Origin of the sequence: Gordonia paraffinivorans, from assembly GCF_900683595.1 — a bacterium.
Classification (GTDB): domain Bacteria; phylum Actinomycetota; class Actinomycetes; order Mycobacteriales; family Mycobacteriaceae; genus Gordonia; species Gordonia paraffinivorans.
In genome coordinates this window covers 230,222-287,892 of record NZ_CAACYD010000007.1, presented here as the reverse complement: position 1 = coordinate 287,892, position 57,671 = coordinate 230,222, and the positions used below count along the sequence as shown (strand labels likewise).

45 protein-coding genes and 2 pseudogenes (2 of these 47 running past the window's edge) are annotated in these 57,671 nt (G+C 69.6%); 19 read left to right on the top strand and 28 right to left on the bottom strand.

What is annotated here, in order from left to right; translation table 11 throughout:
• Window positions 1-315: the beginning of an aspartate aminotransferase family protein gene (locus E1P53_RS14300; RefSeq protein ID WP_131734700.1), read on the bottom strand. The gene continues 1,071 nt to the left of window position 1, outside the view; 315 of the gene's 1,386 nt are visible here — the first part of the coding sequence; it begins with the start codon at window positions 313-315; the stop codon falls past the left edge of the window.
• A gap of 125 nt (window positions 316-440) precedes the next feature.
• On the opposite strand from E1P53_RS14300, the gene E1P53_RS14295 reads away from it, so the two are divergent.
• Window positions 441-2,057: a PucR family transcriptional regulator gene (locus E1P53_RS14295; RefSeq protein ID WP_165484438.1), complete on the top strand. Its 1,617-nt coding sequence runs from the start codon at window positions 441-443 to the stop codon at window positions 2,055-2,057.
• A 32-nt stretch (window positions 2,058-2,089) separates the two neighbouring features.
• On the opposite strand, the gene E1P53_RS14290 is transcribed toward E1P53_RS14295, so the two are convergent.
• Together E1P53_RS14290 and E1P53_RS14285 are read right to left on the bottom strand one after the other, a co-directional pair.
• Window positions 2,090-2,683, bottom strand: coding sequence for a TetR/AcrR family transcriptional regulator (locus tag E1P53_RS14290; protein ID WP_109239228.1), 594 nt, complete (start codon window positions 2,681-2,683; stop codon window positions 2,090-2,092).
• Window positions 2,684-2,753: 70 nt separating this feature from the next.
• Window positions 2,754-3,803 (bottom strand): DMT family transporter, encoded by a 1,050-nt coding sequence (locus E1P53_RS14285; RefSeq protein ID WP_131734699.1) that lies wholly within the window; start codon window positions 3,801-3,803, stop codon window positions 2,754-2,756.
• 82 nt (window positions 3,804-3,885) lie between these two features.
• Here E1P53_RS14285 and E1P53_RS14280 point away from each other — a divergent pair, with 82 nt between their 5' ends.
• Complete coding sequence (locus E1P53_RS14280; RefSeq protein ID WP_131734698.1) at window positions 3,886-4,821, top strand: LysR family transcriptional regulator; 936 nt, start codon at window positions 3,886-3,888, stop codon at window positions 4,819-4,821.
• 13 nt (window positions 4,822-4,834) lie between these two features.
• Here E1P53_RS14280 and fgd read toward each other — a convergent pair whose 3' ends face one another.
• The gene (gene fgd / locus E1P53_RS14275; RefSeq protein ID WP_006900162.1) at window positions 4,835-5,845 is read right to left on the bottom strand and encodes a glucose-6-phosphate dehydrogenase (coenzyme-F420); all 1,011 of its coding nucleotides are present in this window, start codon (window positions 5,843-5,845) and stop codon (window positions 4,835-4,837) included.
• 192 nt (window positions 5,846-6,037) lie between these two features.
• Between fgd and E1P53_RS14270 the strand changes: the two genes are divergently transcribed.
• Entirely contained in the window at window positions 6,038-8,026 is a 1,989-nt protein-coding gene (locus E1P53_RS14270) for an ABC transporter ATP-binding protein (RefSeq protein ID WP_131734697.1), read from the top strand.
• Between the two features lie 4 nt (window positions 8,027-8,030).
• Here E1P53_RS14270 and E1P53_RS14265 read toward each other — a convergent pair whose 3' ends face one another.
• The 3 genes from E1P53_RS14265 to E1P53_RS14255 are packed head-to-tail and all read right to left on the bottom strand — an operon-like array spanning window position 8,031 to window position 9,698.
• Window positions 8,031-8,312 carry a hypothetical protein gene (locus E1P53_RS14265; protein ID WP_006900164.1) on the bottom strand — a complete coding sequence of 94 codons (282 nt, stop codon included), beginning with the start codon at window positions 8,310-8,312 and terminating at the stop codon, window positions 8,031-8,033.
• A 50-nt stretch (window positions 8,313-8,362) separates the two neighbouring features.
• Complete coding sequence (locus tag E1P53_RS14260; protein WP_269076071.1) at window positions 8,363-8,665, bottom strand: YidH family protein; 303 nt, start codon at window positions 8,663-8,665, stop codon at window positions 8,363-8,365.
• Window positions 8,666-8,723: 58 nt separating this feature from the next.
• Window positions 8,724-9,698: an alpha/beta hydrolase gene (locus tag E1P53_RS14255; protein WP_006900166.1), complete on the bottom strand. Its 975-nt coding sequence runs from the start codon at window positions 9,696-9,698 to the stop codon at window positions 8,724-8,726.
• Window positions 9,699-9,855: 157 nt separating this feature from the next.
• Between E1P53_RS14255 and E1P53_RS14250 the strand changes: the two genes are divergently transcribed.
• Complete coding sequence (locus tag E1P53_RS14250; protein WP_131734696.1) at window positions 9,856-13,719, top strand: Pls/PosA family non-ribosomal peptide synthetase; 3,864 nt, start codon at window positions 9,856-9,858, stop codon at window positions 13,717-13,719.
• A 151-nt stretch (window positions 13,720-13,870) separates the two neighbouring features.
• On the opposite strand, the pseudogene E1P53_RS14245 reads toward E1P53_RS14250, so the two are convergent.
• A pseudogene (locus E1P53_RS14245) lies at window positions 13,871-14,450 on the bottom strand (HdeD family acid-resistance protein).
• A gap of 88 nt (window positions 14,451-14,538) precedes the next feature.
• Between E1P53_RS14245 and E1P53_RS14240 the strand changes: the two are divergent.
• Window positions 14,539-15,405, top strand: coding sequence for a thioesterase family protein (locus tag E1P53_RS14240; RefSeq protein WP_006900169.1), 867 nt, complete (start codon window positions 14,539-14,541; stop codon window positions 15,403-15,405).
• A 70-nt stretch (window positions 15,406-15,475) separates the two neighbouring features.
• Entirely contained in the window at window positions 15,476-16,543 is a 1,068-nt protein-coding gene (locus tag E1P53_RS14235; protein ID WP_131734695.1) for a glycoside hydrolase family 183 protein, read from the top strand.
• A gap of 51 nt (window positions 16,544-16,594) precedes the next feature.
• Here the strand turns inward: E1P53_RS14235 and E1P53_RS14230 are convergent, their stop codons facing one another.
• Window positions 16,595-17,293, bottom strand: a complete 699-nt coding sequence (locus E1P53_RS14230; RefSeq protein WP_131734694.1) for a DUF305 domain-containing protein — start codon at window positions 17,291-17,293, stop codon at window positions 16,595-16,597.
• Window positions 17,290-18,714, bottom strand: a complete 1,425-nt coding sequence (locus E1P53_RS14225) for a phosphatase PAP2 family protein (RefSeq protein WP_244941233.1) — start codon at window positions 18,712-18,714, stop codon at window positions 17,290-17,292. The genes E1P53_RS14230 and E1P53_RS14225 overlap by 4 nt, the downstream gene beginning before the upstream one ends.
• Window positions 18,715-18,946: 232 nt before the next feature.
• Between E1P53_RS14225 and E1P53_RS14220 the strand changes: the two genes are divergently transcribed.
• The 4 genes from E1P53_RS14220 (at window position 18,947) to E1P53_RS14205 (ending at window position 23,340) form a co-directional block, all read left to right on the top strand.
• Window positions 18,947-19,162 carry a hypothetical protein gene (locus E1P53_RS14220; RefSeq protein WP_006900173.1) on the top strand — a complete coding sequence of 72 codons (216 nt, stop codon included), beginning with the start codon at window positions 18,947-18,949 and terminating at the stop codon, window positions 19,160-19,162.
• A gap of 56 nt (window positions 19,163-19,218) precedes the next feature.
• On the top strand, window positions 19,219-19,989 hold the full coding sequence (locus E1P53_RS14215; RefSeq protein ID WP_006900174.1) for a deoxyribonuclease IV: 771 nt from the start codon (window positions 19,219-19,221) through the stop codon (window positions 19,987-19,989).
• Between the two features lie 274 nt (window positions 19,990-20,263).
• The gene (locus E1P53_RS14210) at window positions 20,264-22,096 is read left to right on the top strand and encodes an acyl-CoA dehydrogenase (protein WP_131734693.1); all 1,833 of its coding nucleotides are present in this window, start codon (window positions 20,264-20,266) and stop codon (window positions 22,094-22,096) included.
• A gap of 188 nt (window positions 22,097-22,284) precedes the next feature.
• Window positions 22,285-23,340 (top strand): zinc-dependent alcohol dehydrogenase family protein, encoded by a 1,056-nt coding sequence (locus E1P53_RS14205; RefSeq protein ID WP_006900176.1) that lies wholly within the window; start codon window positions 22,285-22,287, stop codon window positions 23,338-23,340.
• Window positions 23,341-23,362: 22 nt separating this feature from the next.
• On the opposite strand, the gene E1P53_RS20555 is transcribed toward E1P53_RS14205, so the two are convergent.
• The 5 genes from E1P53_RS20555 to E1P53_RS14180 all read right to left on the bottom strand — a co-directional run bounded on the left by E1P53_RS20555 (window position 23,363) and on the right by E1P53_RS14180 (window position 30,880).
• On the bottom strand, window positions 23,363-24,136 hold the full coding sequence (locus E1P53_RS20555; RefSeq protein WP_131734692.1) for an LppU/SCO3897 family protein: 774 nt from the start codon (window positions 24,134-24,136) through the stop codon (window positions 23,363-23,365).
• A gap of 129 nt (window positions 24,137-24,265) precedes the next feature.
• Window positions 24,266-26,365 (bottom strand): TerD family protein, encoded by a 2,100-nt coding sequence (locus E1P53_RS14195; RefSeq protein WP_131734691.1) that lies wholly within the window; start codon window positions 26,363-26,365, stop codon window positions 24,266-24,268.
• Window positions 26,366-26,691: 326 nt separating this feature from the next.
• Window positions 26,692-27,471: an SDR family NAD(P)-dependent oxidoreductase gene (locus tag E1P53_RS14190; protein ID WP_040526671.1), complete on the bottom strand. Its 780-nt coding sequence runs from the start codon at window positions 27,469-27,471 to the stop codon at window positions 26,692-26,694.
• A gap of 82 nt (window positions 27,472-27,553) precedes the next feature.
• Window positions 27,554-29,251 carry a VanW family protein gene (locus E1P53_RS14185; RefSeq protein ID WP_244941192.1) on the bottom strand — a complete coding sequence of 566 codons (1,698 nt, stop codon included), beginning with the start codon at window positions 29,249-29,251 and terminating at the stop codon, window positions 27,554-27,556.
• 306 nt (window positions 29,252-29,557) lie between these two features.
• Window positions 29,558-30,880 carry an acetyl-CoA C-acetyltransferase gene (locus E1P53_RS14180; RefSeq protein ID WP_006900180.1) on the bottom strand — a complete coding sequence of 441 codons (1,323 nt, stop codon included), beginning with the start codon at window positions 30,878-30,880 and terminating at the stop codon, window positions 29,558-29,560.
• Window positions 30,881-30,964: 84 nt separating this feature from the next.
• On the opposite strand from E1P53_RS14180, the gene E1P53_RS14175 reads away from it, so the two are divergent.
• A complete protein-coding gene (locus E1P53_RS14175; protein ID WP_131734690.1) occupies window positions 30,965-32,329 on the top strand; it encodes a 3-oxoacyl-ACP reductase in 1,365 nt (454 codons plus the stop codon).
• Window positions 32,329-33,213, top strand: a complete 885-nt coding sequence (locus tag E1P53_RS14170) for a MaoC family dehydratase (protein ID WP_131734689.1) — start codon at window positions 32,329-32,331, stop codon at window positions 33,211-33,213. Before E1P53_RS14175 ends, E1P53_RS14170 begins: the two co-directional genes overlap by 1 nt.
• 88 nt (window positions 33,214-33,301) lie before the next feature.
• On the opposite strand, the gene E1P53_RS14165 is transcribed toward E1P53_RS14170, so the two are convergent.
• Both E1P53_RS14165 and E1P53_RS14160 read right to left on the bottom strand, forming a co-directional pair.
• Window positions 33,302-33,904: a TetR/AcrR family transcriptional regulator gene (locus tag E1P53_RS14165; RefSeq protein ID WP_131735331.1), complete on the bottom strand. Its 603-nt coding sequence runs from the start codon at window positions 33,902-33,904 to the stop codon at window positions 33,302-33,304.
• Window positions 33,905-34,004: 100 nt separating this feature from the next.
• On the bottom strand, window positions 34,005-35,204 hold the full coding sequence (locus tag E1P53_RS14160) for a glycoside hydrolase family 3 N-terminal domain-containing protein (protein WP_006900184.1): 1,200 nt from the start codon (window positions 35,202-35,204) through the stop codon (window positions 34,005-34,007).
• Window positions 35,205-35,233: 29 nt separating this feature from the next.
• Between E1P53_RS14160 and E1P53_RS14155 the strand changes: the two genes are divergently transcribed.
• The 3 genes from E1P53_RS14155 (at window position 35,234) to E1P53_RS14145 (ending at window position 40,532) form a co-directional block, all read left to right on the top strand.
• Window positions 35,234-35,791, top strand: a complete 558-nt coding sequence (locus E1P53_RS14155; protein ID WP_006900185.1) for a universal stress protein — start codon at window positions 35,234-35,236, stop codon at window positions 35,789-35,791.
• Window positions 35,792-35,882: 91 nt separating this feature from the next.
• Window positions 35,883-36,089 carry a DUF2613 domain-containing protein gene (locus E1P53_RS14150; RefSeq protein WP_006900186.1) on the top strand — a complete coding sequence of 69 codons (207 nt, stop codon included), beginning with the start codon at window positions 35,883-35,885 and terminating at the stop codon, window positions 36,087-36,089.
• 117 nt (window positions 36,090-36,206) lie between these two features.
• Complete coding sequence (locus tag E1P53_RS14145; protein WP_131734688.1) at window positions 36,207-40,532, top strand: DUF3367 domain-containing protein; 4,326 nt, start codon at window positions 36,207-36,209, stop codon at window positions 40,530-40,532.
• A 59-nt stretch (window positions 40,533-40,591) separates the two neighbouring features.
• Here E1P53_RS14145 and E1P53_RS14140 read toward each other — a convergent pair.
• Window positions 40,592-41,569, bottom strand: a pseudogene (locus tag E1P53_RS14140) (acyltransferase family protein); the annotation flags it as partial.
• A gap of 212 nt (window positions 41,570-41,781) precedes the next feature.
• Between E1P53_RS14140 and pgfA the strand changes: the two are divergent.
• Window positions 41,782-42,957: a cell envelope lipid trafficking protein PgfA gene (gene pgfA / locus E1P53_RS14135; RefSeq protein ID WP_131734687.1), complete on the top strand. Its 1,176-nt coding sequence runs from the start codon at window positions 41,782-41,784 to the stop codon at window positions 42,955-42,957.
• 15 nt (window positions 42,958-42,972) lie between these two features.
• Here the strand turns inward: pgfA and E1P53_RS14130 are convergent, their stop codons facing one another.
• Window positions 42,973-43,443, bottom strand: coding sequence for an SRPBCC family protein (locus E1P53_RS14130; protein ID WP_040526673.1), 471 nt, complete (start codon window positions 43,441-43,443; stop codon window positions 42,973-42,975).
• Window positions 43,444-43,510: 67 nt separating this feature from the next.
• On the bottom strand, window positions 43,511-44,704 hold the full coding sequence (locus tag E1P53_RS14125) for a lipopolysaccharide biosynthesis protein (protein WP_131734686.1): 1,194 nt from the start codon (window positions 44,702-44,704) through the stop codon (window positions 43,511-43,513).
• A 137-nt stretch (window positions 44,705-44,841) separates the two neighbouring features.
• Here E1P53_RS14125 and E1P53_RS14120 point away from each other — a divergent pair, with 137 nt between their 5' ends.
• Together E1P53_RS14120 and E1P53_RS14115 are read left to right on the top strand one after the other, a co-directional pair.
• Window positions 44,842-45,777 (top strand): HpcH/HpaI aldolase/citrate lyase family protein, encoded by a 936-nt coding sequence (locus E1P53_RS14120; protein ID WP_006900192.1) that lies wholly within the window; start codon window positions 44,842-44,844, stop codon window positions 45,775-45,777.
• A 2-nt stretch (window positions 45,778-45,779) separates the two neighbouring features.
• Complete coding sequence (locus E1P53_RS14115; protein ID WP_131734685.1) at window positions 45,780-47,495, top strand: MmpA family trehalose lipid delivery protein; 1,716 nt, start codon at window positions 45,780-45,782, stop codon at window positions 47,493-47,495.
• On the opposite strand, the gene E1P53_RS14110 is transcribed toward E1P53_RS14115, so the two are convergent.
• Complete coding sequence (locus tag E1P53_RS14110) at window positions 47,461-48,603, bottom strand: glycosyltransferase family 4 protein (RefSeq protein WP_006900194.1); 1,143 nt, start codon at window positions 48,601-48,603, stop codon at window positions 47,461-47,463. The genes E1P53_RS14115 and E1P53_RS14110 overlap by 35 nt on opposite strands.
• 216 nt (window positions 48,604-48,819) lie before the next feature.
• Here E1P53_RS14110 and E1P53_RS14105 point away from each other — a divergent pair, with 216 nt between their 5' ends.
• Complete coding sequence (locus E1P53_RS14105) at window positions 48,820-49,578, top strand: class I SAM-dependent methyltransferase (protein ID WP_006900195.1); 759 nt, start codon at window positions 48,820-48,822, stop codon at window positions 49,576-49,578.
• Window positions 49,579-49,581: 3 nt separating this feature from the next.
• Here E1P53_RS14105 and E1P53_RS14100 read toward each other — a convergent pair whose 3' ends face one another.
• The 7 genes from E1P53_RS14100 to E1P53_RS14070 all read right to left on the bottom strand — a co-directional run.
• Window positions 49,582-50,415, bottom strand: coding sequence for a hypothetical protein (locus E1P53_RS14100; protein WP_131734684.1), 834 nt, complete (start codon window positions 50,413-50,415; stop codon window positions 49,582-49,584).
• A gap of 149 nt (window positions 50,416-50,564) precedes the next feature.
• On the bottom strand, window positions 50,565-53,111 hold the full coding sequence (locus tag E1P53_RS14095; protein WP_131735330.1) for an ABC transporter permease: 2,547 nt from the start codon (window positions 53,109-53,111) through the stop codon (window positions 50,565-50,567).
• A gap of 21 nt (window positions 53,112-53,132) precedes the next feature.
• Window positions 53,133-53,957, bottom strand: coding sequence for an ABC transporter ATP-binding protein (locus tag E1P53_RS14090; protein WP_131734683.1), 825 nt, complete (start codon window positions 53,955-53,957; stop codon window positions 53,133-53,135).
• Window positions 53,958-54,083: 126 nt separating this feature from the next.
• Window positions 54,084-55,091 (bottom strand): esterase-like activity of phytase family protein, encoded by a 1,008-nt coding sequence (locus E1P53_RS14085; protein ID WP_040526691.1) that lies wholly within the window; start codon window positions 55,089-55,091, stop codon window positions 54,084-54,086.
• A 62-nt stretch (window positions 55,092-55,153) separates the two neighbouring features.
• On the bottom strand, window positions 55,154-56,980 hold the full coding sequence (locus E1P53_RS14080; protein ID WP_006900200.1) for a phosphoenolpyruvate carboxykinase (GTP): 1,827 nt from the start codon (window positions 56,978-56,980) through the stop codon (window positions 55,154-55,156).
• Between the two features lie 211 nt (window positions 56,981-57,191).
• Window positions 57,192-57,602, bottom strand: a complete 411-nt coding sequence (locus E1P53_RS14075; protein ID WP_109239704.1) for a DUF6802 family protein — start codon at window positions 57,600-57,602, stop codon at window positions 57,192-57,194.
• A gap of 5 nt (window positions 57,603-57,607) precedes the next feature.
• A protein-coding gene (locus tag E1P53_RS14070) for a hypothetical protein (protein ID WP_131734682.1) crosses the window boundary here: on the bottom strand, window positions 57,608-57,671 show its 3' portion. 1,394 nt of this gene lie beyond the right edge of the window; only the last 64 of its 1,458 coding nucleotides appear in the window; the start codon falls outside the window, past its right edge; its stop codon occupies window positions 57,608-57,610.

The following is a 57,671-nucleotide window of genomic DNA, read 5'->3' as shown; positions in this document are numbered from 1 at the left end:
GGCGTCGTTGACGTGCGCCGGCGCGATGGTGCACAGCTTCGCGGCCTGCTCCCGGATCGCCTCGACGACGCCGGGGTGCTGGTGTCCGATGTTGGTGTTGACCATCTGGGACGAGAAGTCCAGCAGGCGGTTTCCCTCGCCGTCCCAGACGTAGGAGCCCTCGGCGGCGAGGATCGTCATCGGCTTGACGTGCGCCTGCGCCGACCAGGAGTGGAAGACGTGCTCGCGGTCGAGCTCGTATGCGCGGCGGCCGCGGGCCTTGGCTGCCTCGAGGTCTTCGCCGGTCGGCAGGGCGACTCGCTCGGTCGTGGTTATGACGGACGTCCTCTTCGTGTGGCGGAGACGGATGGGCCGGGACGGTTCTCAGGATGCCGCCCGCGGGACCACAGGAACGCCGACACTTTGTATGTTCTGTCGTCTTGTCTCTTACACTGTGTAACGTGCGGCCGACCATCGCCCATGTTCTGACCTTGCCCGTGGTGCAGAACGGACAACCGAGGCTCGTCGGCGGCAGCCGTCTCGACCGCGAGGTGCGCTGGGTGCACGTCAGCGACCTTGCCGATCTCACGGATCTTCTCCAGGGGGGCGAACTGGTCCTCACCACCGGGTGCGCGATGCTCGCCGACCCGGTGGGATACCTCGAGGGACTCGCGGCCACCGGCGCGGTCGGCGTGATCGCCGAACTCCTCGACGCCGAGGTACCGCAAACCGTTGCCGCGACGGCCGATCGCCTGGGCCTGCCCGTCGTCGTCCTGCGTCGGGCGATCCGGTTCGTCGAGGTGACCGAGGAAGTCCACCGGTCGATCGTCGCCGACCAGTACGAAGAGGTCGTCTTCTCCCGACACGTCCACGAGGTCTTCACCGGGCTCGGCATGCGGCGTGCCGGCGTGTCCGAGATCGTCTCGGCGGCAGCGGAACTCATCGGCCGTCCGGTCGTGCTGGAGGACCTCACCCGTCAGGTCCTGGCCTTCGACGGACGGGGCGGGCCCCCGGCAGAACTCCTGCGCGACTGGGACCGGCGCTCGCGACTGACACCGTCGTCGCGGGAGACCGCCGTCACCGGCCCCGAGGGGTGGCTGGTGTCTCCGGTGGGGGCACCGCGTCAGGAATGGGGGCGGCTCATCGTGCCCGACCCCGCCGATCTCGGCGAACGCGCGCGGATGCCCCTCGAACGTGCTGCGCAGGCACTGGCGCTGCACCGGATGGCCGAACAGAACAGGACCGAACTGGAGATCCGGGCACAGAACGGGCTCGTCGACGACCTGCGCCTGGGACGCATCCCCGACGAGGCCGAGGCGGTCGCGCGCGCACGCGCCCTGGGCCTGGGGCCGGGGCTCAGCTATGCGCCGGTGACGGTTCGCATCGTCGAGTCGTCCGATCCGGACCAGGTGCTCGCGCAGGGAAGGCTGACACGCGCACTGGACGCGGTCCGCCACTCGGTGCGGGCCGCCCGCCGCACCGCACTCACCGCGCTGCGGCCTCACGGCCGCATCGACCTGATCCTCTCTTCACCGGCCTCGGGCGACACCGAACCCGAACTGACACAGGTCTGTTCGTCGATCCGCAGTTCGCTGTTGCGCGTGGACGGCGTGGCCCGCGTGGCCATCGGAGTCGCACCGGATTCCACACGACTCGTCGACGCCGCGCGAGGACTTGCCGAAGCCGCGCACGTGGCCGACGCCGCCCTGTCACTCCCCGACGGCGACCGGGCCTTCCACCGGACGACCGACGTCCGGTTGCGTGGACTCATCGCGGTCATCCGATCCGATCCACGAGTCCAGGCGTTCGCCGAGACCGAGCTGCGCCGCCTGCTCGAACACCACGCCCGGCACGGTGACGACCTGTTGGAGACGTTCCGGAGGTTCATCGAGTCGGGCGGCAACAAGGCCGAACTCGCCAAGGCCATGAACCTCGCGCGCCCGACGGTGTACTCCCGACTGGCCCGCATCGAACGCCTCCTCGGCGTCCCGCTCGATGACGCCGAGTCGCGGGCGTCGTTGCACGCCGCCCTGCTGGTCCTCGACAGCCGGACCGAACCGCTCGTCGAGAGCGCCTGACACACAATGAGATCGACAAAGTCTCGAGGGACTCAGGACGCGCCGGCGGCGCGATCCCCGGTACGCGGGTATGCCCGGGTCTCGTCGGAGCGGATGATCCTCAGCACGACATCGCGGAGTTCCTCCTCGGACAGCGAGCCGTCACCGACGTTCCGCTGGACGGCATGACCGTCCCAGATGGCCTCCAGGATCGTGGCGATCCGCGGGGAGCAATACATCTCGACGCCCGACTTGGCGCGCTTGGACCATGTGCGGATCAGCTGGCGGTAGGCGTTCTCCCGCGCGCCCTGCGCGTACATCTCCCACATGAGCACCACCGAGTTGGTGTCCTCTGCGAGCTTCCGGGTCATGGCGACGACGGCATCGGCGAGATCCTCGTCGCCGCGGACGAGGGAGAACGCGCTCTCGTATTGCTCCGAGATCCGGTCCACGTGGTAGGCGAACGCGTCCAGGAGCAACCCGTCGAGGTCGTCGTAGTGGTAGTTCACCGACCCCAACGCGAGATTCGCGGCGCTGCAGACCTTTCGATGGGTGACGCCCTTGACGCCACTGTCGATGATGACCTGCAGAGCCGCTTCCATCAGCGCCACGCGGGTCGCCCCCGACCGGGCGTTCTTCGCCTTCATGGACCCCCTTCCGACGCGTGCCCCGCAACACGACCGGGGTGTCACCCGGTGGTTCCGCCCACAAACTACGTCATCTCCGGCCGGTCGGCGATGCCGAACGGGACTCGTCGAGACCGTCGCCCGATGACCTCGCCTGCCTCTTCGCACCGCGCGATGCGCGTGCAGGGGCCTGGCGGACGAAGACCTGCCGTGCGATCGCGACCCCGCCGATGCACAGGACACCGCCGACGATGCCGACGCCGGTGGGCAGCTCGCCCAGGAGCACCCACGACAGCACGATCACGATCGCCGGGACGACCAGCGTCGTGGCGGCCATCGCGCTCGCATCGGTGCGCGCCAGTACATACGCCCATGTGGAGAACGCGATGGCCGTCGGTCCGACGCCGAGATAGACGACCGCGGCGATGGCGCCGGGGGTCGCGTCGGCCATCTCGGAGATCGCGACCGGGAGGAAGGGCAGGGTCGCGACGAGCCCGGCGACCGCGCCGAGCCAGGTCGCGGTGAGCGCGTCCACGGTGCGCAGCGCGGACTTCTGGATCAGCACCCCCGCGGCGTACAGGACTGCCGCGGCGATCCCGAGGACGACGCCGAGCCAGTCGGCGTGCGCGTCGGCGGTCGCCGATCCACCGGTGGCGATCAGCACGACGCCGGCGAAGGCGATCGTCATGCCGATCACGAGATGTCGCGGGAACTCCTCTCCCATGAAGAGCCCGGCGGCGACGGCGACCAGGATCGGCGCCAGGTTCACCAGCAGCGCCGCGGTCCCGGCGTCGAGGTGGCGTTCGGCCCAATTCAGCACGACGGTGTACCCGGCGAACCAGGCCACGCCATAGACCAGCACCGACACGAGCGCACGCCCTCGCGGTATCCAGGGCCGGGCCTGCGCGCCGGAGGCGCCGCCGCTCCCGCGACGCCTCATGATCAGCATGAGCACCGTCAGCGGCACGACAGCTGACAGCAGCCGCCAGAACGCCATGGATCCGGGCGAGAAGTGCTCGCCGAGCGCGCGGATGCCCACGAAGGCCGACGCCCACAGCACCACCGTGACCAGTGCGGCGAGGGCGGGCAACGAGACCGCGCGGGTGCCGGTCGGGCGAGCGGTCCGATGATCTGCTGGCATGCATTCAGCGTGGACGATCACTCACTTCAGAACAAGTGAAATCTTCTTCCGATAGATTCAGTACAACTGTAGAGTCGGGACCATGGTCGACGTGCATCGACTCCGGGTACTGCGTTCGGTGATCGGAGAACGCTCCATCGGCGGCGCCGCGGCCGCTCTCGGCTACACGCCGTCGGCGGTGAGCCAGCACATCGCCGCGCTCCAGCGCGAGACCGGCCTGACGCTCGTCGAACGCGACGGCCGCGGCATCGTGCCCACCGAGGCCGGCGTCATCCTCGCAACCGAGTCCGAGGCGGTCTTCGAACAGCTGGCCCGCGTCGATGGCCTCATCTCCGAGCTCCGCGACGGGCGTCTCGGACAGCTCCGCATCAATTACTTCGCCTCCGCCGGTGCGGTGTGGATACCGCCGATCGTGGCGACGATCTCGCGTGAATTCCCCGGTCTCCGAATGGATCTGCGGCTCATCGAACTGCTCGACCCGGCGGCACCGTCACCCGACGTCGAGATCTATGTGGAGGCCGACGAGCGACGGGCCACCGACGCCCCGGGCTTCGTCGGCAGGCCACTGACCGACGACCCGTATCTCGCCGTGGTGCCACAGGATTCGGAATGGGCGGACCGCGAGTCGGTCACCCTGCACGAGCTCTCCCGGGTGCCGTGGGTCGACAACGACGTCGCCCGTGGACCCTGCCGCAAGGCGCTCCTGAACGCCTGCACCGCAGTCGGTTTCAGCCCGGACTTCAGCGTCGAGACACAGGACTACCCCACCGCGATCCGGTTCGTCGCCGCGGGAATCGGACTCACCGTCGTACCCGAGCTCGCGCTCGCCGATCTACCCGACGGCGTTGTGGCCGTCCCCATCGTCGACCCGACCCCCTCGCGCGCCATCCGGGTTCGGGTGCGCCGGTCCGCAGCCGACCTGCCACCGGTGAGGCGAGTGCTCGAACTCCTCGACACGACTGTGGCACAACAGAAGTCATCGCCCGCCGGTCGCGGCAACGCGACCTGCGGGCGATGAACCCGGCCCGGGGTCAGGCCAGTCTGCGCAGGCGCGGCGCGAGGTCGCGCTCGAAGTTCTCCAGGAAGCGTCGCTGGTCGTGTCCGGGAGCGTGGAACACGAGGTGGTTGAGCCCCGCGTCGATGTAGAACTTGACCTTCTCGACGGCCTCGTCGGGATCGGAGGAGACGATCCACCGCTTGGCGACCTGCTCGATGGGCAGTTCGTCGGCGAGCCGTTCCATCTCCACCGAGCTGTTGACGCTGTGCTTCTGCTCCGGGGTGAGCGACAGCGGTGCCCAGAAGCGCGTGTTCTCCAGGGCCAGTTCGGGATCGGGATCGTAGGAGATCTTGATCTCGATCATCTTGTCGATCGCGTCGAAGTCGCGCTCGGCCTTCTCGGCGCCCTCCTTGACCGCGGGGATCAGCTTCTCGGTGTAGAGCTCGGCGCCCTTGCCCGAGGTGCAGATGAAGCCGTCACCGGCGCGGCCGGCATACCGGGCGACCACCGGACCGCCGGCGGCGACGTACACCGGGATCGGCTGTTCCGGAACGTCGTACATGTAGGCACCCTGCGTGTGGTAGTACTCGCCGTCGAAGTTGACCTCTTCGCCGGTCCACAGCTCGCGCATGAGCCTGATCGCCTCGCGCAGCCGGGCGAAGCGCTCCTTGAACTCCGGCCAGTCGCCCTGGAATCCGGTCGCGTACTCGTTGAGCGCCTCGCCGGTGCCGACCCCGAGCATGATGCGGCCCGGGTACATGCAGCCCATCGACGCGAAGGCCTGGGCGATGACCGCCGGGTTGTAGCGGAAGGTCGGGGTCATCACCGACGTGCCGATCTGCACGCGCTTGGTCCGCTCGCCGACGGCCGCCATCCAGGCGAGGGAAAAGGGAGCGTGGCCGCCGTTGTGCCGCCACGGCTGGAAGTGGTCGCTCACCGCGACCGAGTCCAGTCCGTGTTCCTCGGCCGCGACCGCGATCTCCACCAGTTCACGCGGATCGAACTGCTCCGCCGATGCCTTGAACCCGAGCTTCAGTTCTGCCATGAGCCTCGCCCCTAACCGTCGGCCCGTGCCGACCTCACGCCGTTGCCGATCATTCCGATCGGGGTCGCCGTCTGTGACCTCGGTTACCAACCTAGAGCATCGGCCGTGGTGGCCGTCTCGCCCTCCGGTCCCGGAACGCCCGCGAATCGCCGACTAGACCTCAAGTGAACTTCAAGTTCTACCCTGGCTGCCATGAGCATGGAATCGGTCGCCTGGGACCTGATGTACAAGTCCTCCACCTCGCCGGACGCCAAACGGCTGCGGGGTGATCGTCGCGCGACCCTGCGGCGGATCGCCGATTTCGCGCGCCCCCATCGCCGGCGCATCGCCTTCTTCCTCCTGCTCTCGGTGTTCACGGCGGTCCTGACCGTGGTGACGCCGCTGCTGGCCGGTCGCGTCGTCAACCTCATCACCGACGGCGGCTCGGGCGCCGCGATCGTGTGGATCGCGGTGGCGATCGCCCTCATCGCCGTCGCGGAGGCCGTCACCGGCATCGCGGTCCGATGGCTGTCGTCGAACATCGGCGAGGGCCTCATCTACGACCTGCGGCGCGCGGTCTTCGACCACGTGCAGCGGATGCCGGTCGCCTTCTTCGCCCGGACCCGGACCGGGGCGCTCGTGAGCCGGTTGAACAACGACGTCATCGGGGCGCAGCGCGCGTTCAGCGACACCTTGTCGGGAGTCGTGTCGAACCTGGTGACCCTCACCCTGACCCTCGGCGTGATGTTCGCGATCAGCTGGCAGATCACCCTGCTCGCACTGATCCTGCTGCCGGTCTTCGTGATCCCGGCCCGCCGGATGGGACTGCGGATGGCAGGCCTCTCCCGGGAGGCCGCCGAACACAACGCGCGCATGTCGACTCAGATGACCGAACGGTTCTCGGCGCCCGGCGCCACCCTGGTGAAACTGTTCGGCCGGCCCGACCGGGAATCGCGCGAGTTCTCCGAACGCGCGGATCGCGTGCGCGACATCGGTGTTCGCCGCGCGATGCTGGAGGCGTACTTCGTCACCGCGCTGACCCTGGTGTCGGCGCTCGCCCTGGCGCTGGTCTACGGCCTCGGCGGCTGGCTGGCGGTGAACCAGCACCTGTCGGCCGGTGCGGTCGTCTCGCTCGCCCTGCTGCTCACCCGCATGTACGCGCCGCTGACCGCCCTGGCGAACGCACGCGTCGAGATCATGAGCGCGCTGGTCAGTTTCGAGCGCGTCTTCGAGGTGCTCGACCTTCCGCCGCTGATCACCGACGCCCCGGCCGCCCGCCCGGTCCCGGGCACCGAGTCGGGGAAGCCGGTCCCGGTCTCGGTGCGCTTCGACGACGTATCCTTCGCCTACCCGTCGGCCGACAAGGTCTCGCTCGCCTCTCTGGAGGAGGTCGCACAGCTGGACAACCGCGCGGGAACCACGGTGCTGCACCACGTCGACATCGACGTCCCGGCGGGAAAGATGGTCGCTCTCGTGGGCAGTTCGGGCGCCGGCAAGTCGACCATCGCCAACCTCGCCACCCGCCTGTACGACGTCGACTCGGGGTCGGTGCAGCTCGCCGGCGTCGACATCCGCGAGCTGCAGATCGCCTCGGTGCACCGGACCGTCGGCCTCGTCACCCAGGACGGCCATCTCTTCCACGACTCGGTGCGCGCGAACCTCGCCCTGGCCCGCCCGGATGCCTCCGACGAGGAGATCTGGGACGCGTTGCGCCGAGCCCGGCTCGACGAACTCGTGGCTTCCCTGCCGGACGGTCTCGACACCATCGTCGGCGAACGCGGCTACCGCCTGTCCGGCGGCGAGCGCCAGCGCATGACCATCGCGCGGCTGCTGCTGGCCGAGCCGTCGGTGGTGATCCTCGACGAGGCGACCGCCCATCTCGACTCGACGTCGGAGGCCGCCGTCCAGGAGGCACTGGCCGAGGCGCTCGAGGGACGCACCTCGATCGTCATCGCGCACCGGCTCTCCACCATCCGCGCGGCCGACGAGATCGTCGTGCTGGAAGCCGGACGCGTCGTCGAACGCGGCGACCACCAGAGCCTGCTGGCACGCAACGGGCGTTACGCGGAGCTCTATCGCACGCAGTTCGCGGTCGAGGACGACAACGCCGATGACGACAACGCCGATGACGCCTTCTCGGCGAACGACCTCGCGGGGGACGACGACTCCGAGGACACGGACCGCGACGCGATCGGCGTGTGAGCCGCTACTGCTCGTCCTCGAGGTCGTCGAAGGTGTCGATCAGCCCGCGGCGGGGCCGCTCCGGCCGATCGGCGCGCTCCATGCGCCGGCGCCGGAACTGCATGACGATCAGCACGATGTTGACCACGATGATGGCGATGCCGACGGCCACCCAGAACCAGCGGCCGTCACGCCACCAGTCGACGGTCAGCCAACCGAGGCAGACGATGAGGATGGTCGCGCCGACCATGGTCATCGTCGTCGACACTGTCTGCGCGCCGCGGGCGAAGTCGGGGCCGGTACTCACGGGAACTCCTGGGGTGGACGGTGGTGGCGGACGATCACGTCTGGACTCGGTCAGGCCTGGATGACGACCACGACCGCGATCAGGACGGCCACCACCACTATCGCAGTCACGACGTACAGGATCAGGGCCGGGCCCGGCATCGGACCGCCGCGCTCGAGCGCGCGCATCGTGCGCCGCCAGCGCCAGGCCCCGATCAGCGCGAAGCTGCAGCCGAGTGCGATGAGCAGGAGGCCCAGCATCACGTCGAGGATCTGATGGTCGATCTCCGGGGCCAGGTAGACGATCGCCACCCCGGCGGCCATGAATCCCAGCGCGGTGCGGATCCAGGCGAGCATGGTGCGCTCGGCGGCCAGCGTGAACCGGGCGTCGACCGCCCCCGGAGGCGGCGCGGAGGGCGCCGGCCGTGCCGCGTCAGACCGCGCGCTGGTCCTCTCGCTCGTCAGCGTTCCTGCCCTCTCGTATCGCCCGCTTCGCGAAGTCGGCGGTCGCCTCGATCGCGTGGATGGTCTCCGGGTGACGCGTGTTCAGCACCGGAAACGCATGCACCTGCCAAGCGTAACTGTGGGCGACCGCCTCGACGCCGGCCTCGTCGAGCTGCTCGACGAACTCGAAGGCGTCGGGTTCGAGCATCTCGGACTCGGCGGTGACCACCGCGGTCGGCGGGAAGATGGTGGGGTCGAGATCGGCGATCCGGCGCGCGCCGGTGACCGGCATCGGACCCCTGTCGAACAGCGGCGTCAGCCGCGCGAGCTTGTCCTTGGGGATGTAGGCGTCGTGCTCGCTGGTCCGTTCCGGGTTGGTGCCCAGGTCGAGGTCGAGCAGCGGGGAGAAGCCCAGGTAGGCCACGGGCGCGGGAAGCCCTCGCTCGGCGGCCGCCTCGATGACCTTCGCGGCGAGGAACCCGCCCGCCGAATCCCCGGCGACGACCACACGTCGATAGCCGCGTTCGGTGACGAGTTCGACGTAGGCGTCGATGGTGTCCGACACCGAGGTCCCCACGCCCACGTCCGGGAGCTGGCGGTACTCGAACGCGAACACCGGGATCTCACAGGCCTTCGCCAGACGCGCGGCGATCGAACGGTGCGTGCCGAGTCCGCACATCACGAAGGCACCGCCGTGGAGGTAGAGCATCGCGGTGTCGCTGTCCCGGCGGGACGGACCGGCGGGCACGATCATCTCGGTCGGACGCCCCGCGAGGGTCAGCTGTTCGCGGACGACGCCGCGCGGCTTGGGGCCGATCGCGACGATCTGGTCGATGACGAACAGACTGCCGAGGCCGGCCTTGCTGATCGGCCACAGCGACATGGCGGGCTTGAGCAGCAACCGCGATCCGAGCCAGAGCGGGAACGACAGGAGACTCGGCCGCCGGTGATGGACGATGGGCATGGGATTCCTCCTGGTCTCCGCCGAAGCTACACCCCGGCACCCATGAATAACCGGTAAACGGATTGCAAAACCTGCAGCCGGTCGACGCCGAGTGTGTTCGGCCTGCTCCGGTGGCCGCTATATTCTCGAAGCCGTGACGAGACGGTGGGTGTGACGCGTGCGGATCCCCCCTCGATTCCTGCTGTCGGCTCAGGCCGACGAGCCGCGCACCCTGTGCGACATCCTCCTCGCGACCGCCGAGGCACACCCGGACGCCGCCGCCGTCGACGACGGCGAGGTGGTCCTCTCCTACAGCCAGCTGCTCGCGCTGATCCGACGGACGACAACCCGCCTGGCCGCCGTCGGCGTCGGTCACGGCAGCCGCGTCGGGATACGCATGCCGTCCGGCTCGCACGGCCTCTACGTCACCATCCTCGCGACGCTCTTCGCCGGGGCCGCCTACGTCCCCGTCGACGCCGACGACCCCGACGAGCGTGCCGAACTGGTCTTCGGCGAGGCGGGCGTCGACGCGATCGTCGATGCCGACGGCCCGCGCGCGGTGACGACCTCCGCGGTCCCGGGCACGCCGGCGCGCCCCGCCCCCGACGACGATGCGTGGATCATCTTCACCTCCGGCTCCACCGGCACCCCGAAGGGCGTCGCGGTCACGCACCGCAACGCGGCCGCCTTCGTCGACGCCGAGGCAGACCTGTTCCTGCGCGAACAGCCGATCGGCCCGGGCGACCGCGTCCTCGCGGGCCTCTCGGTCGCCTTCGACGCATCCTGCGAGGAGATGTGGCTGGCCTGGCGGAACGGGGCCTGCCTGGTCCCCGCGCCGCGGTCGCTGGTGCGCAGCGGAGTGGACCTCGGCCCGTGGCTCGTGGCCCGGGACATCACCGTCGTCTCGACCGTCCCGACCCTCGCCTCGCTGTGGCCGCCGGAGGCCCTGGAAGCGGTGCGCCTGCTGATCTTCGGCGGCGAGGCGTGCCCGCCCGAGCTCGCCGACCGGCTCGCGGTGCCCGGGCGCGAGGTGTGGAACACCTACGGCCCCACCGAGGCGACGGTCGTCGCCTGCGCTGCACCCCTGGGCGGGGACGGCCCGGTGCGTATCGGGTTGCCTCTGCGCGGTTGGGATCTCGCCGTCGTCGACGCCGACGGCAACCCGGTGGCCGAGGGCGAGGTCGGCGAACTGGTGATCGGCGGCGTCGGCCTGGCCCGGTACCTGGACCCGGCCAAGGACGCCGAGAAGTACGCCCCCATGCCGACGCTGGGATGGGAACGCGCTTATCGCAGCGGCGATCTCGTGAAGCTCGACCCGGACGGACTCGTCTTCGTGGGCCGGGCCGACGACCAGGTGAAGGTGGGCGGGCGGCGCATCGAGCTCGGCGAGATCGACAGCGCGCTCCAACACCTGCCCGGCGTCAGCGGCGCAGCGGCCGCGGTACGCAGATCCGCTGCCGGCAACAGCCTGCTCGTCGGCTATCTGGTCTCCGCGGATCCCGACTTCGACGTCTCGGCGGCCCACGCCGAGCTCACCCGGCACCTGCCCGCCGCGATGGTGCCGACCCTCGCGCTGGTCGACGAACTGCCCACGCGCACTTCGGGGAAGGTCGACCGCGATGCGTTGCCGTGGCCCCTGCCGGGCAGCAGCGGACCGGTCGACGACGATGTGGAACTCGGCGAGACCGAGCTGTGGCTGGCCGGACTGTGGACCGATGTCCTCGGCGTGCGCGTCGCGCATCCCGACGCCGACTTCTTCGCCGAGGGCGGGGGTTCGCTCGCCGCGGCCCAGCTGGTGACCGCGATCCGCGAGCGGCATCCCGACGTCTCCGTCGCCGACCTCTACGACCACCCGCGCCTGGGATCGATGGCCGAGATGCTCGACGCGCGCACGCCGACCACCAACGTCCGGGAGCGGCGGGTCTCGCCCACCCCGCGCGCCGCCGGCATCGCACAACTCGCGCTCTCCGTGCCGCTGACGACCCTGACAGGCCTGCAGTGGGCGACCTGGCTCGGCATCGTGAACAACGTCGCCGGCGCGGTCGCCGAGCGCCTCGACCGCCGGATTCCGTGGCTGGTCGAGGTGGACTGGTGGATTCTGTTGCTCGCGTTCCTGCTCTTCATCACCCCGCCGGGCCGGATGTGCGTCGCCGCCCTGGGCTCCCGCCTGCTCCTGCGGGGCCTGATGCCCGGGGAGTATCCGCGGGGCGGACGTGTGCATGTTCGGCTGTGGGTCGCCGAACGCCTCCTGGACGCCAGCGGTGCGGCCAACCTGTCCGGGGCGCCCTGGATGATCTACCTCGCCCGCGCGCTCGGGGCGCGGATCGGCCGGGGCGTCGACCTGCACTCGATCCCGCCCGTCACCGGGATGCTGACCGTCGGCGACGGCGCGTCCATCGAACCCGAGGTCGATCTCGCCGGATGGTGGATCGACGGCGACACCGTCCACATCGGCGAGATCGCGGTGAAACGCGGCGCCACGATCGGCGCGCGCTCGACGCTGATGCCGGGGGCGGTCGTCGGGCGGGATGCCGTGGTGGCGCCCGGTTCCGCGGTGTTCGGCCGGGTGAAGGCCCGGCAGCACTGGGCCGGTTCCCCGGCGGTGAAGGCCGGGAAGGCGCAACGGCCATGGCCGGCACACCGCCCGCCGCGGGCACTCCACTGGGTCCCGGTGTACGGGGCGTCGTCGCTGGCCCTGGCCGCGATCCCTCTGGTCTCCCTCGGAGCGGGCCTGGCGGTGATGGGTTCGTGGGCGATCTCCGCGGACACCCTGGGCGGCGCCGCAGTGCGCGCGCTCGCGCTGCTGCCCGCCGCGACGCTGACGAGTCTCGCGGTGTTCGCCGCGATCACCGTCGTGCTGGTGCGTCTCGCATCGCTCGGGCTGTCGACCGGGTACCACCCGGTCCGCTCGCGCGTCGGCTGGCAGGTCTGGCTGACCGAGCGTCTCCTCGACTCTGCCCGCACCTATCTGTTCCCGCTCTACGCGAGCCTGCTGACGCCGCTGTGGTTCCGCGTCCTGGGCGCGAGAGTCGGTGTCGGGACCGAGATCTCGACCGCACTGGTCCTGCCCCGTTTCACCACGATCGGCGACGGCGCGTTCCTCGCCGACGACACCATGGTCGCGTCGTACGAGCTCGGCGGCGGGTGGATGCATGTCGACGAGGCGAAGATCGGCAAGCGGTCGTTCCTGGGGAACTCGGGCATGACCGGGCCGGGCCGGAAGGTGCCCAAGAACGGTCTGGTCGCGGTGCTCTCGGCGACGCCGTCGAGGGCGAAGTCGGGCTCGAGCTGGCTGGGCAGCCCACCCGTCCGCCTGCGCCGCACCGCGGCCGAGGTCGACACCTCGCGCACATTCGACCCGCCCGCCCGGCTGAAGGTGGCGCGGGCGGTCATCGAGACCCTGCGGCTGATCCCGGTGATGGTGTCGTTCGGGATCGGCGTCGCGACCCTGTTCACGCTGCAACTGCTCGCACTCCACGTCCACGTCGCCGTCGCCGCGGTGCTGAGCGGGATCGTCCTGCTGGCGGCGGGCGCGGTGGCCTGTTGCGCCGCCGCGGCCGCGAAATGGCTTGTCGTCGGCCGCATCAGGGTCGGCGAGCATCCGCTGTGGTCGTCCTTCGTCTGGCGCAACGAGCTGTCGGACGCCTTCGTGGAGACGGTCGCCGCGCCGTGGTTCGCCAACGCCGCGACCGGCACCCCGATCCTCAACCTGTGGCTGCGGATGCTCGGCGCCCGGATCGGCCGCGGCGTCTGGTGCGAGACCTACTGGCTGCCCGAGGCCGACCTCGTCGAGCTCGGCGACGGCGCGACCGTGGCTCGCGGCTGCGTCGTGCAGACCCACCTGTTCCACGACCGGGTCATGGCGATCGACCGGGTGACCCTGGGCCCCGGGGCGACGCTCGGGCCCCACTGCGTGGCGCTCCCGGCCTCGGGACTGGGCGAATCCGCGACGGTCGGTCCGGCGTCGCTCGTCATGCGCGGCGACGTGGTGCCCGCGCACACACGCTGGCAGGGCAATCCGATCGCGCCCTGGGCGGAGTGAGACCCGGCACTGCACCCGACGCGACGCCGCCCGGGTGTCCGCCGCAGGCGGAACCCACCCGTGCGCGCGAAAAGGGCCTGGTGAGAATCATTCTCACCAGACCCTCTCGTGGCCGGCTACCCGGATTGCCGCGGCGACGCAGCGGCCGCGATCAGGCGGCCGGCGCCGCCGGGCCCTCGACCTTCTTGGGCAGCGTGAGCAGCGTCGCGATGGAGATCGCGACCAGCATGATGCCGCCGACCCAGGTGAGGACCTCGAGCGAGAACACCGGAAGGATGAGCATCACGATGCCGGCGATGACCGAGACGATGCCCGACACGATCAGGTACCAGGTGGGGCTGTGGCCGGACTTGGTGATCGCGGCGTAGAGGTCGGAGAAGCCCTGGAAGATCCAGCCGATGCCGATGAACACGGCGAGCAGCCAGAGGGCGTCGCCCGGGCTGAACAGCGCGATCACACCGGCGACCAGGATGATCAGGCCGATGATGCCCAGGAGCACGCGTGCCGGTCCCCAGGAACGACGCCGCGAACGCCTGGTAGACGCGGAAGACGCCGGTGATGATCAGCGAGATGGCGAACAGGATCGCCACGACGAGGATCGTCGGCCCCGGCCAGACGATCGCGACGATGCCCAGGACGATGCCCACGATCGAGGTGACGATCAGGGAAGTCCGTAGCGCGCCGATCATCTCGTCGGGGAAGAACTTGTTGTACGCCGTCGCGAAAGTCATGGTCGAAGCGTATCCCGCAGTCGGTCCGATGACGCCGATCAAGGGGGTGCATGGCACAAACTGGGCCCCGGCCCGGTAGTAAAGAACGGTGACCTCGATCGCCTTTTTCGACACCGTCGACGGCCCGTCCGGCGAGACCCGGTACGAACCCACCCCGTTCTCGCGCAGCGCCTGGTCTCCCGATGCGGTCACCGGGCCGGCGGTGTGCGGCCTCGTGGCCTGGGCGGTCGAGGAGGAGTACGGCTCGGCCGAGTTCCTGCCGGCCCGCTGCACCATCGACATGTTCAAATCGGCGCGGTACCTGCCCACCTCCACGCGCAACCGACTCATCCGGTCCGGCGGCCGGATCCGGGTCGTCGACACCGAGATCGTGCAGCATCCCGCCGACGGCGAGGAGTTCACCGTGGCGCGCGGGACGACGGTGTTCCTCAAGTCCTCCACCAACCCGCCCGGGCAACGGTGGCACCGGCCGGCCGAGTGGGTCACCTTCCGGCCGCCCGAATCCGACCCCGAGGGCCACTGGCCGCTGTTCTCCTCCGACTCCCCCGACGGCGCGCTCGGCGACTGGGACCCGACGATGGGCAATCACCAGAACGGCAACCGCAAGCGTCTCTGGACCCGGGCGGTCCCGGTGCTCCCGGGTGCCGAGCCCACCCCGTTCCAGCGGGCCGTCATCAGCGCAGAGTCGGCCAGCCTGATCAGCAACTGGGGCACCACCGGCATCGGCTTCATCAACTGCGACCTCACCGTGGCCATCAGCCGCCTCCCCCGCGGCGAGCGGGTCGGCGTCGAGGCCGATTTCCACGTCGAGGACGACGGGATCTCGGTGAGCAACACCGGCCTCTACGACCGGGACGGGATGTTCGGCACCGCCCTGGTGACCGCGGTGAACAACGCTGCGGCACAGATCGACTTCACGAAGGTGGACACCACGAAGCGCTATCGCGAAGGGTGAGCGCACCCGATTCGTTAGTCCTCATAAATACCCCTTCCGGTCTGCTCAGGTCTTGATAAGGTCACGTCCCATGACACGGAGCGCTCATCGACTGTTCCTGGGTCTGCTCGTCGCTGCACTCGCCACCGCCCTGACGGTCACGGTCGGGGCCTCGCCGGCGCACGCGCAACGTCACGCGGCCGGGCCGGCGTCGATGGTCGCGCGGTTGACGGGCCCGTTCGCGATGAACGACACCATCGGCCGGTTCAACATCGTCGGCACCGATCTCGGCATCATGTGGGACAACGGCCGTGGCGAGATCCTGACGGCGTTCGGCGACACCCAGTCCTTCAACGGCTGGTCGCTGCTGTATGGCGAGCTGTTCTACTGGCGATCCAACGTCCTGCTGCGCAGCACCGACCGGTACCTCGCCGACGGCATGACGTTCACCTCCCACGCCGGCCGCCCCGGGCACGCGAAGCGGCTGCTGAAGCCGAACGTCAAGCGCGAGGTCACCATCATCCCGACCGCGGGCGTGGCGGCCAACGGCAAGCAGTACATGACCGTGATGTCGGTCAAGCGGTGGGATCAGCCGGGCATCTGGACGACCAACTGGTCGGGCCTCGTCGTCTCCGACGACAACGGCGAGAACTGGCGCGCGGTGAACGCCTTCCGCCCGAACGGGGGCGGGAACACGAAGTTCCAGATGGGCGCCTTCCTCAAGGTCGGCAGCACCGTCTACTACTACGGCACCCCCGACGGGCGTTGGGGCGCGGTCTATCTCGCGCGCGTCGACGAGAAGGACATCGAGAACCTCGGGAAGTGGCAGTACTTCTCGTACGGGCGGTGGATTCCGAACAATCCCGGTGCCGCGACTCCGGTCATGAGCGCCCCGACCGGTGAGTTGTCGGTGGCCTGGAACGATTACCTCGGCAAGTACGTGTCCCTGGCGAGCAAGGACACCGGAGTCATCCTCCGGACCGCGCAGAACCCGTGGGGCCCCTGGTCTTCCGGTGAACTCGTGGTGCCCTCGACCAACCCGTACACGGGCTACGCGCCCTACATCCACCCGTGGTCGAAGGGCCGCGACCTGTACTTCACCTACTCGGTCTGGGTCGGCTACCAGGTCTACCTGATGCGCCTGCCGCTCAAGCGCTGACACGAGCCACGCGGAGACACCGGACCGAGGCCGCGACCACGCCGAGGCCCGTCACCGGCCGAGCATCTTCTCCATCTGGTCGATCTCGGCCTGCTGGGTCGTCTTGACCTGCTCCGCGAGACGCCTGGTCGCCGGGTTCTCGCCCTCGGCCAGCTCCTCGTCGGCCATCTCGATGGCGCCGCGGTGATGGCGGATCATGCCCTCGAGCCAGAGTCGGTCGAACTCGGCGCCGCGAGCGGCGCGCAGGGCCGCCATCTGCTCGGCGGTCATCATGCCGGCCATGGCACCGGCGTGCGGGCCGTGCTGCATGTGCCCGTCTTCTCCATGGTCGTCGTCATGGTCGGGCACGGCGACGCCCCATGACCGGAGACGATCGGTCATCTGGTCGATCTCGTTCTCCTGCGCGTCCTCGATCCGGTCCGCGAGGGCGATGAGTTCCGCGTTGTCGGTGCGTCCCTCGACCAGCTCCGCCATCTCGACCGCCTGCATGTGGTGGACGATCATCGTGCTGGTGAACTCGACGTCGGCCTGGTTGTGGGACGAGGCCCCCGGCGTCGAGGCCCCCGGCGCGGACGCGACCGCCGACGAGGGTCCGGCACCGGCCGTGACGGTCGGGGTCGTGACGGTGGACGTCGCCGTCCGGTCCGACGACTCCTGATCGGGGGAGCATCCGGCGACGACGAGCGCCGCTGCCGCGATCCCGATCAGCCCGGCGTGGCGGCGGCTTCGTGCGGTGTCGAGTGGGGTCATGGTTCTTCCTCGTTGCCTGTCCGACGGTGCGCGACGCGGCGTCGGAGCACACCGGCCTCGCCTCCAACGGGTAACCGCGAACCCCCGCCGGCAAACGCGGCCCGGACCCTCAAGGCGCTGTGGAACGGCCCTCGGGCGTGCGTCGTCACCTTCTCGGCGTCGGGGTCCTCGTCGTCGGAGGAATCGGCCGGCGGCGTCGCGGGACCGGCCGCAGCGCCGGCGGCGGCCGCCTCTTCGCGTCGTTTCTGCCGGGGTATCAGCCACTTCCAGTCGATGAACCGGTAGGCGGCGATGACCGCTGCGGCCAGCGCCCACCCGAGCACGATGTCGAAGATGTAGTGCTCGGCGCTGTAGACCAGGGCGAACGCCATGGCCAGTGCGTAGCCCATGTACAGCGTCTTCCCGAGGGCCTTCACCCGCGGCCACATGAACAGGGCCAACAGCATGGTCAGGCCGGCGTGCAGCGACGGGATCGCCGCGACCAGGTTCGACTTGCCCTGCCCCAGCGTGACGAGCTGCGACGCCATGTGGATGTTGAGGTAGTTCCAGCCGCGCGCGGAGATGCGCTCGACGTACGGCTCGGCGTCGGGATGCGCGGGTTCCAGCGGCCCGAGCAGACCGCCGGGCTCGGCAGCCTGCGGCGAGTACATGCAGATCGGGTCACGCGGATAGTCCTGCACCTCGACGGCGGTGCATCGCGCGGCCGCCCAGGGCGGGGCACCCGGAACGAGGGTGTAGCCGACCAGCGCGAGGAACGTCGTCGCCACGAAGCAGGCGGCGTACCGACGCCAGGCCGCACGGTCCTTCAGCCACAGCCAGGCGGCCACGGCGTACGGGACGATGAAATACGACATGTAGACGACGCTGACGATGACCTCCCACCAGGGCGGCGAGGCCTGCTTGAGCTGTTCCTGCAGCAGCGCGGTCGGGGTCCGGCCGCCGAACAGCCAGGCGTCGAAGTCGATCGCGAGATTCCAGTGCGTCGGCATGCCGACGATCCGGGCGATGTCGCGGGTCCAGTCGTAGAGGATGAGGACCAGGGCGAACGGCGCCCAGTCCTTGATGATGGTGATGAACTTGCGGCGCCCGATGCTCGCGGCCGCCAGGCCCAGGCACAGCAGGATGATGAGCCGGGTGCGATCCCACGCCACCCCGTAGAAGACGAAGTGCAGGGCGATCAGTACGACCCACGCGCCGATGGCGATCCGCCGGACCAGCGTCAGGTCGCGCCGACTCGCCGGATCGGACTCCATCTCCGAGGCCGCGGCGAGGTCGTCGAAGACCGATTCCATCTCCGGCGGATCGGATTCCGTCCGTTTCCCGTAGGAGGGGTTGGTCGACGGCAGCGTCGCCGAACTCGTGCCGTCTGGATTGCCTTCGCCACCGGATCCCGAGGACTCACCCGGTCGAGGGAAGCCCACCGACTCGTCAACACTCACCCGATACAGTCCGCCCGTCACACCCCGCAGGGCACCCGCTCGCTCACAACTTGCCGACAGTGTAGTGGGCGGCCCCGTCCCGGAGACGCCCGCTCACGACGCACACCCGCGCTGATCAGCGTTTCCGCGGAACGGACCCGTTTTCGAAGTGCGGTGGATCACACTGGGTGACAGAGTCTCGCGATCACATGACCGATCCACAGAGGAGGTCTCGGTGCCCAATCGCTACCTGCGCTACGGCGACCAGCGGTACATCATCACCAAGGAGGCGGAGGCGCGACTCGACCGCACCCTCGAGGCGGTGTACGCCGACGGACCGCGCGGTCACCAGTGGCTGAACCTCTACCACGACAGCGAGGCCCCGTGCCGGGTCCTGATCGCCCCCGGGGTCCCGATCACCATCGAGACCGAGCCCGGACCGGGGGACTGACGGCGGCCGGCTCCCGCGCGTGACGGTGCCCGTCGCGAGGGCACTATCGTTGACCCATGCGCATCGGAGCTCATCTTCGCGAGGACACCGACCCCCTGGCCACGGCCGCCGAACTGGGCATCGACGTGTTCCAGATGTTCGTCACCGATCCGCAGAGCTGGAAGAAGCCGCAGCCGAATCCGCATGCGCAGGCCATCCGCGAGTCCGACGTCGACGTCGTCGTGCATTCCAGCTATCAAATCAACGTCGCGAGCCTGAACAACCGTCTGCGCATGCCGTCGCGCAAGGCCGTCGAGCAGCAGGCGGCCGCGGCCGCCGAACTCGGCGCCTTCGGCCTCGTCGTCCACGGCGGGCACCTGCGCGACGGCGAGGACTCCGCCGAGGGGTTCGCCAACTGGCGCAAGCTGTTCGACCGTCAGGTCGACAAGGGCGGCTTCGGCGTGCCGATCCTGATCGAGAACACCGCGGGCGGCGACCACGCGATGGCCCGCACCCTGGAGTCCATCGACCGCCTGTGGGAGGCCGTCGGCGACTTCGAGCAGGCCGGCTTCTGCCTCGACACCTGCCACGCCTGGGCCGGCGGCGAGGATCTCGTCGGCCTCGTCGAGCGGGTCAAGGAGATCACCGGCCGCATCGACCTGGTCCATCTCAACAACTCACGCGACGAGTTCGACTCCGGCCGCGACCGCCACGCGAACCTGCAGTCGGGGCAGATCGATCCCGAGGTGCTCGCCGCCGTCGCCAAGGCCGCCGACGCCCCGGTGATCCTGGAGACCCCGGCCGAGGGCATCCCGGCCGACCTCGAATACCTGCGCTCGGCGCTGTAGCGGCCTCCTCTTTCCCGAATCCGATCGACCACCGCTCCGACCGACACGCCGGAGCGGTGACGTCGCGTGCAATCGGCCCGTTCGACGGGCACAGATCACAAAAATCCCTGATTGATCCGGTGCCGGATCGGCGCTATCCTGCCGTTACCGGCGAGTAACTTAGCTCGAACCGAGACAGCTCGACCGCCCCCGGCCGGTACCCGATCATCCGGATGGGATCGGACCGGGAAGCGGCCATCCATCGATACGGGCCACACCAGAGAAGGAATCCACCATGGGCCACTACAAGAGCAATCTGCGCGACCTGCAGTTCAACCTCTTCGAACTGCTCCAGCTCGACAAGGTTCTCGAGTCGGGTGAGTTCGGCGACCTCGACCACGAGACCGCCGTCGACATGCTGCGCGAGGTCAAGGCGCTCGCCGAGGGCCCGATCGCGGAATCCTTCGCCGAGGCCGACCGCAATCCGCCGGTCTTCGACCCGGAGAACCACAGCGTCACCATCCCCGAGAGCTTCAAGAAGTCCTACAACGCCTTCATCGAGGGCGGCTGGGACAAGATCGGCATCGCCGAGGAGCTCGGCGGCCTGCCCGCCCCCCGTTCGCTCTACTGGGCGATCGGCGAGATGATCCTCGGCGCCAACCCGCCGGTGTTCATGTACGCCGCGGGCGCCGGCTTCTCCAACATCTTCTTCAACAACGGCACCGACGAGCAGAAGAAGTGGGCCGCCATCTGCGCCGAGCGCGGCTGGGGCGCCACCATGGTGCTGACCGAGCCCGACGCCGGCTCGGACGTGGGCGCCGGCCGCACCAAGGCGGTCCAGCAGGAGGACGGCTCCTGGCACATCGACGGTGTGAAGCGCTTCATCACCTCGGCCGACCAGGACATGACCGAGAACATCTTCCACCTCGTGCTCGCCCGCCCCGAGGGCGCCGGCCCGGGCACCAAGGGTCTGTCGCTGTTCTTCGTGCCGAAGTACCACTTCGACTTCGAGACCGGTGAGCTCGGCGAGCGCAACGGCGTCTTCGTCACCAACGTCGAGCACAAGATGGGCATCAAGGCCTCGGCCACCTGTGAGGTCGCCTTCGGCCAGCACGGCATCCCGGCCAAGGGTTGGCTCGTCGGCGAGGTCCACAAGGGCATCGCACAGATGTTCGAGGTCATCGAGCACGCCCGCATGATGGTGGGCACCAAGGCCATCGCCACCCTGTCGACCGGCTACCTGAACGCTCTCGAGTTCGCCAAGGAGCGCGTCCAGGGTGCCGACATGACCCAGATGACCGACAAGACCGCCCCGCGCGTGACCATCACCCACCACCCGGACGTGCGTCGCTCACTCATGACCCAGAAGGCCTACGCCGAGGGTCTGCGTGCGGTCTACCTCTACACTGCGTCGCACCAGGATCCGGTTGCCGCGCAGATCGTCTCCGGCGCCGATGCCGAGATGGCGCACCGCGTCAATGACCTGCTGCTCCCGATCGTCAAGGGCGTCGGCTCCGAGCGCGCCTACGAGAAGCTCACCGAGTCGCTGCAGACCCTGGGTGGCTCCGGCTTCCTCCAGGACTACCCGATCGAGCAGTACATCCGTGACTCGAAGATCGACTCGCTGTACGAGGGCACCACTGCCATCCAGGCGCAGGACTTCTTCTTCCGCAAGATCATCCGCGACAAGGGCCAGGCCCTGGCGCACGTCGCCGGCGAGATCCAGAAGTTCATCGACTCCGAGGCCGGCAACGGCCGCCTGAAGACCGAGCGCGCTCTGCTGAAGACCGCCCTCGAGGACGTCCAGGCGATGGCCGCCTCCCTGACCAACCACCTGATGGCTGCTCAGGAGAACCCGTCCGAGCTGTACAAGATCGGCACCGGTTCGGTCCGCTTCCTGATGTCGGTCGGCGACCTGCTCATCGGCTGGCTGCTGCTGCGCCAGGCCGAGGTCGCCCTCGCCGCGCTCGACAACGGCGCGTCGGATGCCGACAAGGCCTTCTACGAGGGCAAGATCGCGGTGGCCACCTTCTTCGCGAAGAACATGCTGCCGCTGCTGACCTCGATCCGCACCGTCGTCGAGAACGTCGACAACGAAATCATGGAGCTCGACGAAGCCGCCTTCTGATCCGAGAAGTCGCTTCTGAGACATCCCAAGAGCGCCCCCGTCTGCGGACGGGGGCGCTCTTGCCATCCCGGGTTCCGGGCGTTGCGGTCTCGTTTCGATCCGGCCGACCGGCATCACCGTCGACGACGCACCGTCTAGCGTCGGACAGTGCAGGAACAGAAGGGGTCGGGGACGACACCAGGAGAGCTATGAAGGCACTCGTCTTCCACGGTCCGGGGAACAAGAGCTGGGACGACGTCCCGGAGCCGACGATCCTCGAACCCACCGACGTGATCGTCAAGATGGACGCCACCACGATCTGCGGGACCGATCTGCACATCCTCAAGGGCGATGTCCCCGCGGTCGAACCCGGACGCATCCTCGGACACGAGGGCGTCGGCACGATCACCGAGATCGGCCCGGCGGTGACGACGCTCGCCGTCGGCGACCAGGTCATCCTGTCGTGCATCTCGGCGTGCGGGAAGTGCGACTTCTGCAAACACGGCGTGCATTCCCACTGCCTCGGGAGCGAGGGAGCGTCGGGCATCGGCTGGATCTTCGGGCACCTAATCGACGGCACCCAGGCCGAGTACGTGCGCGTCCCCTACGCCGAGACCTCGGTCTACAAGCTGCCGCCCGGCGTCACCCCGGAACAGGGGGTCGTGCTCAGCGACATCCTGCCGACGGGACACGAGATCGGCATCCGCTACGGGCAGGTCGAGCCCGGCGACGTGGTGGCCGTGGTGGGTGCCGGTCCGGTGGGTCTGGCGACCATCGCGACCGCGGGCCTGTACGGGCCGAGCCGGGTGATCGCGATCGACATCGATCCGAATCGCGTCGAGCAGGCAAAGGCGTTCGGCGCCTCCGACGGCGTCGTATCGTCGGAGGCGGACTGGAAGGAGCAGGTCCTCGCGATGACCGACGGCCTCGGCGTCGACGTGGCCATCGAGGCGGTCGGGATTCCCCAGACCTTCCGGATGTGCCTCGACATCGTGCGCCCGGCCGGTCACGTCGCCAACGTCGGCGTCCACGGCGCTCCGGTGGAGTTCCCGATCCAGGACCTGTGGATCTCGAACATCACGGTGTCGACGGGTTTGGTCAACACCGACACCCTGGGGGTCCTGCTCAAGCTGGTGGCGCAGCGGCGCATCGATCCGGACCTGTTCGTCAGCCACCGCTTCGCGCTGGACGACATCCTCGAGGCCTACGACGTCTTCGGACGGGCCGCCGAGACCAAGGCGCTCAAGGTGGTGCTCCGGGCCTGAGCCCGCAGCGGCGGGCCGACGTTCATTCGAGGAGGCGGAGACAGTAGCCGGTCGGGGTCGGCTTCTCCGTGAAGTACTCGGCCTGCTCCTCGCTGCACTCGGGCATCCCAGAGACCTTGGACTCGACCTCGTAGTTCTCGCCCGCGCCGGTGGCGGGCGGCGACGAGCAGTCGATCTCGCGGACGTCGGCAAGGGCGTTGGTCTCCTTCGACGAGGGCAGGTGGTAGCAGCGTCCCTGCTGGTAGACATGCGCCAGGCAGAGCCCGTCCCTGGCCCACTTGCCGAAGCTGTCCGACGAGTCGCCCTCGCCGAACCAGAGTCGCGAGTAGTTCTTCGCGGCGCAGACGCCGGGATCGGCCTTGAGGGCCACCGCGAAGTGGAAGTCCGTGCTGTCGCAGGACACCTTCCGGACGACGGGTTCGTCCTCACCGGACACCGTGACGCATTCACCGACCGCGACGTCGTCGACACCCCAGACCCGGTCGCTCTTACCGGCCGCGACGACGAAGAGAACGACCCCGGTGACGACGACCGCGACGACGAGCAGCGCGGCCCCGCCGAGCACCCACCACAGCACGGTGTTCTTCTTCCTGGGCGGCGGCACCGGCGCGTGCGGTGGGTGACCCGGCCCCGGATATCCGGACGGGACCACGTACGGGCTTCCCGGCCCGGGTGCGCCCGCGTACCCGGGGTACGGACCCGGAGCGCCGGGCCGGCCCGGATACGGACCTCCCGGGTAGGGGTTGCCCGGATAGCCCTGGCCCGGCCGGCCGGGCCCCTGCGGTGGAGTCGTCATGGTCGGGAGACTAGCGCCACCTCGGCGTCCGGTGACCGCACTGTTCACAGGCGGGCGGGTCAGTCCTCGCCTCATGGCGGTGGCTTTCACCCACCCCGGCCTGCCGCGAGATCCGCGGGGACACCGGAGTCACGAGTCGCGGCCCGACCTCACTCGCTCGACGACATCCGAGTAGAACGAGGTGGCGAGACCCGTCATCGCGGCAACAAAACCGTTCTCGCTGCCCGAGCGCTTCGATCCCATCGACGCTTCCATCGTGACGGTGAACTCACGAATATCACGGCCGTCCGGAGGCATCACGACCCCGGCGTCCTCGCGAATATCCCGCAGAAGCGCCGACGTCGACTCGACTCGGCTCCCGGAATGGTGTGCAGTGATTCGCAATTCACCCGGTGCGGACGCAAGCTGGCGCGTCAACCAGTTCACCTTTGTCTGTGTACGCCCCGACCTTGGCGCCGTCGTCTTCAGCGAGCAACCGAGACGGCTGCGACTGAGGTCGGCGTTGATGGCAACCGGTCCGGCCGCACCCGGGACCCGAAGGAGTGCGAACAGCTCGCCCGAATCCGCCAACTGCTTGGCGCGACTCACCGTATCGACCCGACTGGCGGGAGGCTGCGAAGTGATCTTCTGACCCGTGAAAGCGCTGAGGTAGAGGGCGATATGTCGCGCCAAGCGGTCAAAACGATCACACACATCGGACGTGGCCGCATCCGACGCACTCACAGTCTTGTGCTTGACCGCTTCGCGTACCTTCACCCACTGTCTGCCCATGTCATCGAAGGACCACATCCCAGACTGTACGTCCGCGGCGTACCACAGCATTTCTTCGAGGACTCGGGATCGCACCCGATCACCGACGCCGACGTGCTCGTACACGATCGCGGCTTCGGCGACGATTTCCTCCCACGAAAGATGCTTCAGCTCAACGTTCTTGAGCATCCTGCCGTCCACCTTGAACGGAAACTGGTCCGGTGAGGCCATCAGGTCTCGACTGATCGTGAGAACGGCGTCGATCGATTTGGACTTGGCGAGCTTGAGGTAGTTCGCGATCTGGTCCGCGTTCAGCTCGCTGCGCCCGGTCTTGACTTCTACGAGCGCCTGCCACGTCTTGCCGCCTCGGCTGACTCTGATCAGTCCGTCCGGACGAACCTCGTCGCCGGACAACGTGAACCTGACCTCCGTGAAGGTCTCGATCCGCCCGCGCGGAGCCCCCGCTTGAGCGAGAACCGAACGTCCGAACTCCGGAACCGTCTCCATGCAGGCGAGGAGAATCGACGTCGTGCGCATCTCCTGCTCGGCACTGGATTTCATCCCCACAGAGGGAAAGAGTCGCGCCCTCTGCCACTCCGACCGGTCAGGACGAGGAAGGTACGCCGAGTCTCGCTCCTCCCAATCCCGCGGGAGTGCTGCGGGACGACGCTTGCGTGCAATCGATACTTTCGCACCGGCATCGCGCTGATCATGCCCGTCTTCGGTGCGTGGCTGGGTTTCGTCCTCCAGTTCCGATCCCGGGGAGGCTTCGACAACACCCCCGGGCACGGAACTGCCGCTCGCTGGACGCGGTGTTTCCGTGTCTTGTGGACCCTCGACTTCGTCGTCGGATGCCGAATCGTCTGTCGGCGACTCGTCGTCAACCTCCACTCCGTGATCCGAAACGAGCGCCGCGAGGCCGTTCTCGTAGCCCTGCCCGACAGCTCGGACCTTCCAGGAATCCTCTCTGCGGTAGACCTCGCCGAATATCAGCGCACGCTCGGAACCCAGCCCCTCCACGACGTACTCGATGATCGGCTCCTCGGGCGCTTCGGCCGGCGCGACATGCAAGGTCACGAGTGAGGTGTCGCCGAACTCAGCGTCCGTTCGCGGATCGATGCTCGCGGTGACGACAATCCGCGACACGGACTCCGGGATCCTCGCCAGATCGACCTCGATCGCATCGCGATGGCTCAACGAATCATCGAGATCTCCACTGCTGTCTCGTTCATCGTCCTGTCCACCGGCGGATACGAGGCGGACGGCGCCCCCGACGCCCGTCGGCTGGTTGTAGAAGATGAAGTCCTCGTTGGACCTCACCTGTCCGTCGTCGCCGAGAATGAGGATTCCTGCGTCGAGTCCGAAGTCCTTGCCTTCCAAGGCTTTCGTCTCGATGACGAAGATCAGGCGCGGCATTGGCTCGCCCGTGAGCTCGCCGATGGAGACGTTCGCACCCTTGGACAGCTGCTGAGGAGTCACGGACACAAAGGTATTGGGGCGGCCGGCTCGGGACAATGCAACCCACCGATGGTCGACGCGATCCGTCTGATCGATCGAATGGGACCGTGCAGGCTGGAAGACCGGCGGGCTGAGACCGCAATTTTGTCGGCCGGGATCTGCCACTGATGAAGGAGCAGACACGCGCACTGTTGCGCTCAGTTCTCTGTCTGCAGGACTGAGCGCCCCGCAAACAGTGAGACCTCGGGGACCGAAGTCCCCGAGGTCTCGATGTCGGTCGGCTGCACTCTACAGCCGCAGGAGCGAAGGCCCGCGCATGCGACTCTGTATCGGACAGACCACTGAAATCACTTCGGAGGCATCCGGATGCCGCCGTCGACGCGGATGACCTCGGCGTTCATGTAGCTGTTGGTGATCAGCTCGACGACCATCGAGGCGAGCTCGTCGGGCTGGCCCAGGCGATGCGGGAACAGGACCGACTCGCCCAGCTTGGCCTTGAACGCCTCGGCGGCCTCGCCCTCACCGTAGATCGGGGTGTCGATCAGGCCCGGGGCGATGGTGTTGACGCGGATGCCGACCGCGGCCAGGTCACGGGCGACCGGCAGGGTCATGCCGACGACGCCGCCCTTGGACGAGGAGTACGACGCCTGCCCGATCTGGCCGTCGAACGCGGCGACCGACGCCATGTTGACGATCGCGCCGCGCTCGCCGTAGGCGTCGAGCGGCTCGTTGCGGCTCATCGCGGTGGCGGCGAGCCGGATGAAGTCGAAGGTGCCGATCAGGTTGATCGCGATGACCTTCTTGTAGGCGTCCAGGTTGTGCGCCGAGGCGAACTCGCCGTCCTTGCCGATGGTGCGCTGCGCCCAGCCGATGCCGGCCGAGTTGACCAGCGCACGCAGCGGGCCCAACTCGGTGGCCGCGTTGACGGCGGCCTCGATCTGCTCGGTCGAGGTCACGTCGACGCTGGCGAAGACGCCGCCGATCTCCTTGGCGAGCGCCTCGCCCTTCTCGGCGTTCAGGTCGGCGACGACGACCTTCGCACCCTTGGCCGCCAGCTGACGAGCCGACGCCGCGCCGATACCCGACGCCCCACCTGTGACGATTGCACTAGCTCCGTTGATATCCACGAGTCGCAATATATCGAACGTTAGTGAGATGCGGAACACATCGCCCGCGCCGTCTCAACACGGACCACATCCGCGGCGCCGGTCAGATGCACCTCACGATGGGTTCGGGCGCGTAGCGGACAGTCCGGGTGTTGCGGGTGATCTCCTGTCCCGTGCGGGCGTCGCGGACGATCCGGGTGTCCGAGGTGGTGAATCCCTTGCTCCCGCCGCTGGCGATGCAGTCGTCGCCCTTCGGCAGGGTGATCTTCTCCGGGTCGGTGTATCCGTACCGCTCGCCGGTGATCGACTCGACCTCGTAGGCCTTGGTCCCCCACAGGCGGACCGTCACCGCCGACGGCGACCAGCTGGTCTCGATGAGAACGCCGTGGCGGGTGTTGTTGCGGAACTTCAGGTCGATGGCGCCCTCGAAGACGGTCGCCTCGCGGGCCTCGGGATAGCGGGAGATGTAGTACGCGTGCTCGGTGTGTTCGATGTCCTCGAGGCCGGCGAAATACGTTGCGTTGTACAGCGTCGTCGCGAACTGCGAGATGCCGCCGCCGACGGCCGTCGCGGCGCGTCCGTTGTTGATGATCGTCGAGTCGACGTACCCCTGCGCGGCGCCGCGCGGGCCCGTGTGGCCGTTGAGCGAGAACACCTTTCCGGGCAGCACCAGCGCGCCGTCGACCTCGGCGGCGACGAGTCGGATGTTCTCGCCCGACGCGGAAGAGAACCCGCTGGTGGTGTATTCGCTGATCAGTTCCCGCACACCGAGTTTGCGGGCGGCCTCGGTGGTCAGCTTGGGCTTCACCTCGTCGTAGACGACGTCGACCCTGCGGTCGCTGCCGCGCGCGATCGCGCTCGACGCGAGGGCGTCGAGCGTCTTGGGCCAGTTGATCCTGGCGCCGTTGACCGCCGGGACGACCGTCGGCGCCCCGGTCTGCAAACTGAACCGCGCGCTGACCGCCGGCCGCTGCGACGGATCGAGGTCGGGGGACAGGATCTTCCGCGCGCGCTTCTCGTCGACGCTGGGGACGAGTCCACCCCGACCGTCCGGCACGAAGGTGAGGATCGCCCCGATGTCGCCCGCCGGCACCTCGACCTCGCGTTTACGACGGTCGATCAGACGTAGCGGACCCGACGTCGCGCGGGTGGCCCCGCCGGCAACGGTGGCGTCGACGACCTGCGCGCTGACCGTGGGCGAGAACGGCTCCATCGGCATGTCGACGGGGCCGCCGTCGAGCCATCGGTCGACGAGGACCCGGGCGGCGGCGTCGCGCGCGATGCGTTCGCCGGGTGCGGGTTGATCGCCGACCGGCGTGGTGCCGTCGTAGTGCACGCCGCCCTCGACCGCGGCCTTCTCCAGCGCGGTCCGGTGCTCGTCGAGCGCGACATCCATGGCCGCACGGTCGAGGGTCACGACCGGCTCGACGTCCCGGCTGCGGCCCAGGAGTGCGGCCAGGCGGGTGACGGGATTGCGGGGTTGTTCCAGCAGACGTTCCCGCGTGGCGTCGGCGTCGAAGGACAGGCCCAGCGCATCGGGGGCGATCGCGGCCGTGCCCTCGGGCGTCCGGAGGACGACGGGTTGCTTCGACCGCGCGGTGAGTTCGTCGAGGACCGGCTGCAGGCCGGCGGTGTCCCGGTTACCGGCGCTGATCCCGCCGATGACGGCGCCGCGTGCGGAGTGATCGCGGGTGAGGACGAGATCGACGGCCAGTGCGAGGGTCAAGGCGACCACGACGGCGAGCAGCACGCGGACGGCGTTGCGCACTCGGCGGGCTCTAGTGGTCACGACTCCATCCATCACGGCTGACTGCCTGGGCCAGTCGGGTGTTGGTGGCCGGCGGAACGTCTGCTGCGCCGATCTCGTCCGGGGACGGGACCGGGCGTGCAAATATACAGGTGCTCCGGCCGAGCTGTCGGGTCGGGGGTCTGACAGCTCAGCCGGAGCTATATCCATACTTACGCCACTTGACGCGCTTGTACACCCCGGGTGGGATATTCCCGCCGAATATGTGACCAAAGACCCGTTTTCCCACGAGAAATGAGACGGATCGCGCGTCTCGTCGCTCGATCCGTCTCATCTCGTGTTGGGCGCGGTCCGGGTCGGTCAGCCCTCGATGATCGCGGTGACACCCTGACCGCCGGCGGCGCAGATCGAGATCAGCGCGCGTCCGCCGCCGTTCTCCTTGATCTGCTTGGCGGCCTGGGCCACGATGCGGCCGCCGGTCGCGGCGAACGGGTGGCCCGCGGCGAGAGACGAGCCGTGCACGTTGAGCTTCGAGCGGTCGATCGGGCCGAGCGCGGCGTCGAGGCCCAGGCGCTCCTTGCAGTACTCCTCGGACTCCCACGCCTGCAGGGTCGCGAGGACGACCGACGCGAAGGCCTCGTGGATCTCGTAGAAGTCGAAGTCCTGCAGGGTGAGGCCGTTGCGCTCGAGCAGGCGCGGCACCGCGTAGGTGGGCGCCATGAGCAGGCCGTCGGGGCCGTTGACGTAGTCGACCGACGCGGTCTCGCTGTCGACGAAGTACGCGAGCACCGGCAGGCCGCGCTCCTCGGCCCACTCGTCGCTGGCCAGCAGCACGGTCGACGCGCCGTCGGTGAGCGGGGTCGAGTTGCCGGCGGTCATGGTGGCGTCGCCGAGGGAGACGCCGAACACCGGCTTGAGCTTGGCGAGCTTCTCCACCGACGAGTCCGGGCGCAGGTTCTCGTCGCGGGTGAGACCCATGAACGGGGTGATCAGGTCGTCGAAGAAGCCGGCGTCGTAGGCGGCCGCCATGTTCTTGTGGCTGGCCACGGCCAGTTCGTCCTGGTCGGCGCGCTTGATGCCGAACTCCTTGGCGGTGATGGCCGCGTGCTCGCCCATCGACATGCCGGTGCGCGGCTCGCCATTGCGCGGGATCTCGATGCCGAGCTTGGTGATCAGCTTGGCGGCATTGAGGATCTGGTCCTTGGTGCTGCGGGAGCGATTCACCTCGAGCAGCTGGCGGCGCAGCTCGTCGCTGACGGCGATCGGGGCGTCGGAGGTGGTGTCCACGCCACCGCCGACCGCGGCGTCGTAGCGACCGCGGGCGATGCCGTCGGCGACGATCGTGATCGCCTGCAGGCCGGTGCCGCAGGCCTGCTGGACGTCCATGGCCGGGGTGTAGGGCGACAGCGCCGAACCCAGCACCGACTCGCGGATGAGATTGAAGTCACGGGCGTGCTTGAGCACCGCGCCGCCGGCGACCATGCCGAGCCGCTCGCCCTGCAGGTTGAACCGGCTCACCAGGCCGTCGAGGGCCGCGGTGAACATCTCCTGGTTGCTGACCTTGGCATACGCCCGGTCCTGACGGGCGAAGGGAATGCGGTTGCCGCCGATGATGGCCACCGGACGCTCGGTCCGGGGCTTGGGGGCGTTGGCCTTGTACGGGGTGGAACTGTTGTCTGCCACGTCGATCTCCAGAGTCGTGTGCGGTATCTATAGCGTATTCTTACTCAACAGTAAGTTCGTTGTCGAACGACAGAGGAGATCAACGTGGCCGCCAACGCAACTGGCCTGTACTCGAGCTTCGTCCATTCCGCGCCGGGCGCCTTCATCGCCAAGCAGGCCGGCCTGCCCGTGCCGCCGCCGCTGCGGCGCTACAAGCCCTCCGAGCCTCCGCTGCCGGGTCCGGTGCTCCTCGGCGGCGAGGGTCGACTCGTCGAGCCGCTGCGTGAGCTGCTCGCGAACGCCGACGACTACGACCTCATCCAGAACGCCCTGACCGGCCGCAGCGCCGACAAGTACGGCGGCCTGGTGTTCGACGCCACCGGCATCACCTCCCCGGCCGAGCTGCGCCAGCTGTTCGAGTTCTTCCAGCCGGTCATGCGCTCCTACGCCCCGTGCGCACGATTCCTCGTGCTCGGCACCACGCCGGAGCTGGTCACCGATCCCAACGAGCGCGTCGCACAGCGCGCGCTGGAGGGCTTCACCCGCTCGATGGGCAAGGAGCTCCTCAAGGGCGCGACCGTCCAGCTCGTCTACGTCTCGCCCGACGCCGAGACCGGCCTCTCCGGCCTCGAGTCGACCCTCCGCTTCGTCCTGTCGGCGAAGTCGGCGTTCGTCGACGCCCAGGTGATCCGCGTCGGCGCCGACAACGCGGAGGCCCCCAAGAGCTGGGACCGCCCGCTCGAGGGCAAGGTCGCCGTGGTCACCGGCGCCGCCCGCGGCATCGGCGCCACCATCGCCGAGGTGCTCTCGCGTGACGGCGCCCATGTGATCGCATGCGACGTCCCGCAGGCCGGCGACGCACTGTCGGAGACCGCGAACAAGGTGGGCGGCACGTCGTTCCCGATCGACGTCACCGACCCGGAGGCCGGCGCGAAGCTCGCCGAGCACGCGCTCGAGCGTCACGGCGGCGTCGACATCATCGTCAACAACGCCGGCATCACCCGCGACAAGCTGCTCGCCAACATGGACGCCGCCCGCTGGGACGCGGTCATCGCGGTCAACCTGATCGCCCCGCAGGCCCTCGTCGACGCGCTGCTGGAGAAGGGCGCCCTGCGCTCGGGCGGCGCGGTCATCGACGTCTCGTCGATCGCCGGCATCGCGGGCAACCGCGGCCAGACCAACTACGGCGCCTCGAAGGCCGGCGTCATCGGGCTGGTCGACGCCTACGCGCCGATCCTGGCCGAGAAGGGCATCACCATCAACGCCGTCGCCCCCGGCTTCATCGAGACCAAGATGACCGCGGCCATCCCGCTGGCGACCCGCGAAGCCGGCCGCCTGATGAGCTCGCTGCAGCAGGGTGGCCAGACCGTCGATGTCGCCGAGACCGTGGCCTACTTCGCCAACCCGGCGAGCAGCGCCATCACCGGCAACGTGGTCCGCGTCTGCGGCCAGGGCTTCCTGGGCGCGTGATGGGTAGGACGATCACGCTCCCGGGCGTCCCCGGGACCGCAGAGCTCTACGGCAAGGCCGTCACCGCGATGCTGCCGGGCATCGGCAAGCCGGCCCGGGTCGAGGCCGACGCCCCTCTGCCCGATACGCACTACCGCCTCGACGACCTGCGTGTCGATCCGGCTGCGCTGCAGGCGTATTGCCACGCGACCGGCCAGCGGTTCGGCGAGACCCTGCCGCTGACATACCCGTTCGTGCTGCAGTTCCCGGTGGTCATGAAGCTGATCACGTCGGACGACTTCCCGTTCGGCGCAATCGGTTCGGTACACCTCAACAACACGATCGAGCGTTTCCGCCCGATCGCAGTGTCCGAGCCGCTGTCGATCGTGACCCATGCGGAGAACCTGCGCGAGCACCGCAAGGGCATCCTCGTCGACGTCATCAGCGAGATCAGCGTCGGCTCCGAACTGGTGACGCGCCAGACCGCGACGTTCCTCAAGCAGCAGCGGACCAGCCTGTCCGACGAGCCGCGCGGGCCGGAGCCGAAGGCGAAGACCCCGCCGCCGCCGGACGCGATCCTCTCGGTGGACCTGGGACGCATCCGCGAGTACGCGGCCGCATCCGGCGACCGCAACCCGATCCACATGGCCAACCTGACGGCCAAGGCCTTCGGGTTCCCGCGGGCGATCGCCCACGGCATGTGGAGTGCTGCGGCCGCCATCGCCAACATCGAGGCCCAGCTGCCCGGCGCCGTCACCTACGACGTGAAGTTCGGCAAGCCGATCCTGTTGCCCGCCAAGGTGAATCTCTACACCCGGCGGGTCGACGACGAGGGCTTCGACATCGCGATCCGCGATCGCAAGAAGGGATTCCCGCACCTCACCGCGACGACGCGGAAGGGCTGAGATCCTCGCTCACCGAATCCGTTCCCGCTCACACCGTTCGCGTGAGCGGGAACGGATCGTGTGAGCGCCGATTCGGCACGGAGGCGGCTCAGCTGTCGGTACCGACGCCCTTCAGGCCTCGCCAGGTGATGCCGACGAGCAGGTTGGTGGCCTTCTCGAGGTCCACGTCGCCCTCGGTGATGCGGTCGGCGACGGCCTCGGCGGCGCCGACGATGGCGACGGCGGTCAGCTCGAAGTCGATGTCGCCGGCGGACTCGACGGTGGTGCCCGCCTTGATGAGCTCGGCGACCATCTCGACGACGCGGCGGCGGCTGTCGGAGACGATGCCGGCGAAGCTGGCGGTGCCGATGGCGACGCGGTAGAGCACGCGCCACGACTCGCGGTTCTCGTGGACGAACCGGAGGAACTCGCGGATGACGGTCCGGGCCTGCTCGCGCTGGGACAGCGACGGGTCGAAGCCGACGCTCATCGCCTCGATGAACAGCCCGGACTCGCGGGCGATGCAAGCACTGAACAGCTCCTCCTTGGAGCCGTAGTACAGGTACAGCATCGGCTTGGAGATCTGCGCCTCGGCGGCGATGGCGTCCATCGACGTCTCCCGGAAGCCGTTCTGCGAGAACACCTTCACGGCGGCATCGAGCATCTGCTGCTCACGTACAGCACGTGGCAGACGCTTGGTTCCGCCCGACATCATGACCTCCGATCCCACGACCGCTACTCGATCGACGATACCCACAAACTTACCAAGCGGTAAGTTCAACGGTCGCTCGGGCGGTGCATGAGCGGTTCGCTCAGCAGGTCACGACGCCCTTCGAGCGGAGGATGCGCAGCACCTTCGCGTCGAGGCGTGCTGGGGCCAGCCGGCCCTGCGCGACGGCCTTCTCCAGCGTGTCGAGGACCGAGGAGACGCGGTCGGTGGACAGCCAGAGCGCGACGTCGCCGCCGGCGAGGATGAACTTCTCGACCGCCTGCTCGATCGGGTACCGGGCGCTGATCGCCGCCATGCCCGACAGGTCGTCGGAGAAGATCACGCCGTTGAACCGCGGCCCGCCGTAGCCGACCCCGGTGCGCAGCATCTGGATCGCCGGACGGCTGATCGACGCCGGGAGTCCGTTGGTCAGGCCGGGGACGATGAGGTGACCGACCATGACGCCGGCCGGACCGGGGTCGCGCAGCAGGTTCCGGAACGGCACCAGGTCGCTGTTCTGCAGCTGCGCCAGCGACGGCACCTGCACGACGCCGAGGTGCGAGTCGCCCGACCCGTGGCCGTGGCCCGGGAAGTGCTTGTACACCGGTGTGATCCCGGCGTCGGCGAGACCGGCGGCATAGGCCGCCGCGTACTTCGTGACGACGGCCGGGTCGTTGCTGAACGAGCGGTCGCCGATGACCTCGTCGTCCGACTCGTCGCTCACGTCGGCGACCGGCGCGAAGTCCACGGTCACGCCCAGCTGCTTGAGCTGACGACCCACCCCGGCGGCGATCTGCCTGACCTGATCGGGGGTCTTGGTGCGCGCGAGCTCGCGCGGCGAGACATGGTCGATCCCCAGCGCCGACAGCCGCGACACCCGGCCGCCCTCCTGGTCTACGGTGACCATCAGCGGGATGTCGGAGCCACGGGAGATGCGGGATGCCGCGCCGCTCGTGAGGATCGCCTTGTCGGTCCAGCTGCCGACGAAGATCCCGCCGATCTCCTCCTTCTCCACGATCCGCTGTGCGTCGGCGGCCCCGGTGACGCCCACGACGATCAGCTGCGCCAGTTTCTGCCGGCGCGTCAGCTCGGAGAGCTGATCGGCACCGCAGGCCTTGGCGACAGGCGTCGTGCTCGACGCGACCGACGAGTACCCCGGCGTCGGCGACGCGGACGCGCTCGGCGTCGATGACGGCGCGACGGGACTCGACGAGCCGCAGGCCAGCAGGCCGACGGTCAACGTCGCGACCGTCGCGGTCGCCAGCGCGTTCCGAATCCACCGAGGTCGGCGAGTTGGGTACATGGGTCGAGTCTGGCATGTAACCTGAGCAAATGGACGCAGGGTCCGTCCCGGCCGAGACCGCGACCTCCCCCGGTGGTCGCGAGGAATCACGCGCGAGACAGACCCTGATGATCGCCTACGACGGCTCGGAGAACGCCGATCGCGCGATCCGCTACGCCGGCCGATTCCTCCTCGCCGAAGCCGCCTTCGTCGTCACCGCCTGGCAACCCGGCGGCATGACCCCCGCGCGCCTGTCCACCCTCGCCGGCGGGATGCAGCCGTTCGTCGACACCCAACTCGACGCCGACCTCGACCGCGCTCTCGAACACGAGGCGGCGGCCCTCAACGAGCGCGGCGTCGCGCTTGCCCGCGAGTGCGGCCTGTCCGCGCGCGGCATGCTCGTCGAGGTGGAGTCCACGGTCTGGGGCGCGCTCGTCGCCGCAGCCGACGCGCTCGACGTCGACCTGCTGGTCACCGGCACTCGCGGGGCGTCGGGCCTGCGGGCGCTGCTGAAGTCCAGCGTCGCCGAACGCGTCCTCAAACACTGCCATCGACCGGTGTTCATCGTCCCGGCCCAATGCGAGAAACACCCGGAGGTCACGCCCTAGCGCGTCGGTTGCCGCAATCGGATGCCATCGCGGGACGAACACGGGCGGGTGAGCACATGGTCGACGTCTACTCGATGGTAGTTTCTTCGCCATGACCAACAACCGCCTTGTGGCCGGCGCCGTCGCCGGTGTGGCCGGCATCCTGGTGGGACTCGGCGCGGTGTTTCTCGGCGGGTTCCTCGCCTCTGAGAACAGCCCGTCCACGGACCTGAACAACATCAACCCGAACAACGGGTTCGTGCAGGGTTCCGTCGACTACGGCTCGCGCGAGGGCGCGGCCGGCGCCGAGAACAACTGACGTCCCCGCGACGCCGGAGCCGGCGTCGCGACGACCTGACGGCAGCAGCAACTGAGTAGTCCACCGAACACCGCCTCCACGAGGGTTCTGACGACCCGTGGAATCGGTGTCGCCTCGGTGATCGCGCTGATCGTCTGCCTACTGCAGTCCCCGGGCGAGATCGCCGCCGACACCAAGCTGGATCTCACCGCCAACCCGCTCGGGTTCCTGGCGCGGGCGGCACACCTGTGGACGCCCAACGCGCCCATGGGCCAGGTCCAGAACCAGGCCTACGGCTACTTCTTCCCGCACGGCGCGTTCTTCGCCGTCGGCGACCTGCTGTCGGTGCCGCCGTGGATCGTGCAGCGCCTGTGGTGGGCGCTGCTGCTCGTCGTCGGCTTCGTCGGCATCGTGCGCGTCGCCGAGGCCCTGCGCATCGGCTCCCCCGCATCCCGCGTCTTCGCCGGCATCGTCTTCGTCCTGAGCCCGCGCGTCCTCACCACCCTCGGCTCGATCTCGTCGGAGACGTTGCCGATGATGCTCGCCCCGTGGGTGCTGCTGCCGGTGATCCGGGCGCTCGACGACCCGGGCCTCGCCGGCGGCGGCACGGCGCGCCCGCTGTGGCGGGAGGCCGCGCGCTCAGCCGCAGCAGTGGCCCTGATGGGCGCCGTCAACGCGGTGGCGACCGCCGCGGCACTCGGGGTCGCGGCGGTGTGGTGGTTGCTGCACCGGCCCCGCGACGGCCGGTGGTGGCGGTTCGGGGCGTGGACGACGCTGGGGCTGGTCTTCGCGTGCGCCTGGTGGATCGTTCCGCTGCTGCTCCTCTCGCGAGTCAGCCCGCCGTTCCTCGATTACATCGAGTCCTCCCGGGTCACCACCGAGTGGACGTCGCTGACCGAGGTGCTCCGCGGCGCGAGCTCGTGGACGCCGTTCGTCTCCCCAGAACGCGTCGCGGGCGCGGTACTGGTCACCCAGCCCGCCGCGGTGCTCGCGACCGGGACCATCGCGGCCGCCGGTCTCGCCGGCCTGTGCATGCGGCACATGCCGTCCCGCGGGCGACTGGTGACCATCCTGGTCATCGGACTGCTGGTGATGTGCACCGGCTACGTCGGCGGTCTCGATTCGCCGGTGGCCGAACAGGTTCGCACATTCCTCGACGGGTCGGGCGCCCCGCTGCGCAACATCCACAAGTTCGAGCCGTTCGTCCGCCTGCCGCTGGTGCTCGGCGTCGCCCACCTGTTGGCGCGGGTCCCGCTGCCCGGCACCGCGAGCACGCGGGAGACGTTGTCGGCGTTCGCCCATCCGCAACGTTCACGCCCGGTGGCCGCGGCCATCGTCCTGCTGGTCGCGGTGATCGCCTCGGGATCGCTGATGTGGACCGGGCAGATCGCGCCGGCCGGCACCTACCGCGCGATCCCCGATCACTGGAGGCAGGCGGCGGACTGGCTGTCCGAGCACAGCGAACGTCCCGACGGCGCACCGCCCGCCCGCACCCTCGTGGTTCCCGGGGCCCCGTTCGCCGACCAGCTGTGGGGCCTCACCCGCGACGAACCGCTACAACCGCTCGCCGACGCCCCGTGGGCGGTGCGCGACGCCATCCCGCTGACCCCGCCCGGCGCCATCCGGGCGCTCGACGCGGTACAGCGCGAGATCGCCGCCGGGCGCGGCTCCCCCGGCCTCGCCGCCACCCTCGCACAACAGGGCATCGGCTACGTCGTCCTGCGCGCCGACCTCGACCCCGAGACCTCCCGATCGACGCGACCGCTCCTCGCACAGCAGGCCCTCGACACCTCGCCCGGACTGACCCGGGTCGCGACCTTCGGCCCGGAGGTCGGACCACCGAGCGTGCGAGGCGTCGTGCGCGACAACGGACTTCGCCCGAAGATGCCGGCGATCCAGATCTATGCCGTCGACCCCGACGGCCTCGAGGGCCCGATCTTCGACGGAACCGGCCCCCTCCTCGTCGACCGCAAGGGGATGACACGCGTCGCCGGCGGCCCGGAGGCCGTCGCCGAGCTCGCCGAAGTGCGCGCACGAGAAGGGCTTCCGCAACTCGGTCCCGTCCTGCTCGACGCCGACGCGAGGCGCGCCGGCATCACCGACGGCCCGCTCGTGGTCACCGACACCCCGGCCGACCGGGAGACCGACTTCGGCCGGGTCGACGACCACAGCTCCGCGATCCGGGCGGCCGGCGACCCCCGCCGGACCCAGAACGCCGCCCCGGACTACCCCGTCGACGGCCAGCCCCTCGTCCGCGGAGAGTGGTTGCTGGACAACGCCCCCGGCGAGGTGGAGGTGACCACGTCGGGATCGGCGTCGGACGCGGTCCAGCCGGGACAGACCTCGCCGGCGAACTCCCCCGCCGCCGCCTTCGACGGCAACCCGCAGACCGCGTGGGTCAGCGGCGGCCTCGAAGGCGCGGTCGGGCGGTGGCTGCGGATCGGATTCACCACGCCGCAGTCCGATCTCGCAGTCACCCTGACCACCGCGAAGGCCCTCGGCCCCGACGTCACCAGCGTCCTGGTCACTACCGAGGCCGGCAGCACCGTGGTGTCGGGCCTGAAACCCGGCAAGGCGACGACGGTGACCGCACCGAGCGGTCCCACGCGATGGCTCCGCATCCGCGCCCTGAGCACCGACGACGGCACGGCCGGAAACCAGTTCGCGCTCGGCGAGGTGTCGGTGACGAATCTGCGCACCTCCTCACCGCTTCAGATCCGGTATCGCGTCACCCTCCCCGACCTCGAGGCGGGCACGCCTGTCGCCCAGTGGCTGCTGTACTCCGAGCTGAACGGCCGCGCCTGGTGCGTCGACGACCCGGCCCGCGAGATCGTCCGGTGCGCACCGGGACTCGGGCTCTCACCGGAGACCGGGGCGGTGTTCACCCGGGCACTATCGGTACCCGAGGACACCACCGTCACCCCGACCGTCATCCTCCGCCCGCGCCCCGGAGATGCGCTCGACCGCCTGCTGGCGGAACCGGGTTCCCTGACGGCGACCGGACCTCGCCCGGTCGGCGACCCACGCGGCAACCCGGGCGCAGCCGTGGACGGCGATCCGGGGACCTCGTGGACCGCACCGCAGATCCCCGAGACCGAACGTGCGGCGGACGACTCCGACGAGCGCGACGAGGAGAGCGGGAAATCCGACGATAACGAGCCGACCCTGGTCGTCCGACTCCCGGCGAGACAACGCGTCGAATCACTGAAAATCCATGCACCGCAGGACTATCCGGCCAGGCCCACCGAGGTGTCGGTCGACCTCGGGACCGGTGAGCAGATCCGGGAGGTCGGGCGCGACGGCGTCCTGCGCCTCGATCCGGCGGTCACGGACCGGATCGTGATCACCATCCGCGAGCAGGCCGACCTGATCGACGTGAACAGCCTGGGATTCGCGACCCCGGCACCGCCGGGCATCGCCGAGGTCGAGGTGCTCCCCGCCCCGGCACCGCCCGCCGATCCGGACCGGGTGGTCGACATCGGTTGCGACGACGGCATCGGCATCACCGCGGCCGGACAGGTCGTCGGGGTGTCGGCGCGGACGACGGCCGGCGCACTGCGCAGCGGCGAGCCCGTCGTCGGAACTCCCTGTGCGAACGGCGAACTGCGCCTGCCCGCAGGTCGTCAGGAAGTGGCGGTCAACCCCGGAGAGGCGTTCACGGTCGACGCTGTGTCGCTGGTGCACGAGCCGCTGACGCCTGCGACCACGTCGGTGCCGACGGTGGCCGAGTGGGGCGCGACCCATCGTGTCGTCGACGTCGACGCCGGGCCGGAACGCCTTCTGGTGGTGCCGGAGTCGACCAATCCCGGCTGGATCGCGCGGCTCGACGGCACGGAGTTGTCACCGGTCGTCGTCGACGGGTGGCAGCAGGGGTGGATCGTGCCGGAAGGCGCGTCGGGACGGGTCGATCTCACGTACCGGTTCGATTCGCTGTACCGGTGGTCGATCGTCGTCGGCCTGGCGATGATGGCGGCACTGCTTCTCGCGGCGTGGTGGCCGTCGAAACGGCGGGTGGACGTCCCCGCACGGCAGACCCCAGCGCCCGGCCGGACGACTCTGATCGCAGCCGGCGCCGGAATTCTCGGAACGTCATGGCTGCTGGCAGGCTGGTGGGGGTTGGCGATCGGCGTCGTGGCCGGAATCGTCGCCGCCGCCATGCCGCACAGGGCCGGTGTGACGACGACCTTCGTCGCGATGATGGCGGCGACCACCGGGCTCGCCGCTGGCCCGTGGCACGCCGAGGGCGGCTACCACGGCTGGCAGTGGTGGGTTCAGTTGCCGGCGCTGGTCGCGGTGCTGATGACCTGCTGGCTCGTCTTCTTGTCGACCTGGGCCGCCCCATCGACCGATGACGCAGCAACCGATGACGCCGGAGATGCCGGCGCCTCGGCGGCCGTCCGCCTGCGCCGCCGCGCCTCCCGGTTGCGCAGCCAGTTACGCGCAGGCTCCTCGATGAACGCGTAGGACGCCGCGGAGATCCCGATCGTGAGTCCCAGCGTGAGGACCCACACGAGCACGGTGTCGCCGTTGAACGGCACGATCCCGAACAGGGGGAAGACCACGGCGAGGATCGCCACGTGCCAGATGAAGATGCCGTACGACCAGCGTCCGAGCGCCAACATCACCCGTGACGTCAGGAAGCGGAACGGGCCGGGGTTGCAGACGAGCGGCGCGAGGAGCGCGTAGCCGCACAGCCCGCCGAGCACCATCTTGGTGGCGAACTCGGTGTTGGTGACGTCGCCGAGACCGGTGGGGCCGGCCAGGCGCGTGCATGCCAGCCCGTACGCGACGGCCAGGAGTCCGAACATCAGCCAGCGGTTCGCGCTGATGCGGATCGCGAGGTCGAGCGCACGGCCGCGGGTCGCGCCGGGGGTGTCGAGGACGCCCGCGATCTCGGCCAGGATCAGTCCCGCGATGAACCAGGGCAGGTGGCCGAACACCCAGTTCTCGGTCTCGACGCCGTCGGCGACCGGCAGGGACGTGCCCACCCACGCCCACCCGAGGCTGAGGACGCCGAGCGCCATCAGGACGGGGATGCGCACCGAGACGCGCCGGCCGCGAAGCCGGAGCAACGCGAGCCCGATGACCGGGAGGAGTGCATAGAAGGTGACCTCGACCGACAGGCTCCACATCTGGGTGAGGCCGGCGGTCAGGGTGAGCGGCACGAAGACCTGGGTCAGCGTCAGGTTCGCCAGCCACACCTCCAGGTCGGCGCCCTGCGCCTCCGGCAGCAGCAGGAGCACCAGCACCACGACCACGAGGTAGGCGGGCCAGATGCGCACGACGCGGTGCCGCAGGTAGCGCGGGATGGACGGATGGCCCTCGCCGCGGTGCGCGGCGTCGACCCAGCCCCGCCAGAGCAGGAAGCCGGAGAGGGAGAAGAACAACGCGACCGCGAGGTCGAGGCGACCGAGCACGGGTCCGATCACCGGGATCTCCACCGCGCGGGTCTGGAAGGCCACGTGGGTGGTCAGCACTCCGATCGCCGCGATCGCGCGCATGCCCTCGAGCTGCGGATAGAACCGACGGGCCATGGCCGGCGTCGCGGCGGCGTCGGTTGCGGCGACTGCGTCGGTGCCCTTCGAGGCGACTGCGTCGATGCCCTTGGAGGCGACTTCGTCGGTGGCCTTGGAGGCGACTTCGTCGCGGGCGGGGTCGGTGCTGGTCATGCTGGTGACAGGGTAGCCGTGCCCCATCCACTACCCTCGCCACCATGTCTTCGGAGCCGTCCCCGGTGCAGTCCGGTCCCCGACGCTGGTCCGCCGCGGACCTGGCGGGACCGACGCTCATCTTCGTCGGCAGCTTCCTGATCGCGGTGACGATCGCCCTGCCCACGCTGCTCGTCGGCAATTTCCGCGAGATCCCCCTCAGCACCGACTTCACCACCGTCGCCACCGCTGAGGACGCCACCGTCCTCGATCGCTGCTCGCTGGCGACCCCGAGGGCCCGGACCGCCGGCGCCGACCTCGTCCGGCAGCAGCGCGTCGTCGCGGTGCAGCCGTCCGACTCACATCGCGTCACCCTGCAGGCCGGCACGTCGGTGCAGGCGGAGACGTTGAAGATCGACGACCGCGAGGTCGACCCGGAGGACCCGCGCCCGGGCAGCGAGGACGAGTCGGCGCAGCCGTGCAACGAGGCCACCATCGACGCGATCAAGGATCGGGTGACGCTCGACCGGGAGACCGCCGAACCGCAGCTCTCGTCGCGCGGGGCGTCGGAGATCCAGTACGACAGCGATCAGGCGCCCGTACTGGTCCCCGACCGTCGCGGCTTCACCTACCTGCTGCCCTTCGACACGAGCCTCTCCGACCACGAGTTCTTCGACCCCGTCACACGGACCACCGTGCCGCTGGCCTACGACGGCGAGACCGAGGTCGAGGGCAAGACCGTGGCCCGCTTCCGCGCCGAGGTTCCCGAGACCGACCTCGCCCGCGAAGCCCTCGGGCGGCCGGTCGGCACCGACGTCGTCATCACCCGCCCGGCGTCGTGGTTCGGGATCGACGGCCCCGCACGGGAACTGACCGCCACCCTGCGACACAAGGGTTCCTGGGACCTCGCCGTCGACGCGACGACCGGCACCATCGTCGACGCCACGATCGTCGTCGACGAGTTCTATGCCTTCCCCGACGGCACGACCGGCGTCCCCGCGGACTACCGGCTGCCGCACCTGCAGGCGACCTTCGCCTACGACGAGCAGACGCAGTCCGAGATGACGCGCCTCGCCTCGGATCTCACAACCCCGATCACCGTCTGGGGGCGTGTCGTGCCGATCGTCACCGGTGTGCTCGGTGTGCTCGCGCTGATCGCGGGCGCGGTGCTGATCAATCCGGCGTGGCTGCCGGAGCGGTGGCGGCGCACCGCGACCGGCTCCGCGCAGCACGACGCCTGAGGTCGCTCTCTCAGCTCACGACGCCGCCTCGGCGGCCAGGCGTCCGAGCGTGTCCTCGAGCTGGTCGCGGGAGACCAGCGGGAACCCGACCTGCTCGAGGAGCTTCTTGTCGGTGACCTTCGACCAGTCGTGGGTGTGCCGGACCAGGGTCTCGCCGGGCCCGAGGGACTCGAGTTCCCACACCCATTCCCATCCGGGCGGTTCGGTGCCGGCCGGGGTGGTCTTCCACGCCAGCAGCTTGTCCTTCGCGTAGCCGGTGACGTGGTTGTCGGTCTGGTAGTCGCCGCCCATGTGGTCGCCGGCCATGTTCATCGTGAACACCTGCCCGACCTTCTGGATGCGGTCGGCATGGTCGACGCCGCGGATGAACCCGGAGCCGTCGAGACGCTGATGCCGTTCGGGATTGGAGAGGATGTCGAACACCGCGTCGACGGGGGCCTCGATGACGCGTTCGACTGTGACCTGGGTGACTTCGTTGTCGCTCATCACACCACACTGCCGAAGGTCGGCTGGTGCGGCAACGTCCCTGGGCCGGCGGGGTGGATCCCGGCGGTCAGCGGGTGAGGGCCCACGTGACGGCCGCGGCGACCGTGACCGCCGCCGCGGCGATCGCCGCCACCCCGAGCACCGACCCGGCGAGGGTGAGGATGCAGATCACCTCGGCCGCCACGACCACCCAGGCGACGAACGCGACGCGGGTGCGGTCTCGTGCGATCGCCGACAACAGGACCACCTGCAGCACCGCGAGCGTCGCGCCGATGTAGGCGAACAGCCACAAGATGGGGACGAGTTCGTCGTAGCCGTCGCCGAACACCAGCGGCACCACCGGCCCGGCCGCCCCGGCGCAGAGGGTGAGCACCACTCCGACGGCGGCGACGACGGTCACCGCCTGCCGCAGCGACACCCGGGACCGGGCGGGGTCGGCCAGGCGGGGATAGAAGACGACGCCGATCGCCTGGGGCAGCCAGAACGCGACCTTGGTGGCGATGGCGCCGAGCGCGTACACGCCGACCGAGTCCGCGTCGAGGACCTGCGGGGAGAGCAGCAGGTCGACCGACGAGGCGACGATCAGGACCAGTTGCACCTGCGAGGCGCGGACGACGCTGAGCACGCCGGCCGGAGGGCCCTCGGCCCCGCCCCCGGTGGGGACACCCACCTTGCCGACGACCGCCCAGACCAGGACCACCGACGCCGCAGCACCGATCGTGCCGGCCAGCAGGCCGCCGGCCGGACCGGCGCCGGCGGTGAAGGCCCCGATGATGGGCACTGCCCGCAGAATCCCCACCACCGCGAGCACCCAGGACAGGGTGCGGAACTCTCCACGACCCTGGAGGATGCCCTGACCTGCGGCGATCAGCGCGAGGAGGGGGGCGGCCGCCAGCGCGGCGAGGGTCGTGAGGACCCCGGTCCGCAGCAGCAGGGCGACCAGCGGAGTGGCGACGGCGACCAGCGCGACCACGCAGAGCGTCGTCTGCACCCCGACGCGGCGGAGCCGGCGCTCGTCGTGGCCGAGGACCACCTCGCGGGCGATGACGTTCTGCAGGGCCAGTGCCGGCACCCCCAGGACGAGCATCGCCGACAGCAGCACGGCGAACTCGCCGTACTCGCTGACGTCGAGGTAGCGGGCGCTGGCCGTCAGGTGCACCAGGTACATGCAGACGTTGGCGACCATCGACCCGACCGCCACCGACCCCACGGCGCCGACGGTTCCCGATGACCGTCGACGGGCCGGCTGGGTCTGCTGCATGACCACAAGTGTGACGAGTCGGGCCGAGGATGCGTGAACAGGGTGGGATGCCCGCAGAGGGTGCTTTGCACCGTTCACTGTGCATAGGCGACGATGGGTGGCTGGAGAACCAGGACCGAAGCCGACGAGAGATACCGATGTACGACGAGAAGACCACCTACGACGCCGAGCCGACCGACGTCGGTTCGCGTATCGATCCGGTGCTGGCCCGTAGCTGGCTGCTGGTGAACGGTGCGCACTACGCCAAGTTCGAGCCCGCCTCGCGCTCGCGCGCCGACATCGTGGTCCTCGACATCGAAGACGCGGTCGCCCCCAAGGACAAGGTGACCGCCCGCGACAACGTCGTGCGGTGGATCGGCCCGAAGGACGGTTCCGGTCCCGGCGCCGGCGACTGGGTGCGGATCAACGGCTTCGGCACCCCGTGGTGGGCCGACGACCTCGCGGCCCTCGCCGAGACCGCCGTCGGCGGTGTGATGCTGGCGATGGTCGAGTCCGTCGACCATGTCACCGAGACCGCCAACCGGCTCCCCGGCCTGCCCATCGTCGCGTTGGTGGAGACCGCGCGCGGGCTCGAGCGGATCAGCGAGATCGCGTCGGCCAAGGGCACCTTCCGGCTCGCCTTCGGCATCGGCGACTTCCGTCGCGACACCGGTTTCGGCGACGACCCGCTGACGCTCGCCTACGCCCGGTCGCGATTCACCATCGCCGCCAAGGCCGCTCACCTGCCGAGCGCGATCGACGGGCCGACGGTCGGTTCGAGCGCACTCAAGCTGAGCGAAGCCACCGCGGTCAGCGCGCAGTTCGGCATGACCGGAAAGATCTGCCTGACGCCGGCCCAGTGTGCGCCGGTCAACGAGGGACTCTCGCCCTCGCAGGACGAGATCACCTGGGCCAAGGAGTTCTTCGCCGAGTTCGAGCGCGACGGCGGCGAGATCCGCAACGGCTCCGACCTGCCGCGCATCGCCCGCGCCACCAAGATCCTCGACCTCGCCCGCGCGTACGGCATCGCCGAGTCGGAGTTCGACGACGATCCGGTGCACGCGCCCGCCCCGTCGGACACCCACCACTACTGACGGTGGCTCCCGCACGGCTCCTCCCGGCGCTCTACCTGGTGAGTGCCGTGGCGGCCGTGGCGATCCTGGCGCCCGTGCTGCCGACGCTCGCCGGCGCCGGCCCGGGGTATCTCCTGTACCGGGACGCGGTGTCGACGCCGCGCACGCACGTCACCGACACGACGCTGGGGATCGGCGACCTGCCGCCGCGGGCGGTTCCGCAGGACTGGTTCGTGGCGATGGCGTCGTCGGTCGTCGACGGCGGGGTGGTGGTCGTGGCGATCCTATTGGCCTCGCTGGTGTTCGCCGGCGTCGGCTACGGACGTCTGGCATCGCGCCTGGTCCCGGGCTCCGGTCGGGCCGGCGCCGTCGCGGCCGCGCTGGTGGCGATCTGGAATCCCTATGTGGCCGAACGTCTTCTGCAGGGCCACTGGAGCCTGCTGGCCGGATATGCCGCGCTGGGATGGATCCTCGTCGCGGCGATGGAACTACGAGATCGTCCTGATCTCACACGGTTCGCACAACTCGGCGGCCTGCTGGCCGCGGCCGGACTCACCCCGACGGGGTCGGTGCTGGCCGGGCTCGTGCTGGCGGCGGCGCTGATCGGACGACCGGTCGGTGCGCGGGCGACGGCGATCGCGGCGGCGCTGTGGCCGGCGAGCACGGCGCCGTGGACGCTGACCGCGGTGATCAGCGACGCGGCCACGACGTCGAATCCGGCGGGTGTGGAGGCCTTCGGGCTGCGCCCCGAGCCGGGGCTCGGTCCCGTGGGGACGGTGTTGTCACTCGGCGGGATCTGGAACGCCGACGCGGTGCCGTCGAGCCGGACCATCTGGTGGGCGGCGGTCGCGACCCTGTGCCTGCTGATCGTCGTGTCGGCCGGTGTCGTGTTCCTGTGGCGCCGACGTGCGTCACTCGATCCGCTCGTGCGAGCCCTCGGCCTGCTGTCCGCGGCGGTCGCGGTCCTGTTGGTGCTCAGCACGTTCGGTCCGGGGCAATGGGTGCTGGAGGCCGCGGTCGAGCACGTCCCCGGAGCCGGCCTGTTCCGGGACACGCAGAAGTTCGCCGCTCTCCTCGTCCCCGGCGTCGCGGTGGCGGTGGCGGCGGCGGTCACGGCGGCCGGTCGGCGGGTGCCGTCCGGTTTCGCACTCGCGGCGGTCACCCTGCTCGTCGTCGCGCCGCTCCCCGACCTCGCCTGGGGCGTCGGCGGTTCGGTGCGTTCGGTGGGCTACCCCGAGGACTGGGCGACCGTCGCGGAGCTGGTCCCCGCGGATCAGGGAGCGGTCGCGCTGTGGCCGGCGGACACCGTGCGGCAGTACGCCTTCGCCGACGAGGTCTCACTCGATCCCGCTGCGCGGATGCTGCGGGCGCCGGTCATCGAATCGGGGGAACTCAGCGTCGACGGCGAGGTCGTCGACGCGCCGAGCGAACGTGCCGCCGCGGTCGCCGCGGTGCTTGAGTCCGGCGGGTCGCCCGCCGAACTCGCCGCGCTGGGTGTGGGTTGGGTTCTGGTCGAGAACGATTCGCCACCGGCGCTACTCGCCGAGGAGGGGCGGCTCGTCCATGACGGCGAGGATCTCCGGCTCTACCGGATCGACGCCCACGCAGACCGTTCGGCGGACGGGTCCGACCGGGCACTCGCGATCGGAGCGCACCTCGTCTGGGCGGCGCTGTTGGCGGCGGGGATCGTGGGCGCGGTGGCCGCTACCGCGAGAGCACCGCGTCGAACGTCTCGATGAAGCCGTCGCAGGTCGCCTCCCAAGAATAGCGCCCCGCCTTCGCCTGCGCGTTGCGCCCGAGGCGCTGCGCCTCGTCCGGATTGTCGATGAGTTTCCTTGTGGCACTGACCAGTTCGTCGACACCGTCGACCAGGAGGCCGGTGTTCCCGTCGTCGATCGAGTCGAGGAGTCCGACCGAACTGCGGTAACCGATGGTCGGGACGCCGTGCTGGGCGGCCTCGATGACCGCGAGGCCCCACCCCTCCTTGCGGGACGGCATCAGGTGGACATGCGCCTGCGACAGCAGTTCGTGCTTGCGGGACTCACTGACGTGGCCATGGAAGACGACCGCGTCGGTCACGCCGAGTTCAGCTGCGGCGGAACGGAGTTCGTCGGCCCACCAGCCGCCGCCGATGACGTCGAGATGCACGTCGAGACCGGAGCGCCGCAGCTGCGAGCAAACGGTGAGCGCATCCTCGACCTGCTTGTGCGGCACGAGGCGCGACAGCACGCACAGTCGCACGGGACCGTCGGTGGAGACGCCCGATGCGAGTGCCGCGTCGCCGGGAATCGGGTCGACGCCGTTGCGGACGACGGAGATGCGCTCGTCGTCGACGCCGAGTGCGACGAGCTCGTTCTTCGACGGCGTGGACACCGTGACGTATCTGTTGCGCCGATGCACCCGCGGCGACAGCCGCGACTCGATGAACCAGCCGACCCGGCCGAGCGCACGACCGGCGACCGGCCACTGTTCGCGGTGGCAGTGGTGGACCAGCACCACCGTGGGGGCCGGGGCGACCAGGGTCGCGAAGAACGGGACGCCGTTCTGGGTGTCGACGACGACCTCGGGACGGATGCCCTTGAGCGGTCCACGGCCGAGCCGGCCGGCCAGGATCGTCGCCAGCATCCGCGGGTAGACCGTGATGCGACCGCCGGCGCGGACGAACCGCATGCCGTCGCGTACCTCCTCGGATGCCGCGCCGGGGTAGGCCGAGGTCAGAAAGGTGACGCGTGCGCCGCGTCGGGCCAGCTCGGCACCGACGCGTTCCAGATAGGTCTCACTGCCCCCGCCCTGCGGGTGGCGTGTGTCCCGCCAGCACAGGAGCAGGACATCGGAAGGTACGCGCATCGCACGACAGCCTACCGCCAGGTAACCGCGGGTCATGCCCGGACCGGCCCGGCGACGGAACCGGCCCGGCCTCGGCGCGACGCGACGAGACCGACTCCCAGACGTCGATCCGGCCGTGCGACGTCGAGCGAGGTCGCACCGTCGAAACGACGTCTGCCGGTCAACGACAGGCACGAGCCGAGCGCGCCGGACCGCCACGACTAGAGTGACCCGACGATGACCACGAACTCCGGCCGCACGCGGATGGCCCGGCTCGCGACCCTGCGCCGCGCCGCGGGCCTGCTGAACGACTTCCGGTACGAGCAGTCCGACCCCGCCCGCTTCTATGGCGCCCTGGCCGCCGACACCGCCGACATGGTCGAGGCATTCGTCCCCGACCTCGACGGCAAGGTGATCCTCGACGTCGGCGGCGGGCCGGGGTACTTCGCGGACGCCTTCCGGGCGCGCGGCGCGCACTACATCTCGGTCGAGCCCGACCCCACCGAGATGCACGCCGGGGGTCTCGAACACCGTGGGTCGGTGCGCGGTTCCGGCCAGGACCTGCCCTTCGGCGACGGCTGCATGGACATCACCCTGTCGTCGAACGTCGTCGAGCACACGTCGAAACCGTGGGAGATGGCCGACGACATGCTGCGCGTCACCCGCCCCGGCGGCGTCGTGATCATCAGCTACACGCTGTGGTGGGGTCCGTTCGGCGGTCACGAGATGGGCCTGACCCACTACCTCGGCGGGCACCGCGCCGCGCGCCTGTACACCAAGCGCCACGGCCACCCGCCGAAGAACCTCTACGGGACGTCGTTGTTCGCGGTCAACGCCACCGACGGCCTGCGCTGGGCACGCACGGCGTCCGACCGTGCCGAGCTCCTCGCCGCCTTCCCCCGCTACATCCCGCGCTGGATGTGGTGGGTCATGCGGGTTCCCGGCGTGCGCGAGGTTCTCGGCACCAATCTGGTCCTGGTGCTGCGGAAGAAGTAGGGCCTACTCCTCCGAGAGGTCCGCGCTGCAGGAGAGCGTGCCGCCGTTGCTGGTGGCGGTCGCGAGCTGCTCGCCGTCGGCGATGATGCTGCACGTCACCGGCCCGCGGATCACGATCGCCTGCAGGCTCGCCTTGGTGCCCGAGAGCTTCACCCGCTGCGACCACGGCGAGCCCGTGGCCGCGATGACCGTCGGCGGGCCGTCGCCCTTGGAGAAGCTCAGCGCGACGACATCCCCGTTGCCGGTGAGCTGGTAGGTGACCGTGCCCGAGCGCGGCGTGGTGGTCGGGCTGGAGGTCGTCTGCGTCGTGGACGTGGTCGTCGACGTCGAACTCGGGGTGGTCTGCTCGCTGGTCGAGGTGGTCGTCGACGAGTCCCCGGCCGCCGTCGGCGAGTCGTCACCGCCGCTCGACCGGCTGATCAGCACGACGACCAGCGCGAGGATCACGACCGCGGCCAGGGTCACCAGCACCAGGCCGACCGTGCGGCCCGACGAGCTCTTCGGCGGTTCGCCGCCGCCCTGCGACCCGGCGTACGGGTCGGCGCCGTACGGCGCGGCACCCGTGTACCGGGGATCGCCGTATTGGGGGCCTCCGTACTGGGGGTCCCCGTATCGGGGCTCGGTGTACTGGGGCTCGGTGTACTGGGGCTCGGTGTACTGGGGCTCGGTGTACCCGGGGCCCGGGAACGGCGCGGTGCCGGGCGGCTCCGGGTACGGCTCGCCCTGCGAGTAGGCCTGCGACGGGGGCGCCGACGGGTCGTAGTCCGGATCGAACTGCCGGGTCGCCGGCGGCTCGTCCTGCGGATCGTTCGGATCGCCCTGGGGTGGTCGCGTCATGCGGTCGATTCTGTCATTCGGATCCTGAAACGGGCCTGTGACCGCGCAGCCCGGGCACAACCCGGGCCGCGCGACTCAGCGGTCGGCCATCGCCACCCCATCACAGGACGGCCATCGCCCCCTATCACAGGACGGCCATCGCCCCCCTATCACAGGTCGGCTATCGCCTCCAGGGGCCCGGTGCGGGCGGCGCGGACCGCCGGCCACAGCGCCGCGAGCACACCCACGACCGCCGAGGCGACCAGCGTGATCACGATCAGCGTCCACGGGATCACCGGAGCGCCCAGGCCCCACTCCGCCAGTGTCCGGACCAGCGCCACGCCGATCAGCGTGCCCAGCACGACGCCCACCACCGCGCCGAAGATCGAGATGAGCACCGACTCGAGGTAGATCGAGCGTCGGACCTGGCCGCGGACCATGCCGATCGCGCGCAGCATGCCGATCTCGCGCTTGCGCTCCACGACCGACAGCGCCAGCGTGTTGATGATGCCGAGCACCGCGATCAGCAGCGCGAGGCCGAGCATTGCGTAGAGGACACCGAGCATCTGGTCGATCTGCGACGAGATCTGACCCTTGAACTGCTCGCGGTCCTGCACCTGCACGGTCAGGAACGCGGCGGTGGCGTCCTCGAGCCCGGTCCGCAACGCATCGAGGTCGGCGCCGGGCTCACCCTTGACGAACACGGTGACGTCGAACCGCGCTGCGGGCGGCACGAGCCGGTCGTAGGCGGCCGCGCCGATGACCCACGGCTGCAACGCCTCGTTGTCGGCGTAGACGCCGGCGATGGGGACCTGGACCTCCGCACCGGTGGCGGAGGTGAACGTCAGCACCTGGCCGCGCTCCCACCCCTTCGTCGTCGCCGTGCGGTGGCTGATGAGCATGCCGTCGGCCGGCAGGTTCGACGACGCGCCGTCCTCCATGTCCATGATCGTCACGTCGTCGAGTCGTCCGCCGAGCGCCGCGAAGCCCTGCTCGGCCTTGTCCTCGACCTTGGCCTGCACCACCCCGAAGGACACGACCTCGCCGACACCCGGCACGCCCTGCGCGGCGGCGCTCACGGCCGGAGGGATCGGCTGCTGGTTGGTGCCCGTCAGGATGTAGTCGGCGGTGATGCCGGCGTCGATCGCATCGTCGACCGTGCCCTTGAAGGACTGGCCGAGCGTGCCGATGATCGCCACCAGCATCAGGCCGAGAGTGAGGGCGAACGCCGTCGCGGCCGAACGTCGGGGGTTGCGGACGGCATTCGTGCGTGCGAGGCGACCGATGGCGCCGAACGGGGCGCCGATGATCCGGCCCAGCGCACCCACGAAGGGGCGGGACGCGGCCGGACCCACCAGGACGGCGGCCAGCACCGCACCGGCGGCTCCCAGGCCGACCGTGATGGCCGGCCCCTTGCCCTCGCCCGTCGCGCCAACGACGATCGCGACGATCGACGCGATGCCGATCACCGCGCCGGCGATCGTGCGGTAGCGCAACGACGCCGACCCCTCGGCGGCCGACGCCCGCATCGCCTCCACCGGCGGCACACGGGCGGCCCGCACCGCCGGCACCCAGGCCGAGATCATCGTGACCACGACGCCCACGAGGATGCCCGCGAGGATCGCACCCACCCCGACGTCCAGGTCGCCCTGCGGCAGGCCCGACGTCGCGGCGGTGAACGCCTTCAGCACGGCGGCCAACCCGATGCCGATGCCCAGGCCGAGCACGCCGCCGATGATGCCGACGATCAGCGCCTCGAACAGCACCGACCGCGACACCTGCTGCCTGCTCGCACCGACCGCTCGGAGCAGCGCGAACTCGCGATTGCGCTGCGCGACGATCATCGAGAAGGTGTTGTAGATGATGAACGTGCCCACCACGAGGCCGATCGCGGCGAACGCCAGCAGGATGTACTGGAAGATCTGCAGGAACTCGTTGACCTGCTCCTTCTGGTCCGCGCGGACCTCGTCGCCGGTGCGCACGTCGTAGAGGTCGGCGGCCGGGCCGAGCGCGCCGATCACCCGCTCTTTCAGCTCGTCCGGCGTCACCCCCTCGACCGCGGACATGTCGACGGTCCCGACGTGCTTGCCGTCGGTGAACAGCCGCGAGGCGGTGGCGGCGTCGAACTGCGCGTTGACGTACCCGCCGGTGGAGGTCGGCAGGTCGATCAGCCCGACGACGGTCACCTCGAGCGGGGCGGCGTTGCCCTGCCCGATCACGACCTTGGTCTTCGATCCGACGTCCAACCCGGCCGAGTCCGCCGCGGACTTGTTCAGCGCGATCTCACCGGCGTTCTCGGGTCCCCGGCCGCCGGGGATGATGCGCGACTCGTCGGGGTCGAGGGCCTCCTGCGGCGGAATCCAGGTGGAGCCGATGCTCGGCGCGCCACCGGTCTGGATCGCCTTGCCGGCCGAGTCGGCGACCGTCACCAGGCCGGAGTTGTTGACGACGATCTTGTCGATGCCGAGCTGCTCGCGCTGTGCACGCAGCTGGTCGACGACCTCGACGGGCACACCCGGCGACTGCCGGTCGGCCGGGGTCACCTCGACGGCGACTCCCTGTGCCGCGCTGTCGAAGATGTCGTTGAACGCCTTCGAGATCGAGCTCGTGAACACGATCGAGCCGACGACGAATGTCGTGCCGAGGACGATCGAGAAGAGCGTGAGGAACAGACGGAGCTTGTGCGCCCGCAGGTTTCGGAGGGAAACCCGGCGCATCACCGATGACGACGCCACGGCTCAGAGGGTTCTGGCGGACTCGGCGGCGGTGGCCGGCTCGGTTGCGGGTGCGGGCACGTTGTCGAGGTTCTTCATGACCTCGAAGACGTCGTCGGCGCTCGGGCGCGACAACTCCTGCACGATCTGGCCGTCGGCGAGGAACACCACGCGGTCGGCGTAGGACGCGGCGCGCGGATCGTGCGTCACGATGACGACCGTCTGGCCGAACTCGTCGGTCGCGGCGCGCAGGATCGACAACACCTCGCCCGACGACCGCGAGTCGAGGTTGCCGGTCGGCTCGTCGCCGAAGATGATGGCCGGCTTGCCGATCAGCGCGCGGGCGCAGGCCACGCGCTGCTGCTGGCCGCCGGACAGCTCGCTGGGAAGGTGACCGAGACGATCGGTGATGCCGAGACGGTCGACGACCGCGTCGAACCACTCGGTGTCGACGGTCCGGCCGGCGATGTCGGCCGGAAGGGTGATGTTCTCCTTCGCGGTGAGGGTCGGGACGAGGTTGAAAGCCTGGAACACGAACCCGATCCGGTCGCGGCGCAGCATCGTCATCGCCTTGTCGCTCAGCGCGGTCAGGTCGGTGTCCCCGATGTACACCCGGCCCGAGGTGGCGACGTCGAGACCGGCGAGGCAGTGCATCAGCGTCGACTTGCCCGACCCCGACGGCCCCATGATCGCGGTGAACTCGCCCTCGCGGAACGTGATGGACACACCTTTGAGGGCCTCGACGGCCGTTTCGCCCGATCCGTACCGCTTGACCAGGTCCTCTGCACCCGCAGCCAGTCGATGGTTCGGCGTCCCGGCGTCGCGGGAGGCCGCATCAGTCGTCGTCATGCCCTCAACGGTGCCAAATCCGCGGCCGAATGGCCATCAGGTGAGTCCCTGACTTGACCCTGAAGCGACATTTGTCTCGATCGAGGTCTCTCGGGAACCCATCGGCCGCCGGGCGCTGCACGAACGCTACTTGGGGAGCTGCAACTCGAACGAGTGGACGCGGGTCGGCGATCCGGCGGTCTGCGACACGACGAGCACCGTCCGGGACCGGGCCTTGGCGAACGGGGTGTCGGGGTGCCAGTTGCCCCAGGCCAGCCCCGACATGTCACCGGCGGCCAGTCGCGGCGTCGCCGCGGTGCTGAAGACGCGACGCTTGGTCATCGCCTTCTCCTTGCCCGTCAGCTTGTGCTTGCCGGCGACGCCGGTGGCGCCACGGGTGGTGGCCCAGTAGATGCTCGCCAGTCGACCGGCGCCGCGTTCGAGGACGAGGAAGTCGGTGCCGTTGATCGCCAGCACGTCGGCGGCGACCTTGTCGGCGTCGGTCCGATAGACGAACTCGCGGTTGGGCTTGCCGAAGGTCAGCAGGCGTGCCGAGGTGCGTGCGTCCTGCTTGAGGCCGCCCGCGGTGATCACCGAAATCTGCCCCTGGGGGCCGACGGCGAGGCCGGTCAGGCCGCGCTGGCCGGCAACCCCGGACTTCGCCGCGGGGCGCCATGCGGCAGGCAGCGGCAGGTCGCGGATGAACTGTCCGATCGGACCGATCTGGCGGACGAACTGATTACCGCCGCCGCTCACGACGGTGTAGCCGCCGTTGCTCTTGCGGATGCCCTCGAACTGGGCGGTGCCGGGCAGCTGCGGGATGAACCAGGGACCGAGGACGGTTCCCCCGCCGGTGATGGCGGGGGAACCGACGAACGATGCGGTCTCCGAAGAGTACCCGATGTGCGCGTCGAAGAACCTCGGCGGCAGGGCGTCCTCGGCGATGAGGACGTACCGGCCGTTGCCGGTCCGGTCCAGTCCGGTGATCTGGTTGAACGTCGGGACGAAGGTTCCGAGCGACGTCGAGTCCGTGTAGAACGCACTGACGCCGGCACCGGAAGCCGGTGTGGCGGAAGCGGGTTGGACTCCGAGTGCCGAGGACAACCCCAGCACCAGAGCTCCGGCGATCGTGGCCCCCCACAGGCGTGGTCTCATGAGGGGCACGATACCTCACGCGTCACATCAGCCACATGTCGAACCGACGGACCGGTCACCGCTCAGCTCAGACGCTGCTTGAGACCCTCGAGCTCGTCACGCAGCGAGGAGGGCAGCTTCGGGCCGATGAACTCGAAGAGCTCCTCGATCGACGGGATCTCCTGGCGCCACTCGTCCGGGTTGAACGCCAACGCCTCGGCGACGTCCTCCGTGGCGACGTCCAGGCCGCTCACGTCGATCGCCTCCGGCTTCGCGACGATGCCGATCGGGGTCTCGATGCCCTCGGCCTCGCCCTCGATCCGACCGACGATCCACTTGAGCACGCGGCTGTTCTCGCCGAAGCCCGGCCACAGGAAGCGGCCGTCGTCGCCACGACGGAACCAGTTGACGTAGAAGACCTTTGGGAGCTTGGACTCGTCGGCGTTCTTGCCGAGGTTGATCCAGTGCTGCAGGTAGTCACCGACGTGGTAGCCCATGAACGGCAGCATCGCCATCGGGTCGCGACGCACGACGCCGACCTTGCCCTCGGCCGCGGCGGTCTGCTCGGAACCGACGGTGGCACCCATGAAGACGCCGGTCTGCCAGTCGCGGGCCTCGGTCACCAGCGGGACGGTGGTCTTGCGGCGGCCGCCGAACAGGATCGCCGAGATCGGCACGCCCTTCGGGTCGTCCCACTCGGGAGCGAGCGACGGGCACTGCGCGATCGGGGTGCAGTAGCGCGAGTTCGGGTGCGCGGCGGGACGATCCGAGTCCGGGGTCCAGTCGTTGCCCTGCCAGTCGGTCAGGTGGGCCGGGGCCTCGCCGTCGATGCCCTCCCACCAGATGTCGCCGTCGTCGGTCAGGGCGACGTTGGTGTACAGGGTGTTTCCGGCCTCGATGGTCTTCATCGCGTTCGGGTTCGAGTCGTAGCTCGTGCCCGGGGCGACGCCGAAGAAGCCGAACTCCGGGTTGATCGCGTACAGGCGGCCGTCCTCGCCGAAGCGCATCCACGCGATGTCGTCGCCGACGGTCTCGGCCTTCCAGCCGGGGATGGTCGGCTGCAGCATCGCGAGGTTGGTCTTGCCGCAGGCGCTCGGGAAGGCGGCGGCCACGTAGTAGACCTTGTTCTCCGGGCTGGTCAGCTTCAGGATCAGCATGTGCTCGGCCATCCAGCCCTCGTCACGGGCGATGACCGACGCGATGCGCAGCGCGTAGCACTTCTTGCCGAGGAGGGCGTTGCCGCCGTAACCCGAACCGAAGGACCAGATCTCGCGGGTCTCCGGGAAGTGGGTGATGTACTTCTCGGTGTTGCACGGCCACGGGACGTCCTTCTGGCCGGGCTCGAGCGGCGCGCCGACCGAGTGCAGCGCCTTCACGAAGAAGCCGTCGTCGCCGAGGATCTCCAGGACACGCGGGCCCACGCGGGTCATGATCTTCATCGACAGGACGACGTACTCGGAGTCGGTGATCTCCACGCCCAGCTTCGGGTCGTCGGAGTCGAGCGGGCCCATGCAGAACGGGATGACGTACATGGTGCGTCCGCGCATGCAGCCGCGGTACAGCTCGGTCATCGTGGCGCGCATCTCGTCCGGGGCGACCCAGTTGTTGGTGGGGCCGGCGTCCTCTTCCTTCTCCGAGCAGATGAAGGTGCGGGACTCGACGCGCGCGACGTCGGCGGGATCGGAGCTGGCGAGGAACGAGTTGGGCTTCTTCTCCTCGTTCAGCTTGACCAGGGTGCCGGCCTCGACCAGCTGAGTGGTGAGACGATCCCACTCCTCGTCGCTGCCGTCCGACCACACCACCCGGTCGGGCTGGGTCAGTTCGGCGACTTCGGCAATCCAGGCCAGCAGCCCCTGATGCTTGGTCGGAGCGTTGCTCGGGTCCAATCCGGGAATGGTGGCTGCGGTCATCGGTGGGGCCTCCTGGCGAACGTGTGACCAGCTGAGATGGTCACCTTTCAGTCGTCTGGTCATCCAGGATACGTGCACCGAGCGCCCGCTAGGTCGCCGGGGCTTGGACTGCGGTTTTTCCCACATTTCGCAGATCAGGACCAAAGTCCCTACTGCGTCAGGCCCTACTGCGTCGCCACAGTGGTGGGCGGCGCCTTCCCCCGAGCCGATGTCAGCCGATCCGCCCGGAGTCGCCCGGGATCCATCTCCCGGTCTCCGGATCGAGCACCGCCGAGCTGAACTCCCCGTCGGAGCCGATCTCGGTGATCTTGTCGACCTGGCCGTCGCGATCGCTGTCGGTGTAGACGGTGAACCCGTCCGGGCCGTTGCGGGTCAGGGAGTCGTTGACACCGTCGTCGTCGGTGTCCACCTCGGCCGGCCCGAGGTCCCAGATCCGCCCGTCCTCGTGCATCCACAGGTGATCGTCGAGATCGTCGGCGGGCGGTCCGGGGCGGATCGCGGCGACCGTCTCGAAGACCGGATCGAAGCCGATCGACCCGAGGGGATCGGTGTGCGCCTCACCGGGGTCGCCGGGTCCGCGGAGCGGTTCACCCGGACCGAGGCCGTCGAAGATCGAGTCCATCGGGTTCACCTGTTCCCATCGTCGACGCCGGAATCGTTCCCGCCGACCGGGCCGGTCCACATCCGTTCG

Coding starts and splice junctions, on each gene's coding strand:
- E1P53_RS14290 (WP_109239228.1), bottom strand. CDS start 2,683: ATGAAGGCGAAGAACGCCCGGTCGGGGGCGACCCGCGTGGCGCTGATG.
- E1P53_RS14285 (WP_131734699.1), bottom strand. CDS start 3,803: ATGCCAGCAGATCATCGGACCGCTCGCCCGACCGGCACCCGCGCGGTC.
- E1P53_RS14280 (WP_131734698.1), top strand. CDS start 3,886: ATGGTCGACGTGCATCGACTCCGGGTACTGCGTTCGGTGATCGGAGAA.
- fgd (WP_006900162.1), bottom strand. CDS start 5,845: ATGGCAGAACTGAAGCTCGGGTTCAAGGCATCGGCGGAGCAGTTCGAT.
- E1P53_RS14270 (WP_131734697.1), top strand. CDS start 6,038: ATGAGCATGGAATCGGTCGCCTGGGACCTGATGTACAAGTCCTCCACC.
- E1P53_RS14255 (WP_006900166.1), bottom strand. CDS start 9,698: ATGCCCATCGTCCATCACCGGCGGCCGAGTCTCCTGTCGTTCCCGCTC.
- E1P53_RS14235 (WP_131734695.1), top strand. CDS start 15,476: ATGACACGGAGCGCTCATCGACTGTTCCTGGGTCTGCTCGTCGCTGCA.
- E1P53_RS14230 (WP_131734694.1), bottom strand. CDS start 17,293: ATGACCCCACTCGACACCGCACGAAGCCGCCGCCACGCCGGGCTGATC.
- E1P53_RS14215 (WP_006900174.1), top strand. CDS start 19,219: ATGCGCATCGGAGCTCATCTTCGCGAGGACACCGACCCCCTGGCCACG.
- E1P53_RS14210 (WP_131734693.1), top strand. CDS start 20,264: ATGGGCCACTACAAGAGCAATCTGCGCGACCTGCAGTTCAACCTCTTC.
- E1P53_RS14205 (WP_006900176.1), top strand. CDS start 22,285: ATGAAGGCACTCGTCTTCCACGGTCCGGGGAACAAGAGCTGGGACGAC.
- E1P53_RS20555 (WP_131734692.1), bottom strand. CDS start 24,136: ATGACGACTCCACCGCAGGGGCCCGGCCGGCCGGGCCAGGGCTATCCG.
- E1P53_RS14185 (WP_244941192.1), bottom strand. CDS start 29,251: ATGGATGGAGTCGTGACCACTAGAGCCCGCCGAGTGCGCAACGCCGTC.
- E1P53_RS14170 (WP_131734689.1), top strand. CDS start 32,329: ATGGGTAGGACGATCACGCTCCCGGGCGTCCCCGGGACCGCAGAGCTC.
- E1P53_RS14165 (WP_131735331.1), bottom strand. CDS start 33,904: ATGTCGGGCGGAACCAAGCGTCTGCCACGTGCTGTACGTGAGCAGCAG.
- E1P53_RS14160 (WP_006900184.1), bottom strand. CDS start 35,204: ATGTACCCAACTCGCCGACCTCGGTGGATTCGGAACGCGCTGGCGACC.
- E1P53_RS14155 (WP_006900185.1), top strand. CDS start 35,234: ATGGACGCAGGGTCCGTCCCGGCCGAGACCGCGACCTCCCCCGGTGGT.
- E1P53_RS14150 (WP_006900186.1), top strand. CDS start 35,883: ATGACCAACAACCGCCTTGTGGCCGGCGCCGTCGCCGGTGTGGCCGGC.
- pgfA (WP_131734687.1), top strand. CDS start 41,782: ATGTCTTCGGAGCCGTCCCCGGTGCAGTCCGGTCCCCGACGCTGGTCC.
- E1P53_RS14130 (WP_040526673.1), bottom strand. CDS start 43,443: ATGAGCGACAACGAAGTCACCCAGGTCACAGTCGAACGCGTCATCGAG.
- E1P53_RS14125 (WP_131734686.1), bottom strand. CDS start 44,704: ATGCAGCAGACCCAGCCGGCCCGTCGACGGTCATCGGGAACCGTCGGC.
- E1P53_RS14120 (WP_006900192.1), top strand. CDS start 44,842: ATGTACGACGAGAAGACCACCTACGACGCCGAGCCGACCGACGTCGGT.
- E1P53_RS14110 (WP_006900194.1), bottom strand. CDS start 48,603: ATGCGCGTACCTTCCGATGTCCTGCTCCTGTGCTGGCGGGACACACGC.
- E1P53_RS14105 (WP_006900195.1), top strand. CDS start 48,820: ATGACCACGAACTCCGGCCGCACGCGGATGGCCCGGCTCGCGACCCTG.
- E1P53_RS14100 (WP_131734684.1), bottom strand. CDS start 50,415: ATGACGCGACCACCCCAGGGCGATCCGAACGATCCGCAGGACGAGCCG.
- E1P53_RS14095 (WP_131735330.1), bottom strand. CDS start 53,111: ATGCGCCGGGTTTCCCTCCGAAACCTGCGGGCGCACAAGCTCCGTCTG.
- E1P53_RS14090 (WP_131734683.1), bottom strand. CDS start 53,957: ATGACGACGACTGATGCGGCCTCCCGCGACGCCGGGACGCCGAACCAT.
- E1P53_RS14085 (WP_040526691.1), bottom strand. CDS start 55,091: ATGAGACCACGCCTGTGGGGGGCCACGATCGCCGGAGCTCTGGTGCTG.
- E1P53_RS14080 (WP_006900200.1), bottom strand. CDS start 56,980: ATGACCGCAGCCACCATTCCCGGATTGGACCCGAGCAACGCTCCGACC.
- E1P53_RS14075 (WP_109239704.1), bottom strand. CDS start 57,602: ATGGACTCGATCTTCGACGGCCTCGGTCCGGGTGAACCGCTCCGCGGA.